53 protein-coding genes and 1 riboswitch (2 of these 54 running past the window's edge) are annotated in these 57671 nt (G+C 32.5%); of the genes, 21 read left to right on the forward strand and 32 right to left on the reverse strand.

The window, feature by feature from the left end:
* The 5 genes from QWY99_RS03605 to QWY99_RS03625 form a co-directional block, all read right to left on the reverse strand.
* On the reverse strand, window positions 1-235 hold the 5' portion of the coding sequence (locus QWY99_RS03605) for an HU family DNA-binding protein (RefSeq protein ID WP_129539609.1). 38 nt of this gene lie to the left of the window's left edge; 235 of the gene's 273 nt are visible here — the first part of the coding sequence; it begins with the start codon at window positions 233-235; its stop codon lies off the left edge, out of view.
* Window positions 236-414: 179 nt separating this feature from the next.
* Entirely contained in the window at window positions 415-1362 is a 948-nt protein-coding gene (gene fmt, locus QWY99_RS03610) for a methionyl-tRNA formyltransferase (protein WP_290261465.1), read from the reverse strand.
* A complete protein-coding gene (locus QWY99_RS03615; protein ID WP_290261467.1) occupies window positions 1362-3263 on the reverse strand; it encodes a RecQ family ATP-dependent DNA helicase in 1902 nt (633 codons plus the stop codon). Before QWY99_RS03615 ends, fmt begins: the two co-directional genes overlap by 1 nt.
* Before the next feature lie 65 nt (window positions 3264-3328).
* Window positions 3329-3862 (reverse strand): AAA family ATPase, encoded by a 534-nt coding sequence (locus QWY99_RS03620; RefSeq protein ID WP_290261469.1) that lies wholly within the window; start codon window positions 3860-3862, stop codon window positions 3329-3331.
* A gap of 369 nt (window positions 3863-4231) precedes the next feature.
* A complete protein-coding gene (locus tag QWY99_RS03625) occupies window positions 4232-5122 on the reverse strand; it encodes an alpha/beta hydrolase (RefSeq protein WP_290261472.1) in 891 nt (296 codons plus the stop codon).
* 229 nt (window positions 5123-5351) lie between these two features.
* On the opposite strand from QWY99_RS03625, the gene QWY99_RS03630 reads away from it, so the two are divergent.
* The 4 genes from QWY99_RS03630 to QWY99_RS03645 all read left to right on the forward strand — a co-directional run bounded on the left by QWY99_RS03630 (window position 5352) and on the right by QWY99_RS03645 (window position 8782).
* Window positions 5352-5648 carry a DUF493 family protein gene (locus tag QWY99_RS03630; protein WP_290261475.1) on the forward strand — a complete coding sequence of 99 codons (297 nt, stop codon included), beginning with the start codon at window positions 5352-5354 and terminating at the stop codon, window positions 5646-5648.
* Window positions 5649-5650: 2 nt separating this feature from the next.
* The gene (locus tag QWY99_RS03635; protein ID WP_290261477.1) at window positions 5651-6373 is read left to right on the forward strand and encodes a DUF4290 domain-containing protein; all 723 of its coding nucleotides are present in this window, start codon (window positions 5651-5653) and stop codon (window positions 6371-6373) included.
* A 195-nt stretch (window positions 6374-6568) separates the two neighbouring features.
* The gene (gene murA, locus QWY99_RS03640) at window positions 6569-7879 is read left to right on the forward strand and encodes a UDP-N-acetylglucosamine 1-carboxyvinyltransferase (protein WP_290261480.1); all 1311 of its coding nucleotides are present in this window, start codon (window positions 6569-6571) and stop codon (window positions 7877-7879) included.
* Window positions 7880-7906: 27 nt separating this feature from the next.
* The gene (locus QWY99_RS03645; RefSeq protein WP_290261482.1) at window positions 7907-8782 is read left to right on the forward strand and encodes a cation diffusion facilitator family transporter; all 876 of its coding nucleotides are present in this window, start codon (window positions 7907-7909) and stop codon (window positions 8780-8782) included.
* Window positions 8783-8931: 149 nt separating this feature from the next.
* Here the strand turns inward: QWY99_RS03645 and QWY99_RS03650 are convergent, their stop codons facing one another.
* The 3 genes from QWY99_RS03650 to QWY99_RS03660 all read right to left on the reverse strand — a co-directional run bounded on the left by QWY99_RS03650 (window position 8932) and on the right by QWY99_RS03660 (window position 12597).
* Entirely contained in the window at window positions 8932-11424 is a 2493-nt protein-coding gene (locus QWY99_RS03650; RefSeq protein ID WP_290261484.1) for a DUF5686 and carboxypeptidase regulatory-like domain-containing protein, read from the reverse strand.
* 85 nt (window positions 11425-11509) lie between these two features.
* Window positions 11510-11923 carry a type II 3-dehydroquinate dehydratase gene (gene aroQ / locus QWY99_RS03655; protein ID WP_290261486.1) on the reverse strand — a complete coding sequence of 138 codons (414 nt, stop codon included), beginning with the start codon at window positions 11921-11923 and terminating at the stop codon, window positions 11510-11512.
* A 131-nt stretch (window positions 11924-12054) separates the two neighbouring features.
* Complete coding sequence (locus QWY99_RS03660; protein WP_290261488.1) at window positions 12055-12597, reverse strand: porin family protein; 543 nt, start codon at window positions 12595-12597, stop codon at window positions 12055-12057.
* A gap of 293 nt (window positions 12598-12890) precedes the next feature.
* Between QWY99_RS03660 and QWY99_RS03665 the strand changes: the two genes are divergently transcribed.
* The 4 genes from QWY99_RS03665 to QWY99_RS03680 all read left to right on the forward strand — a co-directional run bounded on the left by QWY99_RS03665 (window position 12891) and on the right by QWY99_RS03680 (window position 16938).
* Window positions 12891-13199: a hypothetical protein gene (locus QWY99_RS03665; protein ID WP_290261490.1), complete on the forward strand. Its 309-nt coding sequence runs from the start codon at window positions 12891-12893 to the stop codon at window positions 13197-13199.
* Between the two features lie 455 nt (window positions 13200-13654).
* A complete protein-coding gene (locus QWY99_RS03670) occupies window positions 13655-14233 on the forward strand; it encodes a porin family protein (RefSeq protein ID WP_290261492.1) in 579 nt (192 codons plus the stop codon).
* 84 nt (window positions 14234-14317) lie between these two features.
* The gene (xerD, locus tag QWY99_RS03675; protein WP_290261494.1) at window positions 14318-15214 is read left to right on the forward strand and encodes a site-specific tyrosine recombinase XerD; all 897 of its coding nucleotides are present in this window, start codon (window positions 14318-14320) and stop codon (window positions 15212-15214) included.
* 200 nt (window positions 15215-15414) lie between these two features.
* Window positions 15415-16938, forward strand: coding sequence for a PAS domain-containing sensor histidine kinase (locus QWY99_RS03680; protein ID WP_290261498.1), 1524 nt, complete (start codon window positions 15415-15417; stop codon window positions 16936-16938).
* 667 nt (window positions 16939-17605) lie between these two features.
* Here QWY99_RS03680 and rny read toward each other — a convergent pair.
* From rny to QWY99_RS03695, 3 genes are all read right to left on the reverse strand, one after another.
* Window positions 17606-19171, reverse strand: coding sequence for a ribonuclease Y (rny, locus tag QWY99_RS03685; protein ID WP_290261501.1), 1566 nt, complete (start codon window positions 19169-19171; stop codon window positions 17606-17608).
* A 208-nt stretch (window positions 19172-19379) separates the two neighbouring features.
* Window positions 19380-19673, reverse strand: coding sequence for a cell division protein ZapA (locus QWY99_RS03690; protein ID WP_229988142.1), 294 nt, complete (start codon window positions 19671-19673; stop codon window positions 19380-19382).
* 7 nt (window positions 19674-19680) lie between these two features.
* Complete coding sequence (locus QWY99_RS03695; protein ID WP_290261507.1) at window positions 19681-19971, reverse strand: coiled-coil domain-containing protein; 291 nt, start codon at window positions 19969-19971, stop codon at window positions 19681-19683.
* Window positions 19972-20146: 175 nt separating this feature from the next.
* On the opposite strand from QWY99_RS03695, the gene QWY99_RS03700 reads away from it, so the two are divergent.
* From QWY99_RS03700 to QWY99_RS03710, 3 genes are all read left to right on the forward strand, one after another.
* Entirely contained in the window at window positions 20147-21844 is a 1698-nt protein-coding gene (locus QWY99_RS03700; protein WP_290261509.1) for a M23 family metallopeptidase, read from the forward strand.
* A gap of 11 nt (window positions 21845-21855) precedes the next feature.
* On the forward strand, window positions 21856-24312 hold the full coding sequence (locus tag QWY99_RS03705; RefSeq protein ID WP_290261511.1) for a TonB-dependent receptor: 2457 nt from the start codon (window positions 21856-21858) through the stop codon (window positions 24310-24312).
* 101 nt (window positions 24313-24413) lie between these two features.
* Window positions 24414-25136 carry a hypothetical protein gene (locus QWY99_RS03710; protein WP_290261514.1) on the forward strand — a complete coding sequence of 241 codons (723 nt, stop codon included), beginning with the start codon at window positions 24414-24416 and terminating at the stop codon, window positions 25134-25136.
* 9 nt (window positions 25137-25145) lie between these two features.
* On the opposite strand, the gene QWY99_RS03715 is transcribed toward QWY99_RS03710, so the two are convergent.
* From QWY99_RS03715 to QWY99_RS03735, 5 genes are all read right to left on the reverse strand, one after another.
* Complete coding sequence (locus QWY99_RS03715) at window positions 25146-25847, reverse strand: DUF2971 domain-containing protein (protein WP_290261516.1); 702 nt, start codon at window positions 25845-25847, stop codon at window positions 25146-25148.
* 205 nt (window positions 25848-26052) lie between these two features.
* The gene (locus tag QWY99_RS03720) at window positions 26053-27879 is read right to left on the reverse strand and encodes an ABC transporter ATP-binding protein (protein ID WP_290261519.1); all 1827 of its coding nucleotides are present in this window, start codon (window positions 27877-27879) and stop codon (window positions 26053-26055) included.
* A gap of 55 nt (window positions 27880-27934) precedes the next feature.
* On the reverse strand, window positions 27935-29662 hold the full coding sequence (locus QWY99_RS03725; protein ID WP_290261522.1) for a phospho-sugar mutase: 1728 nt from the start codon (window positions 29660-29662) through the stop codon (window positions 27935-27937).
* 152 nt (window positions 29663-29814) lie between these two features.
* Window positions 29815-30771 (reverse strand): glycosyltransferase family 2 protein, encoded by a 957-nt coding sequence (locus QWY99_RS03730; RefSeq protein ID WP_290261524.1) that lies wholly within the window; start codon window positions 30769-30771, stop codon window positions 29815-29817.
* A 9-nt stretch (window positions 30772-30780) separates the two neighbouring features.
* Window positions 30781-31314, reverse strand: coding sequence for a DUF4199 domain-containing protein (locus QWY99_RS03735; RefSeq protein ID WP_290261527.1), 534 nt, complete (start codon window positions 31312-31314; stop codon window positions 30781-30783).
* A 245-nt stretch (window positions 31315-31559) separates the two neighbouring features.
* Between QWY99_RS03735 and QWY99_RS03740 the strand changes: the two genes are divergently transcribed.
* The gene (locus QWY99_RS03740) at window positions 31560-31811 is read left to right on the forward strand and encodes a type B 50S ribosomal protein L31 (RefSeq protein ID WP_290261531.1); all 252 of its coding nucleotides are present in this window, start codon (window positions 31560-31562) and stop codon (window positions 31809-31811) included.
* Between the two features lie 177 nt (window positions 31812-31988).
* Window positions 31989-33164 carry a GlmU family protein gene (locus QWY99_RS03745; protein WP_290261533.1) on the forward strand — a complete coding sequence of 392 codons (1176 nt, stop codon included), beginning with the start codon at window positions 31989-31991 and terminating at the stop codon, window positions 33162-33164.
* Between the two features lie 48 nt (window positions 33165-33212).
* Here QWY99_RS03745 and QWY99_RS03750 read toward each other — a convergent pair whose 3' ends face one another.
* A complete protein-coding gene (locus QWY99_RS03750; RefSeq protein WP_290261535.1) occupies window positions 33213-33659 on the reverse strand; it encodes a PepSY-like domain-containing protein in 447 nt (148 codons plus the stop codon).
* 196 nt (window positions 33660-33855) lie between these two features.
* Between QWY99_RS03750 and QWY99_RS03755 the strand changes: the two genes are divergently transcribed.
* A complete protein-coding gene (locus QWY99_RS03755) occupies window positions 33856-35490 on the forward strand; it encodes an ABC-F family ATP-binding cassette domain-containing protein (RefSeq protein ID WP_290261537.1) in 1635 nt (544 codons plus the stop codon).
* A gap of 73 nt (window positions 35491-35563) precedes the next feature.
* Here QWY99_RS03755 and QWY99_RS03760 read toward each other — a convergent pair whose 3' ends face one another.
* From QWY99_RS03760 to QWY99_RS03770, 3 genes are read right to left on the reverse strand one after another with little or no spacing between them, the layout of a single operon-like run.
* A complete protein-coding gene (locus QWY99_RS03760; protein ID WP_290261539.1) occupies window positions 35564-36721 on the reverse strand; it encodes an ABC transporter permease in 1158 nt (385 codons plus the stop codon).
* A 2-nt stretch (window positions 36722-36723) separates the two neighbouring features.
* Window positions 36724-37677 carry an HlyD family secretion protein gene (locus QWY99_RS03765; protein ID WP_290261541.1) on the reverse strand — a complete coding sequence of 318 codons (954 nt, stop codon included), beginning with the start codon at window positions 37675-37677 and terminating at the stop codon, window positions 36724-36726.
* A 12-nt stretch (window positions 37678-37689) separates the two neighbouring features.
* On the reverse strand, window positions 37690-39072 hold the full coding sequence (locus QWY99_RS03770; protein WP_290261543.1) for a TolC family protein: 1383 nt from the start codon (window positions 39070-39072) through the stop codon (window positions 37690-37692).
* A gap of 545 nt (window positions 39073-39617) precedes the next feature.
* On the opposite strand from QWY99_RS03770, the gene QWY99_RS03775 reads away from it, so the two are divergent.
* The 3 genes from QWY99_RS03775 to QWY99_RS03785 are packed head-to-tail and all read left to right on the forward strand — an operon-like array spanning window position 39618 to window position 43558.
* Window positions 39618-40898, forward strand: a complete 1281-nt coding sequence (locus QWY99_RS03775) for a hypothetical protein (RefSeq protein WP_290261545.1) — start codon at window positions 39618-39620, stop codon at window positions 40896-40898.
* A gap of 57 nt (window positions 40899-40955) precedes the next feature.
* Window positions 40956-42107: a porin gene (locus tag QWY99_RS03780; protein ID WP_290261547.1), complete on the forward strand. Its 1152-nt coding sequence runs from the start codon at window positions 40956-40958 to the stop codon at window positions 42105-42107.
* Window positions 42108-42127: 20 nt separating this feature from the next.
* Entirely contained in the window at window positions 42128-43558 is a 1431-nt protein-coding gene (locus tag QWY99_RS03785; protein ID WP_290261551.1) for an anion permease, read from the forward strand.
* Here QWY99_RS03785 and QWY99_RS03790 read toward each other — a convergent pair.
* A complete protein-coding gene (locus tag QWY99_RS03790) occupies window positions 43555-43839 on the reverse strand; it encodes a GNAT family N-acetyltransferase (protein ID WP_290265329.1) in 285 nt (94 codons plus the stop codon). The two genes, QWY99_RS03785 and QWY99_RS03790, sit on opposite strands and share 4 nt — an antisense overlap.
* Window positions 43840-44167: 328 nt before the next feature.
* Here QWY99_RS03790 and QWY99_RS03795 point away from each other — a divergent pair, with 328 nt between their 5' ends.
* On the forward strand, window positions 44168-44824 hold the full coding sequence (locus tag QWY99_RS03795; RefSeq protein WP_290261553.1) for an alpha/beta hydrolase: 657 nt from the start codon (window positions 44168-44170) through the stop codon (window positions 44822-44824).
* A 78-nt stretch (window positions 44825-44902) separates the two neighbouring features.
* Here the strand turns inward: QWY99_RS03795 and QWY99_RS03800 are convergent, their stop codons facing one another.
* Window positions 44903-45418, reverse strand: coding sequence for a tetratricopeptide repeat protein (locus QWY99_RS03800; protein ID WP_290261558.1), 516 nt, complete (start codon window positions 45416-45418; stop codon window positions 44903-44905).
* Window positions 45419-45584: 166 nt separating this feature from the next.
* Here QWY99_RS03800 and rpmH point away from each other — a divergent pair, with 166 nt between their 5' ends.
* Both rpmH and carB read left to right on the forward strand, forming a co-directional pair.
* Window positions 45585-45746 (forward strand): 50S ribosomal protein L34, encoded by a 162-nt coding sequence (gene rpmH / locus QWY99_RS03805; protein WP_008464848.1) that lies wholly within the window; start codon window positions 45585-45587, stop codon window positions 45744-45746.
* Between the two features lie 145 nt (window positions 45747-45891).
* Complete coding sequence (gene carB / locus QWY99_RS03810) at window positions 45892-48747, forward strand: carbamoyl-phosphate synthase large subunit (protein WP_290261715.1); 2856 nt, start codon at window positions 45892-45894, stop codon at window positions 48745-48747.
* Window positions 48748-48908: 161 nt separating this feature from the next.
* Here the strand turns inward: carB and QWY99_RS03815 are convergent, their stop codons facing one another.
* The 6 genes from QWY99_RS03815 to QWY99_RS03835 all read right to left on the reverse strand — a co-directional run bounded on the left by QWY99_RS03815 (window position 48909) and on the right by QWY99_RS03835 (window position 52093).
* Window positions 48909-49070 carry a YdeI/OmpD-associated family protein gene (locus QWY99_RS03815; protein WP_290261717.1) on the reverse strand — a complete coding sequence of 54 codons (162 nt, stop codon included), beginning with the start codon at window positions 49068-49070 and terminating at the stop codon, window positions 48909-48911.
* Between the two features lie 127 nt (window positions 49071-49197).
* Entirely contained in the window at window positions 49198-49833 is a 636-nt protein-coding gene (locus QWY99_RS22325) for a DUF8845 family protein (RefSeq protein ID WP_494337560.1), read from the reverse strand.
* Between the two features lie 175 nt (window positions 49834-50008).
* On the reverse strand, window positions 50009-50545 hold the full coding sequence (locus QWY99_RS03820) for a GFO_1091 family lipoprotein (RefSeq protein ID WP_290261719.1): 537 nt from the start codon (window positions 50543-50545) through the stop codon (window positions 50009-50011).
* Window position 50546: 1 nt separating this feature from the next.
* Window positions 50547-51122, reverse strand: coding sequence for a GFO_1090 family protein (locus QWY99_RS03825; RefSeq protein ID WP_290261721.1), 576 nt, complete (start codon window positions 51120-51122; stop codon window positions 50547-50549).
* Between the two features lies 1 nt (window position 51123).
* Window positions 51124-51597: a PG0215 family putative anti-sigma factor gene (locus QWY99_RS03830; RefSeq protein WP_290261723.1), complete on the reverse strand. Its 474-nt coding sequence runs from the start codon at window positions 51595-51597 to the stop codon at window positions 51124-51126.
* Entirely contained in the window at window positions 51584-52093 is a 510-nt protein-coding gene (locus QWY99_RS03835; RefSeq protein ID WP_290261726.1) for a GFO_1088 family ECF-type sigma factor, read from the reverse strand. Before QWY99_RS03835 ends, QWY99_RS03830 begins: the two co-directional genes overlap by 14 nt.
* A gap of 125 nt (window positions 52094-52218) precedes the next feature.
* On the opposite strand from QWY99_RS03835, the gene QWY99_RS03840 reads away from it, so the two are divergent.
* Window positions 52219-53670 carry a GFO_1087 family putative carboxy terminal peptidase gene (locus QWY99_RS03840; RefSeq protein WP_290261728.1) on the forward strand — a complete coding sequence of 484 codons (1452 nt, stop codon included), beginning with the start codon at window positions 52219-52221 and terminating at the stop codon, window positions 53668-53670.
* Between the two features lie 58 nt (window positions 53671-53728).
* Here the strand turns inward: QWY99_RS03840 and QWY99_RS03845 are convergent, their stop codons facing one another.
* From QWY99_RS03845 to QWY99_RS03860, 4 genes are all read right to left on the reverse strand, one after another.
* Window positions 53729-54811 carry a YncE family protein gene (locus QWY99_RS03845; protein ID WP_290261731.1) on the reverse strand — a complete coding sequence of 361 codons (1083 nt, stop codon included), beginning with the start codon at window positions 54809-54811 and terminating at the stop codon, window positions 53729-53731.
* A 4-nt stretch (window positions 54812-54815) separates the two neighbouring features.
* The gene (locus tag QWY99_RS03850; RefSeq protein ID WP_290261734.1) at window positions 54816-56678 is read right to left on the reverse strand and encodes a TonB-dependent receptor plug domain-containing protein; all 1863 of its coding nucleotides are present in this window, start codon (window positions 56676-56678) and stop codon (window positions 54816-54818) included.
* 28 nt (window positions 56679-56706) lie between these two features.
* Window positions 56707-56937, reverse strand: a riboswitch (cobalamin riboswitch).
* Between the two features lie 77 nt (window positions 56938-57014).
* Complete coding sequence (gene cobC, locus QWY99_RS03855; RefSeq protein ID WP_290261737.1) at window positions 57015-57551, reverse strand: alpha-ribazole phosphatase; 537 nt, start codon at window positions 57549-57551, stop codon at window positions 57015-57017.
* A protein-coding gene (locus QWY99_RS03860; protein ID WP_290261741.1) for an adenosylcobinamide-GDP ribazoletransferase crosses the window boundary here: on the reverse strand, window positions 57536-57671 show its final stretch. 662 nt of this gene lie beyond the right edge of the window; only the last 136 of its 798 coding nucleotides appear in the window; its start codon lies beyond the right edge, outside the window; it ends in the stop codon at window positions 57536-57538. The genes cobC and QWY99_RS03860 overlap by 16 nt, the downstream gene beginning before the upstream one ends.

A 57671-nucleotide genomic window follows, 5' to 3' on the forward strand; every position in this document is an offset into this window, starting at 1 on the left:
ATTTTACAACATTCTTAGCAGCGATTTGAATAGTTTTTCCAGTTTGAGGGTTTCTTCCGTCTCTAGCAGCTCTAGCAGATACAGACCAAGATCCGAAACCTACCAATGATACTCTACCACCTTTTTTCAAAGTTGCACCTACGTTTCCTAAAAATGATTCTAAAGCTAATTTTGCCGCAGCTTTTGTAATTCCTGCATCAGCAGCAATAGCATCGATTAATTCTGATTTGTTCATAATAATAGTTATTAATTGTTGGTTAAAAAAAATTGTCAATACACAAATTTAGTAGGAAATACGTTCCTTGCAAGTGTTTTGTTTAATTTTAGTTTGAATTGTTAATAACTTGCTTTTTTTGTTCATAAAGCGACCTAAAAACATCACTAAATATAGTGAGTTGCCTTATTTTGTTGATGTTAGTAGACTTTTGCCTTGTCAGAAAAAGTGATTCCGTTTAGTAATTCTGCTACAGTCATCCTTTTTTTCCCTGGTAATTGTAAACTCAATAATTGAATATAGCCATCAATAACGGCTATTTTGATTTCCTTTTTGGTGCTAATTAAGCTACCAATTGGTAGGTCATGTGTTTCGAAAATAGGCTTTGCCTCGTATATTTTTATACTTAATTCTTCACTTTGGTCTTTTAAGAAACACCAAGAAGCAGGATAAGGACTCAAACCTCTTATTAGATTATTAATTGTTGATGCTGGCTTTGTCCAATCAATCTTGCAGTTTTCTTTATTTAGCTTGTATGCAGTTTTAATTTCTTCAGATTCTTCCTGAATTATTGTAGTTACATTTCCAGCTTCAATAGCTTGTAATGTTTCAATAACAGTTTCGCTTCCCAAATGCATTAATCGGTCATGAAGTTGTCCTGCATTTTCGGTAGGTTCAATTTCTATTTCAGAACTAAGTATCATAGCTCCTGTGTCAATTTTATCATCTATAAAAAAAGTAGTAACTCCAGTTTTAGTTTCTCCATTTATTATAGCCCAGTTAATAGGAGCGGCACCACGGTAATTAGGAAGTAGAGAAGCATGGAGGTTAAAAGTTCCTAATGAAGGCATTTCCCATACCACTTTAGGTAGCATTCTAAAAGCCACTACAATTTGTAAATTGGCATTCAAGGCTTTTAATTCTGATAAAAAAGTTTCATCTTTTAAATTAGTTGGTTGCAATAAATTAAGATTATTAGCTAATGCGTATTCTTTTACAGCCGAATATTTGATTTTTTGACCGCGACCAGCTGGTTTGTCTGCTGCAGTAATAACACCTACAACATTATAATTGTTCTTTATTATAGTGTCCAGAATTCCAACTGCAAATTCGGGAGTACCCATAAATATGATTCTTAATTTTTCCATTATGATTTTAAAGTGTATTTATTATTCGGTTTTATTATAATCTGATTCTCTTCTAATAGCTCCTGTAATGTATGAACAACATCATCAGCGGTATTATTGGTTCGAGTCTGTATGTCTCTAGAGCTTAATTCTTCGTTTTTTAATAAGTCTAGAATATCTTGTGCGATAGAGTTGTTTTGTTTCTTGACTTTCTTAGTCTTCTTGGTAATACAATAGGAGCAAATGCCACAATCTGTAGTTGTTTTTTCTCCAAAATAAGCTAGAATCAGCTTGCTTTTGCATGTTTTATGTTCATTAACATAGTCCAGAACCGATTTTAGTTGGTCTTTTTTTAGATTGTTTTGTTTTTCAAGATATTTTGCAATTCTATTAATTGTGAGTGCATCCTCTCGAATTTCATTAAATAATATAGTAGCATCGTTGTTCTTGCTATTATACTCAATAATTTCTTTTTCTTTTAGTTTTTGTAAAACGTTATGCACTTCAGCTTCTGAACTGCTAGATTTTTTAGCAATAAGTTGAAGGTTAAAAGGAGTCTTCATTTCGTAAATACCAGGGTAAGTACGTAAAATAGCAAGTATGATTTCCTCATCATTTGGATTCAGACTTATATATCGAATAACTTCTTTAGATTCTATCAGAAATTGCAAAGTGATTTTTTCTGAAAAACCTTGTGATAGGCTGATGATGCCTTGCCTGTCTAAAAACTGCAATGCATTATATGTTTTTAAAGTAGGGAAGTCGTATTTATGACAAAAATGATTTAGATTAAAAGAAAACTCTTCATCAATTCCCTCGCCGTAGGCAATTCGGAAATAATTGCAAAGTTTAATGTACATTGTGGTCAAAAACTTTTTGTCGGCTAAATTTTGAATAAACTGGTTTTCTGCATTAGCAGTATCAGATGCGCTAGTAAGTAAAACGGAGAAAGATTTTTCTCCATTACGCCCTGCACGACCAGACTCCTGATAATAGTTTTCTATATTTTCGGGTAATTGAGTATGAATTACAGTTTTAACATTGGGTTTGTCAATTCCCATTCCAAATGCATTAGTGGCAACAATAACCTGTGCCTTTTCAGACATCCACAATTGCATGTTTTTATCTTTCTCCTTAGTAGTAAGACCACCGTGATAATAAGTAGCTTTAAACCCCAGAGATTCTAATTGAGCCGAAATAGTTAGGCAAGACTTTCGGTTGCGTACATATATAATAGAGGGTTGTGGGTTTTTTTTCAAAATCTGCTCCGTTCTGTATAGTTTGTCTTCGACTTCAAAAACCATGTAGGCGATGTTTTCTCTAGCGAATGATTGCTGGAAAAAGTTAGTATCTTTTAATCCCAATTCAGTTTTGATATCTTCAATAACTCTAGGAGTAGCAGTGGCAGTCAAAGCAAGAAAAGGAATCTTTGGAAAAAATTTCTTTAGTTCCGAAATTTTAAGATAAGCAGGTCTAAAGTCGTGTCCCCATTGCGAAACACAATGTGCTTCATCTATGGCAATAAAATTTATAGGTAAGTTTTTTACGCGGTCAAGAATCCAGTCCGACTGAAGTCGTTCAGGAGATAGGTAAAGGAATTTATAATTTCCGAACTGGCAATTGTCAAGAAGATTAATGATTTCTTCTGTGTTAATTCCGCCAGTAAGTGCAATTGCTTTAATATCGCGTTTTTGTAAGTTAGCAACCTGATCTTTCATTAAGGCAACTAAGGGCGAAACCACAAGGCAGATTCCTTCCTTCATCATAGAGGGAACCTGAAAACAAATCGATTTTCCGCCGCCAGTTGGTAATAAGGCAAAAGTATCTTTGCCTTCTAAAACAGAATCAATGATTTCGTTTTGCAGAGGACGGAAAGTATCATGTTTCCAGTATTTTTTAAGAATCGCTAATGCTTCTTGCATTTATCAGAATTAAAGTTAACAATTTAGAAAACAGCTTCTAGTTTTACCAACCTTAAAAACTCCGACTAAATTTTATCTAAGATATAAAGAATTCGGTTATTTACAGTGTCTTTTGGAACCTCAATTAGTTCGTATCCGTATTTTTTATACGTTTCTACTAGATGATTGTAAATAGTTTTTGCTTGTTCGAAGTTTTCGTAACGTTCACCATCACTCTTGTAGATTTCTTCCCAAGGCGGAAGAAGGAAAATTTTAGAATATTTGCAAACTTCGCATGCTTCTGTGAAATGCTCAGGGTAATTATCGCCTATATAGTCCATATAAGCTACAACATCAGGAATGCCTCTATCAATAAAAACTACTTCCGCAGGTTCTTCTTTAGCACTTTCGAATTGTTTTATCCTTCCCTCTAATAGCTTTTCGCTAAATAACAAGGGCTTTTCAAGAAACAGTTGATCGATTCCTTCTTTTTGAGCCTCAAGGGTTACTTGTCTAGAAATTTCGGGATAACAGCAATATCCATCGGCTACCAAACCATCAATAATTGTAGACTTTCCCGTACCTGGGCCACCAATAATAACAATAATTTCTTTCTGCACTTTCTAAAAATAAAGTGCAAATTTACCTAAACTTATTGGTATTATACAAGATTTTTTTTTTGAAGCGAGTGATTTTTATTTTTTTAGTAAGTAAACTTCCTGCTGTTTGTTTCAATCTTTTCCTTTTTAAAGAAAAAAGAAAAAGGTTTTTCACTTCCATCAGGGCTATGGAGGCTAGAATTTGGCTTTATTATTTTTTTGGGTTGTCAGATAAAAAATTTAGAGGTTGTTACATAATCTGTCAAGACAATCTGTAAAAATGGGATTCAAGATAATAGAAATTTTAAATTGTCAGTTTGTTTTCAATTGCCATTGGTTAAAATCAACGGATTATTTGTTTTGTGCAGTTATTGACTTTTGCCTAATATTTTAAATTTTCTTCTCAGAAGGAATAACAATATGTGATTCAAAATTTCTTTTAGCAATAACATTATCTATAAAGTCCAGGACATAGTCAGGTTCTTCCCTAAATAAATAACCACAAAACTCATGTCCAGCACCAGAAGAAGTAATCAGTTCAATGTCTTTTTTTAAAGTAATCATGCGATTGTAAACCGAATAAGAACCAGCAAGAGTCATAAACCCGATTGATTCTGTTGGGCAGGAGCGATGTGATCCTGTAGCATAAGGAACGGTTGTGTCTTCGCTTCCATGAGAAAGTAACATAGGAATAGCATTTTTAGATGTAATTAAATCAACATTCATAATGGCTCCAGAGCCACCAATTAGGCCTTTGTATTTAAAGTTTTTGGGCAAGTTATTGGCGTATAAATTCATTGATTTGTAATCCCAAAAAGAAGCATGAAACGCAATTTCACCACCAGCACTAATTCCTGCAATGAATATTTTGGAAGGATCAATATTGTACGTGTTTTTATTTTTAATTAAATAAGCAGTGGCTTGCCATGCATCACTAACGGCAATTTGTATAGTTTTAATTTTTTCAGATAAAGGCGAGGTGCATCCAAAATCTTTATCCTTCATGTATAATGTGTATGAGATACTTGCAACAGCAATTCCTTTTTTAGCAAGACTACTGGCAAAGTTTTTTTCGCCAAAACGATCACCACCTGAAAAACCACCACCATGAGCAAAAATAACAAGAGGTGTTTTTTTATTAGATTTTAAGGGTAAATATAAATCAAGTTCTAGTTTGATCGAGTCATTTTGGAAATAGGTTAACGTCTTGACTTCTTGTGCTGTAATTGAATTTGAAATAAAAGTGACAATAAATAATAAGTAGAAATAAGGCATTCTCATTGTGGTAGTTTTTTTTATTATTGGTATTTTGAATAAATCAAAGATAAAATAATAAAACAGGAAAGGCTAAAATCTATTATTTTAACAATTTTAGGTAATAGTAATTAGTCTGAGGAAAGGAGAAAACAAAGCTAATTTTGGTTAATGTATCTCTTGGAAAAAAAATCCGAAAAGCTAAATATAAAATCTCAAATCAAAACCGTATATTTGCGTCTATTTTAATGAGATAATGGACGAAGATAAAGAAAAAACCATCGCCGAATTTTATGCAAGATTAAAGGTTGAGTTAGATAATACTAACACTTGGCCTGCAGAGTATTTGTATAAATTCATTATGCCTTCAGTAGGTGATAATGTTGAGCGCGTAGAGAAAGCTTTTGATAGTATGGGTGCAGTAATTAAAACTACAAAATCTAAAACTGGTAAATTTACCAGTGTTTCGATAGATGTTACTATGAAAAGCTCAGATGATGTAATCAGTAAATACCAAGAAGTTTCTATAATCGAAGGTATAGTTTCACTATAATTATGAGCGAAAAATATAAAAAAGAAAATGCCAATGATGTTGTTTTTAATTTAGAATATAATTCTGAAAGACAGCATTTAATCATTCCAGAATACGGTCGTCATTTGCAAAAATTGATAGATCAGGCTACTGCTATTGAAGATCCTGAACAGCGTAACAAAGCAGCAAAATATATTATTCAAGTAATGGGGAGCTTAAATCCACATTTGCGTGATGTGCCTGATTTTCAACACAAGCTTTGGGATCAACTTTTTATTATGTCTGATTTTAAATTAGATGTAGAATCTCCATATCCAATACCATCTCGCGAAGTATTACAACTAAAACCCGATGTATTAAAATACCCGCAAAACTATCCAAAATACAGATATTACGGTAACAACATCAAGTACATGATAGATGTTGCGAACAAATGGGAAGATGGTGAGATGAAAAATGCATTAGTATTGGTAATTGCCAATCATATGAAAAAATCATACCTAAGTTGGAATAAAGATACCGTAAAGGATGATGTTATTTTTGAACATTTGTACGAACTGTCAGATGGGAAAATAAATCTGCTGCAAAGTTCGGAAGAGCTTTTAAATACAACTGATTTGTTGCGTACAAACAAACGTATATCCAATAAAATTACACCTGCTGGGCAACCTAAAATCCAGAGCAATAAAAATGTTAAAGGACCGGGAAAGCCAAAGCCGTTTCAAAAAAATAATAATCAGAAATAAGAAAGTTACTAAGTTTCTAAGATACTAAGTTGCTGAGGTTTTTTATAATAAAATAGAAAGCGAGTGTCTTAGTAGTTCAGAGTCTTAAAAAATAATAAACAATCAGAAATAAAAAGTTGCGAGATGCTAAGGTTTCAATCTCAAAAAAAGCGGAGAACCTTAGGCCCTCAGTAGCTCAGAACCTAAAAAATAAATATGGGAATTTTTAAAATCGAAGGTGGAATTCCTTTAAAAGGAGAAATCACTCCACAAGGAGCAAAAAACGAAGCGTTACAAATATTGTGCGCAGTACTTTTAACCTCAGAAAAAGTAAAGATTAATAATATTCCTGATATTATAGATATCAATAAATTGATTACGCTTCTAGGAAATTTAGGAGTGAAAATTCAAAAAAACGAACCAAGTTCAATTACATTTCAAGCTGATGAGGTAAATGTAAGTTATTTAGAAACAGAAGCTTTCAAGAAAGAAGGTGGTGCGCTTCGTGGTTCAATCATGATTGTAGGACCGCTTTTAGCACGTTTTGGAAAAGGATATATTCCTAAGCCAGGAGGAGATAAAATAGGACGTCGTAGATTAGATACTCACTTTGAAGGATTCATTAATCTAGGAGCTAAATTTAGATACAACAGAGAAGATCATTTTTATGGTGTAGAAGCTCCAGAAGGATTAACAGGTACGGATATGTTACTTGATGAAGCATCAGTAACAGGAACTGCTAATATCGTTATGGCAGCAGTTTTAGCAAAAGGTAAAACAACAGTTTATAACGCAGCTTGCGAACCTTACCTGCAACAATTATGTAAGATGTTGAACTCAATGGGAGCTAAGATTTCAGGAGTAGGTTCAAACTTATTGACTATTGAAGGTGTTGAAAGTTTAGGTGGTTGTGAGCACACAATTCTTCCAGATATGATTGAAATCGGATCTTGGATTGGATTAGCGGCAATGACAAAAAGTGAAATTACAATCAAAAATGTAAGCTGGGATAATTTAGGATTGATTCCAAATACTTTTAGAAAATTAGGAATTACATTAGAAAAACGTGGTGATGATATTTATATCCCTGCTCACGTTAACGGATATGAAGTTAAAACAGATATCGACGGATCAATCTTAACTATTGCCGATGCGCCATGGCCAGGATTTACACCAGATTTATTAAGTATCGTTTTGGTTGTAGCAACACAAGCAAAAGGAGATGTTTTAATTCACCAAAAAATGTTTGAAAGTCGTTTGTTTTTCGTAGATAAACTAATCGACATGGGAGCAAAAATAATGCTGTGTGATCCGCATAGAGCAGTTGTTATGGGACATAACTTCGAATCGCAATTAAAAGCGACTACAATGTCTTCGCCAGATATTCGTGCTGGAATCTCATTGTTAATCGCAGCTCTATCAGCAAAAGGAACAAGTACAATTCAAAATATAGAGCAAATCGACCGTGGATACGAGCGTATCGATGAGCGATTAAGAGCTATTGGAGCAAAAATCGTGAGAGCGTAGATAAAACTTTCTAATGAAGAATGACGAATGACGAATGAGGAAAAAGCTATAAAAGCTACATACTTTAGTATAGTCGGAAACACCTGCTTGGCCATTATAAAAGGCTTGGCAGGTTTTTTTGGCAATTCTTATGCCTTAATTGCAGATGCAATAGAATCAACAACAGATATATTTTCATCTTTTTTGGTGCTATTCGGAATCAAATATTCGAGTAGACCTGCTGATGAAAATCATCCCTACGGACATGGACGTGCAGAGCCATTAGTTACTTTTTTGGTAGTTGGATTTTTAATAACATCAGCGACAATTATTGGTTACGAAAGTATTGCTAACATCCAAAATCCGCATGATTTACCAAAATCATGGACATTATACGTGTTGGGGGCTATTATTGTATGGAAAGAATATTCTTTTCGATTGGTAATGAAACGAAGCAAACAAACTAATAGTTCATCATTAGCGGCAGATGCTTGGCATCACCGTAGTGATGCTATTACATCAGTAGCAGCATTTATTGGAATTTCTATAGCTTTGTGTATGGGAAAAGGATATGAGGCTGCAGATGATTGGGCTGCGCTTTTTGCCGCTTTTTTTATTTTATATAATAGTTATAAAATTTTTAGACCTGCACTTGGTGAAATTATGGACGAAAGTCTTAATGATGATTTAGTTGAGATAATTAGAAAGGAATCATTGACTGTTGTTGGAATTTTAGGAACAGAGAAATGTTTTATCCGTAAAGCAGGAATGAAGTTCCATGTAGATCTTCATGCTATAGTATCAGCTAAAATTTCGGTAAAAGAAGGGCATGAATTATCACATAAATTGCAAGATACGCTAAAAGAAAGAATACCTCAATTAGGAAATGTTTTAATTCATATAGAACCAGATGACTATAATTGATTACTTAAGGGGCTAATTTGCAATTAGTATGAGGTACTATAACTTTACAAATAAAAAATCCGTTTATTCTTTTTATAGAATAAACGGATTTTTTTTATGGAGTAGTACCTGATATATCTAGAGATTTTATATTGCTATTAAAAAGAATATTACTCAAGGATATTCAAGAATTTTAATCCAAAAACAACCCCATTTTGCTCAATTCCGTTTTGATAAGAGTGAACATAATCTACACGTAACATTCTAAATTTTCCAAAACCAAGATTGTCTAAGCCAATTGTAAATTCAGAATATGGTTTTGTATTTGGAATTTCAAGCGAATGGAAACCTATGTTTAAAGTTGATTTTAGTTTATTTAATAATGGAATTTTGTTCATAATATATCCATTGTCATTATGTTCCATATGAACTTCAAAATAGCTATCGTTTGTACTATTACTGTAATAAGGAAGCAAATTAAAAACATTTAAATAACGGCTGGCTTGACTAATATGGGTTTGATTACCATTAAAGTGTTTGTAATCCATAAAAGCGATGTTTTCGGCATTAAAAAACTTACCCGCTTTGATATTGATTCCTAAAAGGCCTTTGTTGCCAAGTGTCAAATCATATCTTACGGAAGCATTTAAATGGTCAAATTCATATTTTTTCTCATTAGCGGCTAATCCTTTTTCGTATCCTAGATATATAGTTGGGTATTTTTCATTTCTAACATTGAATTTCCCGTCAGGTCTTGAAATGTATTTGTTGCCAAAATTAATTCTAGTAGTTAGATTGGTTTTAATTAAATGATGTTTTTCAAATGGAGCGCTTTCAAAATCATTTGGCGCAAGCGGATTATTAGAAGAATATAAGTCTCCTTTATTAAAAAAAGAATAATCAGTTGTGTTAAAAAGTGGTTTGCGTTGTTCGTAGGCAATCTTTGCATTTAAAGTAATCCCATTAGCAATGTTTTGATAATAGTTTAATTGGGCAAATTCAAGATTGTAAATTTTCATATAATTATCCTTGAAAAACAACGAACTAACCGAATTGATAAAGCTACTAATTGGTTCATTACTGTTAAACTGTTTTACCTTGGTTCCTCCTGAAACCAAAATGGTAGCGTAATTTTGATGGTTAAAAGTGTGTTTGAATTCTCCTGTAATACGCAATCTTTCATCTGAAAAGCCATAATTAATTGCTGTACTTATTGAGGTTTCCTTTCCTTTTTCTTCGTTCCATTTTTTATATGAAAAGCCAGTCCCAACATTAAAACCTTGTACAGTATTGAAACTAAGCGCACTTAAATCGAATAAACCATTGTATGTAAATGAATATTTCGCAAAAGTATTCTTGTGTTGATGACCTAGAAGTATATTTGATATATTGAACTTGTTGTTTTTGGCATCGATAGAATCTGTATATTTTCTAGAAGTTCGAATAGTCAGTAAACTATCTTTTTTGATGTAATCTGTACTTTCTTCTATGGTTAAAGGAATTGGGCGAATTGTATTCCAATACGAATCATCTTTTTTATTTGAGTTCGCTTCAAAACTTACGATTTCATTAGTGAAAGTCTTCTTTTCAAAAGATTCGGGAAACTCGTAATTTGTATACACATAATTAAATTTACCTGTAAACGTAATGCCTAGAGCTCCAGCAGTAAAGGACAGGCTCTGGGCATTTTTTGCCCATAATTTGTTTTTTGAGTTATAACTAAAACTTTGTTTTAGCTTCATTATTTGAGTAACCTCATTTTTAATTCTATATCCTTTTATATCCAGATCTATAGCATAAATAGCAAAACTATCATCTATAATGTAAATATAGCCTTCAAAAACAGGTTCTTTGTCTCTTCTTGGAATAACTTTTATCTTATTGATTTCTTTATTATTCTCATCAAAGAAAGTTCCTTCGAGTTTGTATTTGTAATAATTAAAGGCATTATCTGCAATGGGAGAAATCATATTTACACCAAATTTGAGCGTATTATTATAGAAATCATAGGTAGATAAACTGGCCGTATTATAGCTGAAACCTTTGTTGTTTCCAGATATTTTAGAAGCAATAATTTTTTCCTTCAAATTATTGGGTTTCTCAAAAGTAATTTTAGAAATAGTTTCAGAGAGGTATAAAATACCAGTTCCTGTAGAGTCCAGATTAGAAGCCATTTCTTCTCCAATGTCTACTTTTATCCCCATTATTTTTTTGGGTAAATCCTTTATTTTGAACAAACCCTTTGAGTAGAAATCGGCAGTATAGCGCTGCGTTTTTTCAGAGTTTTCTCTTTTGTTAGCAATAGCACTTTTTATGATGGCATTTGCAGGATTGTTTTTTGGGTTGATAATTACTTCATTAAGAGTAAAGTTTTCTTCCTGTAGTTTTACATCTAAAGTGTAAGAAGTTAAAGAGGTATTTGGGATAGTTAGCTTTTGAGCTTTGTATCCTAGGTATTGAAATATGATTTTATTCTTACCAATTTCCTTTACATTCAGTTGGTATTTCCCCTGTTCGTTTGAAGTGGTGCTATTATAAGTGTTCTCTTCGAAGACCGAAACAAAAGGGAGTGGATTTCCATTCTCATCTGAAATGGTACCTTTTATCTGTGCGAAATTTGAAATAGAAAATAAAAAAAAAGTAAATAAAATAAAGTTTTTCATAAATAGGTTCATTTCTTACTTCAAAAATAGAAGAAGTTAATAATGAACCTATTAAAAATTTGTTAAACTATTTATAGTATTTTGACTATAAAAAAGAGTGTATAGCAAGCTCGTAACTTTTTAAACCAAAACCAAGAATGACTCCTTTAGCGTTTCCTGATATATACGATTGGTGGCGAAAGCTTTCGCGTGCATAAGTATTAGAAATATGAACTTCTATAACAGGAGTTGTAACCGCTTTTATTGCATCACCAATACCAATTGAAGTATGGGTGTATGCACCGGCATTTAAAATAATACCGTCATAAGTAAACCCAAACTCTTGTATTTTTCCAATTAGCTCCCCTTCAATATTACTTTGATAATAATTTAGTTCAATATTTGGAAAAGAATTTTGTAACGTCACAAAGTAGTCTTCAAATGTTTGAGAGCCATAAACTTCGGGTTCTCTTTTTCCTAAAAGATTCAGATTTGGTCCGTTTATAATGATGATTTTCATTTAATATAATTTAGGTATTATGGAATTGTTTTCTTTTATAGCTTATTGGCAACAATTTACTAAGATTGTAAAAATAAAAAAACCGCTCCAATAAATAGAACGGTTTTGATAAAAGTATGTGATATTATTTTTTAGAACATGAATCCAGCTGAAAGTTGGAAAACTGAGTTTTTCGCTTTAGCATCTTTCGATACTTCTGTTAAACCTAAACCATAACGACCTTGGATAAAAATATTTTTTGTGACTTTAAATCCTAATCCAGCCGCAAGAGCGAAATCAAATGTTTTAGCATCTTTAATATCAAAATCATTTTTTTGACTTAAAAGGAAAGAAGCTTGTGGACCTGCCTCAAGGCTAAATGAATCACTTAAATAAATTTTTGCCAATACAGGAATAGATAAATATCCTAATTTGTCTTTAAATTCTCCTAAAGCATTTTTATAAGTTGCTCCTTGTGTAGAGTACAAAAGCTCAGGTTGAATTGAGAATCTATCTAATAACTTAATTTCTGCTACCAAACCAGCATGATAACTAGTTATCGCATCGGTCTGAACGTCTGTTCCATTTAAATTTGCAAAATTCACCCCAGCTTTTGCTCCGATTTGTAAAAATTGAGCTTGCATTGTTGTTGCTGTTGCTAAGAATAGTACAGCTCCTAAAATTAATTTTTTCATAAGTTCTTTTTTACGATTTGATTGATTTTTTATAAATTATTGTTTGTAAAATGCAAATATTGCTTAAATAATTCGAATGATTTGAATCATTTATATTAAATTATTACTAGCTAATTTGTTTGTTCAACAGCAAAATTACATGCTATTAAGCATTCTTGTTTATACTTACAGCCAATTGTTTTATAGAATTTGCATGTGTTTTTAATTTTGTAGTACAATAAGTAATTTAATATTGTGTGTTTGTAGTATTAATCTTGTAAATAATTAAACATTAAAAAAATATTTTGACTGTCATGACAGTTTTGGGATTCGCATTTGCAAATGCACAAGAGCAAACTGCAAAAGGGAAGTGGCTTATTGAAGCCAAGACTGGTTTTGGTGAAACAGATACAAGGAATACTTCTTTTAGGCTTTCGTCTCATGATGGAAGTACTGCTTGGAATGTTGGAACAGAAGGTGGTTATTTTGTAATGAATGATCTAGCTGTAAAGGCAGGATTAGGTTATGGAGATAATAGAAATGATTTTCAAATACTATTTTCTCATACAAGTAAGAACAAAATAGTACTTATTAAACAAGTTCCCGTTAGAGGTATCTTATAACGGAAACAGTATTAAAGGTGCCAATGAAAACCCTTCATACATCGGTTTTCAAGGTGGATACGCTTGGTTTGTTGGTAATACTATCTCTGTTGAACCAGGAATTCGTTACAATGCTACTCTAAATGAATATTTTAGCAAAAGCGTATTTCAATTTAAAATTGGTTTCGCATTGCATTTCTAAACGTTTCTAATCAGTTTAAGAAAAACCTTTCATAATTAATTACAAAAGGTTTTTTAATTTATAGGTTTTGTCGGGTTAATTTTTTTTGTTTTAAAAATTAAATTCGCATCACTAAATTTAGTGACAACATAGGGCTTAATGTGTTATGAAACAGTGCTTTGTGAGTGTTTTGCTGATGAATTTATTTTTTTGTTTTTATTTTTTTTAACATGTATTTTTGGATTTTAGATTTCACTTATTTACGTTTGCTGCATAAATTTTAACACAAACAAAAATGAAAAAAATTACTTTATCTATTATTGCGGTTTTAGCATTTGGTTTTGCAAATGCTCAAGAAACTAAGTTTGGAGTAAAAGGAGGTTTGAATGTTACAAACTTCGCAGGTGGAAATTATTATGATGCTAAATCTTTAGTAGGTTTTCACGTTGGAGGTTTTGCTGAGATTAAGATTATTAAAAGATTAGCTATTCAGCCTGAGCTTTTATTCTCAACTCAAGGTGCTAAAATGAAGTTTCCTGGTGAAAGTGATTTCAATTCTAAATTGAATTATTTAAATGTTCCTGTATTGGCTAAATTTTTTGTAACAAAAGAATTTACTGTTGAAGCCGGTCCACAAATTGGATTTTTATTATCAGCTAAACAAGATGGTGAAAATGCTAAAGATCTTTATAAAACTACAGATTTAGGATTTAACTTTGGAGCAGGGTACAGTTTTACAGAAAATGTTTTTGTAAATATTCGTTATACGGTTGGTGTATCTAATGTTGGAGATTATAATGTTGAGGATTTAGAAGATTATTATGATAGCCCAAAAAACAGTGTGTTAGCATTGTCTTTAGGTTATAAATTCTAATTCTTGAATTTTAATAATACAATTTAAGAACCTTCTGCCGTGGCAGAAGGTTTTTTTATGCGGAAAATGTTTTACTTTGTAGTTATGAATTGGAATAGCTATGTAAAAGATTACCAATCTTATCTTAAGATAGAACGTGGTTTATCTAAAAATACCATCGAAAATTATGTTTTTGATATTGAGCGGTTGTGTCTTTTTTTAGCTGAGAATAAAATTGAAATTTCTCCTGTAAAAATTAGTGAAGAAACCATACAGCAATTTATATATTCCGTTTCCAAAGAAGTAAATGCGCGCTCTCAGGCTCGTATTATTTCTGGTTTGAAAAGTTTTTTTAATTATTTAATTTTCGAAGACTACCGTAATACGACCCCGTTAGAACTTATAGAGTCACCTAAAACGGGCAGAAAATTACCAGATACGCTGTCGGTTGATGATATTGATGCGCTAATTGCTGCTATCGATTTGAGCTCTAATGAAGGCGAACGAAATCGAGCTATGTTGGAAACCTTATATAGTTGCGGGCTTCGTGTTTCGGAATTAGTTGCCTTAAGAATATCGGATTTGTTTTTTGAGGAAGGTTTTGTGAAAATTACAGGGAAAGGAAATAAAGAACGTTTTGTTCCTATTGGAGAATCTACTCAAAAATTTATTTTACTGTACGTGAATTCAGTTCGGCTACATCTAAATATTAAAAAAGGGCATGAAGATACTTTGTTCCTCAACAGAAGAGGGAGTCAGTTAACTAGAGCCATGATTTTTACAATCATTAAAGATTTAGCTTTTAAAATTGGTTTAAATAAAAGCATAAGTCCGCATACTTTAAGGCATTCTTTTGCAACACATTTACTTGAAAATGGTGCCGATTTAAGATCAATACAATTAATGTTAGGGCATGAATCAATCACTACAACCGAAATTTATGTTCATCTGGATAGAACATTCTTAACGCAAGTAATTAATACTTTTCATCCCAGAAGATAGCTGTTTGGTTAAAATATATTGCAAGTTTGTGTTTTTGTTTTAAAAAAAATAATATCTTGGAGCTGTATTGTTCAGGATAATGAGTATTTGCTTTTATACTTGTAATATAAAGTGAAAAAAAAATGAATTTTTTGGTCTTTTATTGTAAGATCAGTTTTATTTATTTTTAAATGAATTAGTCAACTTACACAAACACAATTATGGGTTTTGATTTATATGAAGATGAAAATTGTCAGAAGTTGAATAACTTTTACAAGAAATTATTTGCCGAAATTCCTGACTTAATTTTTCAATTTGTTGTCGATGTCGATAACACCTATTCTTTTCCTTTGGTGAGTAAGTCCATGGAAGAGGTGTTTGAGTTGTCTATAACTGAATTTTCTAATCGTAGTAAGTTTTTTATCTACGAGAGAGTGCATCCTGAGGATCAGCATCTGTTTATTTGTTCGCTTTCTAAAGCAAAAAAATCTTTAACTCCATGGGAAATTGAATTTCGAGTAGTGTTGCCAAAAAAAGGGATTCGTTGGTTAAAAGTGTGCTCAAAAACAGAGGGTTCACTTGATGGAAGGGTAAGTTTTTATGGACGAATGTCTGATGTTACTGACATTAAAGATCAAGAGCTAAAACTTAAATTATCCGAAGAACGTTTTCAGTTTGCCTTAGATGCTTCGACTGTAGGTGTTTGGGATTGGGATATGGTAACCAATAGCGTTTTTTATTCTTCTTTGTCTTTAAAGATTTTAGAATTACAATCCAATGATATTTTTGATGATCCAGAACGTTGGGATAAAATTGTGCATCCGGATGATTTGCCTAAGTATTATTCTGATATTCAGGAGCATTTTGATAATAAAGTGCCCTATTATGAAAATTATCATCGCGTATTGACCTCTAGTGGTAAATACAAATGGATATTGGATCGTGGCAAGGTTATCGAAAGAGATCTTAATGGTAAACCATTGCGCGTATTAGGTACGCATACTGATGTTTCTTATCAGAAGGAGAAAGAGCTAGAGCTTATTAAGACAATGAAATTGTTTAGTGATCAAAATAATCGATTACTTAATTTTTCACATATTGTCTCGCATAATCTAAATACGCAGGCTGGGAATATTAAAAGTATTCTTGATTTTGTAGATGAAGATCATAGTAAGGAGACAATTGAAGAAATGTTGGCTCATTTGCGTACTGTTTCTAATGATTTAAATGAAACTATTTCTAATTTAACGCAGGTTGTTCAGATTCAAAGCAACCTTAATATTGTGATAAAGCCTCTTAAATTAAGGTATAGTATCGATAAAACAGTTTCGGCAATAAGGGCTTTTAGTGGTAAAGTTAAAATCACAATACTTAATAATGTCCCTGATTATGTAACGATTAGTTTTAATCCTGCTTATTTAGAAAGTGTTTTGTTGAATTTTACGACTAATGCAATTAAATACGCGCATCCTGATAGAGCTCCTGTAATTGAGTTTGTTTTTGCAATTGAGCCTGATGGTCGTAAAGCTTTAAATATTAGAGATAATGGCATCGGAATTGATTTAGAGCTATATGGGGACTTGATATTTGGAATGTACAAAACGTTTCATAAGCATAAAGAAGCTCGCGGAATAGGATTATATATTACTAAGAATCAAATAGAATCAATGAAAGGGGAGGTTTCTGTAGCAAGTGTTGTTGGAGAAGGGACTACTTTTAAAATTATTTTTAATGATGATTTATAGGTTCAGAGATACAAAGGTTCAGAGATACAAAGGTTCAGAGATACAAAGGTTCAGAGATACAAAGGTTCAGAGATACAAAGGTTCAGAGATACAAAGGTTCAGAGTCGCAAAGGTTCAGAGTTACAAAGGTTCAGAGTTACAAAGGTTCAGAGTTACAAAGTTTTTGATTTTAGGTGCTGCGTTTTTAAGGGTTTGAGTGACTATGGTTTAAGAGTAACAGATTCGAAGTATATAACTGAATCAATTCGAAAATCTTTTGGAAGACAAAAAACTCATCAAGTAGCTAACATAAAGTTTTTTTTTTCATAGAATCCTCCATTACCCCAATCTTGTCTTTCTGAGGCACGAAGAATCACATCAAGTAGCTCGGCAATCTACGAATACTTTGCATTTGTTTCTTGTGGTGGTTACTTTGTCTGTTCGCTATCGGTCGTGTCTTCCTTCGTCAGAATAAGATTGAGGATAAAAAAAATCAAACAAAAGAAATTCTTGCTACCCCACAGGTTTTTGTATTGATCCATATAAAACGTAGTGCCTTTGTGGTTAGTTAATTCAAATAAAAGGTTTAATTTTTTTAAATTCCTTTATGGTAAAAAAGCATGATATCTGTATAAATAAAAAGCGCATCAATTGATGCGCTTTTTTATGATATGAAGTATATAGAGGCTTATTTAGCAATATTTACAGCTCTAGTTTCTCGTATAACAGTTACCTTAACCTGACCTGGATAAGTCATTTCGGTTTGTATTTTTTGTGAAATATCAAAAGATAAGCTTGCAGCATTTTCATCAGATACTTTTTCGCTTTCTACGATTACACGAAGTTCTCTACCTGCTTGAATAGCATAAGCGTTTTTAACTCCATTAAATCCGTAAGCAACTTCTTCAAGATCTTTTAAACGTTGGATGTAAGAATCTAATACTTGTCTTCTTGCACCAGGTCTTGCGCCAGAAATAGCATCACAAACCTGAACGATTGGTGATAATAGTGATTTCATTTCGATTTCGTCGTGATGCGCACCAATTGCATTACAAACTTCTTCTTTCTCACCATATTTCTCAGCCCATTGCATTCCTAATAATGCGTGAGGTAAATCACTTTCAGTATCTGGAACTTTACCAATATCGTGTAGTAAACCTGCTCTTTTAGCTAGTTTAACATTTAAACCTAATTCAGCGGCCATAATACCACACAATTTGGATACTTCTCTAGAGTGTTGTAGTAAGTTCTGACCATAAGAAGAACGGTATTTCATACGTCCAACCACTTTAATTAATTCAGGGTGTAAACCGTGAATTCCTAAGTCTATAACGGTACGTTTACCAACTTCGATGATTTCGTCATCAATTTGTTTGGCTGTCTTAGCAACAACTTCTTCGATACGTGCTGGGTGAATACGCCCATCGGTAACTAGTTTATGTAATGCTAAACGAGCAATTTCTCTACGAACAGGGTCGAAACAAGAAAGGATAATTGCTTCAGGAGTATCGTCTACAATGATTTCAACACCAGTTGCTGCTTCAAGCGCACGGATATTTCTACCTTCACGCCCGATAATTCTACCTTTTACATCATCAGATTCAATGTTAAACACCGATACACAGTTTTCTACTGCTTCTTCAGTTCCAACTCTTTGAATTGTATTAATGATGATTTTCTTAGCTTCTTGTTGAGCGGTAAGTTTAGCCTCTTCAATAGTATCTTGAATATGAGACATTGCATTACTTTTTGCTTCAGCTTTTAAACCTTCCATTAGTTGGTTTTTAGCTTCATCAGCAGAAAGTCCTGAAATAACTTCTAATTGCTGTAATTGACTTTTGTGTAATTTGTCAACTTCAGCTTGTTTTTTATCTAAAACTTCAATTTTAGTATTGTATTCTTGCGTTTTAGCTTCGTAATCATCATTAGTTTTTTTAGCTTTTGATAACTCATTCGAAACTTGAGATTCTTTATCTCTTACTCTTTTTTCTACTTCGGCTACTTTCTTGTCTCTAGCAAGGATTACTTGTTCGTGTTCTGATTTTAATTCAATAAAACGCTCTTTAGCTTGAAGTATTTTGTCTTTCTTAATGTTTTCGGCTTCTAGATTAGCATCTTTTAATATAGATGCTGCTTCTTTTTTTGAGTTCTTGATTAAATTGGAAATATTGCTCTTTTCTATGATTTTGGCTATCCCAAAACCCGCTGCAATACCTATGATTCCTGAAATAATGATCGTTATTATACTGTCCATGGTTGTTAAAATTTATATATAAAAAAGCCTACATTAGGTTGCTTGTATAAACTCGAAAAGACAAGTTTTGAGCTAACTCACTGTTCAAGTTTCCTCGCCGAAGCGTGGCATGCTTTAGTAGTGATGATTTGCTCATTCTAAATTGTTAGTGTTGAGTTTACCAAATATGAACTAATGTAGGCAGTATCTTAGTTTCTGTAAAGAACGTTTAATTTTCGAGATATTGATCTAAAAGGGTATTTAATCTTTTAATTCGTTCGATAGTTTCATCACTATCAGTTGCTTTATCGATTTGTTTTTGCTCTACTTGCGACGCAAATTGTAATGCACACATGGCTAAAACATCCTGTTTGTCACGAACAGCATAATTTTCTTCAAACTGCTTTATCATCACATCAATTTTTTTTGAAGCGCTTCTAAGCCCTTCTTCCTGAGAAAGATCTACCGTTAAAGGGTAGACTCTGTCTGCGATTGATATTTTAATTTTAAGCTTTTCGTCCATGTTCTTACTAGTCTGATAGTTGTGCTATACAGTGATCAATTTCGCGAATTAATGAATTTATTTTAAGCTTTGTATCTCTTTTATTATCGTTACTGCCAAGTAAAGAATTGGCGATTTTGAGTGTTTCATACTGCTTTTTCAAGCTCTCAATCTCCTCGGATTGTCTCTGTATAGTGTGCTTAGCCTCTATTAATTCTGACTTTACTTCTTGATTGTTCTTCTCTAAACCTTTTAGCTTCGCAAAAAGTTTTTCAACTTTATATTCAAGAGTATCAATTATTTCGGCAATTACACTCATTATAAATCCTATTCATTACTTAATCATACAAAGTTAGTATTCCTTTTTATTTCTGCAATATTTTATCGATTTTTTTGCATTAAAAATAGCAAATTAATGAAATTCAAGGTATTGTATTTAGTAGTTTTACTGGATATTTTGCGAAGTTTTTTTTATCTTAGCAAAAATGTAAATCATGAAATATCCTATACTTTTTTTGCTGTTTTTTAATTTTATCGTTGCTCAGACTGAATATCCAAAAGATTATTTTAGATCTCCACTTGATATTCCGATGCAACTTTCTGGGAACTTTGGCGAGTTAAGACCCAATCATTTTCATGCCGGTTTCGATTTAAAAACGAATCAAAGAGAAGGGTTAAAAGTGTATGCTGTTGCTGATGGATATATTTCAAGAATTAAAATTTCGACTTTTGGAAATGGAAAAACATTATATGTAACCCATCCCAATGGTTATACATCTGTGTATGGGCATTTGCAAAGTATGGTTGGTTCTATTCAAGAATTTATTAAACAGACGCACTACAAAGAAAAATCTTTTGAAATTGAAATGTTTTTGAAGCCTGGTGAAATGGTTGTTACCAAAGGGCAGTTAATAGGTTTGTCTGGAAACACAGGGTCTTCAGAAGGGCCACATTTGCATTTTGAATTCCGTGATTCAAAAACGGAGTTTGTTATTAATCCGATGCTTTTTGGTTTTGATAAAAACATTAAAGACACAAAAAAACCTGTTGTTTCAAATTTATATGTTTATCCAGTTGGTGATAATACAATTGTAAATCAGTCTAAAGTTCCGTTAATGCTTAATTTATCATTGCAAAAAGATGGTACTTATTTGTCTGATCGTGTAGCAACAAATGGAAAGATTGGTTTTGGAATTACTGCTGTGGATTACGATGATGTTTCTTTTAATAAAAATGGAGTTTACAAAGTAGAATCTTTTTATAACGGAAAATCTAATTATGGGTATCAGTTTAATACGTATTCATTTGATGAAATGCGTTATATAAATGCTTTAATTGATTATTCTAGATATAAAAAAACAGGCCAAAGAGTTCAGAAATTGTTTATGAAAACCCCTTTTGCTTTGAGTATCATCAAAACAGATTCTCTTAACGGAGTACTCCCAGTTGTTCCAAATCTAGCATCGGCATATCGAGTTGAAGTCTCTGATTTTTTTGGAAATACCAATACAATTAATATTCCTGTTCAGTATAATTCTTTGCCCGTAGTTGTAAATCCAGCACCTGTTGTTTCAGATTATTTGGTGAAGTATAATAAAGACGCTCTTTTTTCTAAAAACAATATGTCGGTATTTTTCCCTGCAGGTGCATTTTACGATGATTTCAATTTAAATTTTGATGTAAAAAATGATCGTATTTATGTTCACGATGACACGGTTCCAGTACATTCTAGTTTCACGATTACTATAGAGGATGATAAATATCCCGAGAATCTTAAAGACAAAGTGTACATAGGTAGGTTTACTGGGAAGAATAGTAGCTATAATTCTACATTGCGTAAAGGAGCCGTTTATACTGCGAAATCAAGAATTTTAGGACAGTTCGGATTGGTTGTAGATACTATTAAACCGACAATTAGTATCGCTAAACCTATTGAAGGAAAGTGGATAAGTGATGTGAAAAAAATTCAGTTTACAATAAATGATGGTATGTCAGGGATTAAATCCTACAATGGGTATTTGAATGGTAAATGGATTTTGTTTGAGTATGATAACAAAACAAAAAAAATTACTCATGATTTTAATGATGGAGTTGTGGCAGAAGGGGCGAATGATTTAAAGATAGAAGTTGTTGATAATGTGGGGAATTCTGCTATCTTTGAGACACGTTTTTTTAGAAGTCAAATAAAATAATAATATAACGTTTGAACAAGAACCTACTATTTGTTGTCCTTTTATTGTGTTTTAGTTTTGTTTCGATTGCTCAAAATGCTCGAGTAAAAGGAATAATTCTTAATGAAAGTAATTTTCCAGTTACAGATGTAAATGTTTCTCACTCGGGAAATGTTACGCAGTCTAATTCGGATGGTTTCTTTGATATTTCTATTCCATCTAATAAAAAGGTGATTATTGTTTTTACTCACGTTTCACAGAAAATGATTACCGTAACAGTGACTTTAAAGCCAAATGAAATATTTGTTTTAAATCCTGTTATGAATAGTTATGCTGAACAAATGGGTGAGATTGTTGTCATGGCAAATAAAAAACGAATACAAGGAATTACAACTATAGATCAAACTACTATAAAGAAAATCCCAGGTGCTAATGCAGGTATCGAAAATATATTAAAGACATTGCCTGGAGTAAATTCTAACAATGAATTGAGTACGCAATACGCAGTTCGAGGAGGGAATTACGATGAGAATCTTGTTTATGTGAATGAGATTGAAGTGTATCGTCCGTTTTTAATTCGTTCAGGACAACAAGAAGGATTGAGTTTTACTAATACTGATTTGGTTCAGAATGTTGATTTCTCAGCTGGAGGGTTTCAAGCGAAATTTGGTGATAAATTATCGTCTGTTTTAGATATCACTTATCGTAAACCAACACGATTTGGAGCGTCTTTTGAAGCTAGTTTGCTTGGGGGGAGTGTTGCTGTAGACGCTGTTTCTAAAAACAAGAAATGGTCTGCAATCACAGGAGTTCGTTATCGAAACAATAGTATGCTTGTAAATAGTCAAGATACACAAACAAATTATACGCCTTCGTATACAGATATTCAAACGAACATTAATTATTTCGCTTCGGCAAAATGGCACTGGAGTTTTCTTGGGGCGATTTCTCAAAATAAATATTTATATCAGCCATTAACTCGAGAAACTAAATTTGGAACAATCGATAAGCCAATGGCACTTGCAGTTTATTATGAAGGGCAAGAAAGGGATAAATATGACACTTATTTTGGAGCTATAAAATCAACGTATAATGTCTCTCCTGATTTTACATTAAAGTTCATCGGCTCTATATTTCATACACAAGAGCAAGAGCATTACGATATTTTGGCTCAATACCGCTTAGGAGAAGTTGATAGTGATGGTTCGGTAGTTTTGCAAGAAGTAAATTATACTAAAGGAATTGGCTCGCAATTAAATCATGCGCGAAATGATCTTGATGCTTTAATTGTAAATGCGGAATTAAAAGGAATTTATAATTGGAAAGAAAATCTTCTGGAATGGGGAGTAAAATATACTCGCGAATCTATTCGTGATCGTGTTTCTGAATGGGAGGTAATTGATTCGGCAGGTTTTTCGGTAAATCCACCCATTGTAAATTTGCCTAGAAATAACCAGCCGTATGAATCGTATTCAGGGCCACTTTTTCCTTATCAAAATGTGAGGGCGATAAATTTTAATACTATAAACCGTTTCTCTGGTTATGCACAATGGAGCCGAAAAGGGAATTTAGGATCTAGTGAGGTTTGGTACAATGCAGGTGTTCGTTTTCAGGACTGGAAAGTCTCTGGAGGAATTGTTGAGGGAAAGAACCAGTTTGTGGTTAGTCCGCGTGCGCAATTTGCTATAAAGCCAGATTGGGATATGGATATGGTTTTTAGACTTTCAGGAGGTCTATATCATCAGCCACCTTTTTACAGAGAATTACGTGATGCAAGTGGAGTAGTTTTGCCAAATACTAAAGCACAACAATCGGTGCATGTTGTTTTGAGTAATGATTATAGTTTTAAAATGTGGAATCGACCATTTAAGCTTATTTCAGAGTTGTATTATAAGTCATTATCAGATGTGAATGTTTATACCATAGATAATGTTAGAATTCGATATGCTGCTGATAATAACGCGAAGGCTTATGCTCAAGGTTTGGATTTTAGATTAAATGGTGAGTTTGTGCCTGGAACTGAATCTTGGTTTAGTTTTGGATATTTAAAAACGGAAGAGAATTACGAGAATAGAGGATACATAGCAAGGCCAACCGATCAACGACTGAAATTTGCGCTTTTGTTTCAAGATTATATGCCTAATATACCGAGTGTGAAATTGTATTTGAATATGGTTTATAATACGGGATTGCCTGGGGGATCTCCTTCGTATTCGGATCCGTACTTATACCAAAATCGATTGAAAGATTACCGTCGAGCAGATGTTGGATTCTCTAAAGTTTTTATTGATGATAATAGAGTTGCCAAAAGTAAGCTGTTTAAAGAGTTTAAAGAATTGACATTAGGATTTGAGATTTTTAATCTTTTTGATAACAAAAATGCAATTACAAACACATGGGTTCGTGATGTGTATTCTAAAAATCAATATGCAATTCCTAATTATATGACTTCTAGAGTTTTTAATATAAAATTAACTGCTAGGTTATAATAACCAATGGAAAAGCTAGTTTAGAATGTATAAATTGGGACTAAAGAGGTAAACCATTTTTAAAATTCATTACATTTGAATTTATTTTTTAATAATACAATATGAGAAAATCACATATATCTATCATAGGGCTTTCTGTTTTACTTTTAGTGAGTTGCAAAAAAGAAGTCGAAAAACCAAAGGTTACTTACGATGCTTCGACAGCTTCAAAAGTAATTGCTAAAGTTGATTCTACACAAGTTGCAATTGCTGACTTACCAATTCAGATGGAAGGAACAGATTATTTGATTCATCCGGTTGGCGATGTACGTGTGTATGAAAGAGGTGTTAAGGCGCGTTATGGTTCATCGAGTGTGAATGATATCAGTTTTACAATTTCGAATATTGGTGAATATGAAATTACGGGATATTTACAAAATTTAAAATTCCAGAAGATAGATTCAGATTCTATCAGACCATTGACAGATAAGGCAGTTTTGATTCAGACGGCAACTTTTTTAAAAACTATTGCTGATAAAACTCATAATCATGTTATGGTTTATACAATGGTGGATATGGACACGAATAAAGATGGGAAATTAGATACTAGTGATATAAAAGCTTTGTACTTAAGTGATATTAGTGGAGAACGTTTTGTTAAGGTTTCTGAAGATTTTCAAGAGCTAATCGATTGGAATGTTATAGATTCTAAAAATCGTTTGTACTTTAGAACTATTGAGGATACTAATAAAAACGGACAATTTGATAAAAATGATGTTTTACATTATAACTATATCAACCTTGGAGTTAAAGATTGGAAAGTTGTAAGTTATAAGCCAATTTAGTATTTTTAATTATATCAAGATATCACTTTCAAGATCTGATTTTTCAATGTCAAAATCATAACCTAGTTTGTGAACCAAATCGATTACGAGTTTTTTATACCAGTTCTCTGATTTGGGGTGGATATAAATTTTTTCAATAAGATATTTAAGATTTACATTAACTCTTAATCCATCATTAATCTTAATGTTGCTTTTGGAGGTGTCTGTAATGATGCGTACTTCACGCTCATATTGAAAGCTTTTTCTTTTGAATAAAAACGGAAAGAATAGATCGTCAAAAGGGATGTATTCTTTCTTGTAGTCTATATAGTTCACTTCGCCTATATATTGGTCAAAATTATTCTCCGGTTTCAATGCTTTTTGTAATCTTCCAATGGTAGATTGAATAGCTAATCCTTCACTATTTTGAGTGAATATCTGCCACATAGCAAAAGATTCATATTCATTGATATGCCAACTACTTATCGCTACTTTTTCTCGGTGTGTTTTGTAATAGTCTATGAAATCAGGATTGTCTTTAGCAAGTTTTTTAATCTCTTCGTAAGTAGGTTCGCTAAAGGTGCCTTCGTACTGATCTTCAAATTTGTCAGATCGAGACATGAAAAGTTTTTTAGACATTAATAAGTCTAGAAATTTGGATAGATCTAAGTATTTCCAAACTATTGTATTTGGGTCTTTAGGCAGATTTATGTTTGAATGATGGCGATACATAGGTGTTTGTATATTAATCCGTGGATGGTATGTGTTCTTGATTTATTTAGATGGATATCTTATGAAAACCAAAAAAGGTGCTTCATTTTTGATTAGCCACTTACGACTATTCGAAAAATGAAACACCTTAAGATTTAATTCTATGTGTTAGTTATCTTTATTTTCAATGGGTTTACATCTTACGTATACCTAAAATTATGAAAAATTATTCAAACGACTGCATTGTAACTAGTTTATTATATGTTCCGTTTAGTGTTATTAGGCTCTCATGAGTTCCTTGTTCTACAATTTTACCTTTTTGCATAACAACAATCAAATCTGCTTTTTGGATAGTAGATAAACGGTGAGCAATAACAACAGAAGTACGGTTTTGCATCATGTTATCAAGAGCAACTTGTACAAATTTTTCACTCTCTGTATCCAATGCTGATGTTGCTTCGTCAAGAATCATAATGGGAGGATTCTTTAAAACGGCACGAGCAATTGATAAACGTTGTTTTTGTCCGCCAGAAAGTTTGTTTCCGCTATCACCAATATTAGTATAAATACCAAGAGGTAATTCGTTTACAAATTCAAAAGCATTAGCAATTTTAAGCGCTTCGATGATTTCTTCGTCGGTAGCGTCAAGTTTTCCTAATGAGATATTTGCTTTTATAGTGTCGTTAAACAAGATGCTATCTTGAGTTACTAATCCCGTTAAGTCACGAAGTGAGTGTAAAGAAATATCCTTTATGTTGATGTTATCAATAGAAATAGAACCTTCGTTTACATCGTAAAAACGGGTAAGTAGGTTAGCGATAGTACTTTTTCCGCTACCAGATTGTCCAACAAGGGCAACAGTTTGTCCTTTTTTTATTTGAAGAGAAAAGTCTTTAAGTACATTTTCTGTTTCGTATTTAAAGTTGATATTTTTGATTGTGATATCAGAGTCAAAAGAGGTTTTTTCTATAGCATCAACTTTGCTTGTAATAGGGTTTTCTTGGTCTAGAATTTCTAATACACGTTCTGCTGCTGCATTACCTCTTTTTACGCCATAAGAAGCTTTAGAGATAGCTTTCGCAGGAGTTAGGATGTTGTAAGCTAATCCCATATAAGCGATGAATGAAGCGCCATTTAATGTTTTTTCAATTAAAACCATTTGACCACCGTACCAAAGTAAAATTGCAATTACCATGATTCCCATAAATTCACTTGCAGGAGAAGCTAGGTTTTGGCGGTTACCGATACTGTTTGATAGTTTAAAGAAACGTTGTGTTGAGCTTTGAAAAACACTGTTGAAGTAATTTTCAGAATTGTATCCTTTAACTACTTTTAATCCACCTAAAGTTTCTTCAATGGTAGATAAAAATGTTCCTTGTTCTTGTTGCGCCTTAGTTGATTGTTTTTTTAATTGTTTTCCTATCAATGATATTATGTATCCAGAAACAGGAATGAAAATAAAAACGAAAAGAGTTAATTGCGGACTTATGGCAAGCATAGCAATAATTGTAAACACAATAGTAAGAGGTTCTTTTACGATAAGTTCTAAAATTGCAAGAAACGAAGTTTGTACCTCATTTACATCACCAGCAATACGAGAAATAACATCTCCTTTTCTTTTTTCTGAGAAAAATGACAAAGGCAATTCAAGTGTTTTCTTGTACATCGCATTTCGCATGTCTCTTAAAACTCCATTTCTTAAAAAAGTAATGAAAAACATTGCGAGATAATCACATAGGTTTTTCAATAAAAATATTGAAATGATCACGGCTACCATTACTGAGAGTGTGTATCCTACACCATAATTATCGGTTGCTTGCGTGATATAATAGCTTAAGTAATTTTCAGCATAATCTTTTATTTCCCAAATTCCTTTGTAAACAGGCATTGTGGTGTTTCTTTTCGTTTGGTCAAATAAAACCTGAATCATAGGAATTAATGCCATAAACGAAAGCGTGCTAAATAATGCATAAAGAATATTAAATAAAATATTCATGTATGCGTATCTTTTATAAGGAAATATAAAAGGAAATATTCTTTTGAAATTGTTCATTCAAGATGTTTTTATTTTTTTTAAATCAACTCTGTAAGTCAGAAGTAAAAAAAAATTAATTCAATTGCATTGCTGCGATAATGTTTTTTATCTTTTTATCTAAAATAGCATTAGTTGCATCAAAATCTTCAACAGAGTACAATTCGGTATTTACGCTAATGTAAAATTTAATTTTTGGTTCTGTTCCACTTGGTCTAGCGCAAATTTTAGAACCATCTTCGGTATAATAAATTAGCACATTTGATTTTGGGATGGACATTTCAGATACTTCGCCGCTCAATAAGTTTAGAGCTGTCGATGATTGATAGTCTTCTACCATTATTACTCTTTGTCCATTTATTTCTTTTACAGGATTTTCACGTAAATTAATCATCATCTGATTGATTTCCTGTAATCCTTCGATTCCTTTTTTCGTTAAAGCAACCAAATGTTCTTTGTAGAATCCATGTTCAACATAAAGATTTAAAAGTTCTTTATAAACAGAACTTCCGTTTGCTTTTGCTTGAGCTGCCATTTCGCAAATTAATAAAGTAGCTGCAACTGCATCTTTATCACGAACAGCATCTCCAACCATAAATCCAAAGCTTTCTTCTCCACCACCAATAAATTCAAGTTCAGGAAAGTCTTTGATCATTTTAGCGATCCATTTAAATCCTGTTAAGCCTATTTTGCATTCAACATCGTAACTTGTTGCAAGTTCCATCATCATAGGAGTTGAAACAATAGTTGATCCTATAAATTGTTTTCCGCTAATTTTGCCTGCTTTCTTCCATTCTTGTAATAAGAAAGAAGTCATTAAAATCATGGTTTGATTTCCGTTTAACAAAATCATTTTACCTTCGTTATTGCGAACGGCAACACCTAAGCGATCACAGTCTGGATCTGTTCCAACAACAATATCTGAGTTTGTTTTATCAGCTAATGCAAGTGCCATTGTTAATGCTTCAGGCTCTTCAGGGTTAGGTGATTTTACGGTAGGGAAGTCACCATTAGGAACAGCTTGCTCAGGTACAATATGTACATTAGCATAACCTGCTTGAGATAAAGTAGGAGGGATTGATTTTATTGAAGTTCCATGTAAAGATGTAAAAACAATTTGCAAATCCTCTTTAGCTTTAGCTGGAGTATTGAAACTTGCGTTTTCAATAGATGATTTGATAAAAGCGTTGTCTATCTCAGTATCGATGTATTCAATTAATTTTTCGTTTGCGTGAAATTTAATTTTAGCATAATCAAGGCTTTCGATCATAGCGATAATTTCAGCATCTTGTGGAGGAACGATTTGTCCGCCATCTTCCCAATACACTTTGTATCCGTTGTATTCAGGTGGATTGTGTGATGCGGTAAGTACAATACCACATTGACAACCTAAATGTTTAAGAGCAAAAGATAATTCTGGAGTCGGACGCATATCCGAAAACAAGTAAACATGAATTCCATTTGCTGAAAAAACGTCAGCAACCACCTTAGCAAGAGTATTGCTATTGTGGCGGCAATCGTAAGCAATTGCTACTTTCAGGGTTTGGTTTGGGAAAACTTTATGCATGTAGTCAGAAAGCCCTTGTGTGTTTCTTCCAAGCGTATATTTATTGATTCGGTTACGACCAACACCCATAATACCGCGCATTCCGCCAGTTCCAAATTCTAAATTTTTATAAAAACTTTCCTCAAGATCTTTAGGCGATGTCGTCATCATCTCTTTAATCGCCTCTTGTGTTTCATTGTCAAATGCTGGCGTTAGCCATTCGTTTACAGCAGTTAAAATGTTAGGTGCTATATTCATTTGTATATTAATTTTAAATTGTAAGTCAAAAAATGAGCTGTTTTAGGAGTTGCTATAATTTCTTGAAGCAATCTCCTGCTATCCGCTATATCTTTATGTTTTTGGTGTCAAAAACACAAAGGATGCCACTGCTATCAGGGCTAAATTTTGTGTTATAAATTAACTTGATTAGCTATTTTATAACGCTCTTCGTTATTTTTGGTGCGCAAAATAATTTCGCCCAAGAAACCAGCAAGAAATAATTGAGTTCCTAATATCATCGTTGTTAATGCAATAAAGAACCAAGGATTGCTTGTCACTAAGTTATAACGCATTCCTGTATACATATGGTATAATTTAGATACTCCAATATAACCTGCTAATAAAAATCCAATGATAAACATAAATGATCCAATGGCGCCAAATAAGTGCATAGGTCTTTTTCCGAATCTAGAAAGAAACCAAATCGTGATTAGGTCAAGGAAACCGTTAACAAAACGTTCCATTCCAAATTTAGTTTCACCATACTTACGAGCCTGGTGTTGTACTACTTTTTCTCCAATTTTATTAAAACCAGCATTTTTTGCTAATACAGGAATGTAACGGTGCATTTCGCCCGAAACTTCAATATTTTTAACAACTGTGTTTTTATAAGCTTTTAAGCCACAGTTAAAATCATTCAGTTCGACCCCCGAAGTTTTTCTGGCGGCCCAATTGAATAATTTTGATGGTAAATTTTTGGCTACAACAGAGTCGTAGCGTTTCTTTTTCCAACCCGAAACCAAATCAAATTTCTGGGTAGTAATCATTTCGTATAATCCCGGAATTTCTTCTGGGCTATCCTGTAAATCGGCATCCATAGTGATGATGACATCACCGTTAGCTTTAGCAAAACCAGCATGCAAAGCTTGCGATTTACCAAAGTTTTTCATGAAGCGAATGCCTTTTACATTCGGATTTTCTTTAGAAAACCCTTCAATAATATTCCAAGAATTATCTGTACTACCATCATCTACAAAAATGATTTCATATGAGTAATTGTTAGATTTCATCACTTTAATGATCCATGTATATAGTTCCGTAAGTGATTCCTCTTCATTAAGAAGCGGTATGAGTATAGATAAATTCATTTATTTATTTTATTCTTGATGTGTAGTTTTGCTTTTAAAAATGGCAGCCATTATTAATCCTAATATAGAATAGCCAACAATACTAAAAATTAAAGCCTTTAATAACTCTGCTGTAGCGTATGGGTTGCTTTCTTTCATTTTTGCTAGTGTATCGTTTATTACCGATGCTGGAGTTCCAAATTTCTGTAATGTTTCAGCCATATATTTTCGGATTAATTCACCTAGAGTTTCTTTTGCACTAGGGTCGATTACGTTAAATAAGATGATGTTGAAAAAAGTTGAAATTAAAATACCTACAAGGATGGCAACGAAATAAGTTGTAAATGCATCTTTAAAAGAGAAAATTCCCTTTAAATCTTTTTTAGTTTTTGATAATAAAGTAATAGTAATAATTAGAAAAATAACAAAAGTCATGCCTCCAATCCAGCCTGAAACAAATAATTTAAGATCTATTGCGTACATGATTGCGGTAATAAGAGCCAAGACTGTACCTATAATTATACCATAAGTAATTCCATTCTTTTTTATAACTTCATTAATCATAATTTATATGTTTTAAAATTAATCCACAAATATAGCAATTCCCAATATAATCATGAATAAAAAATGCTTTTCGATTTGGGATAAAAAAAATAAGGCAAAAGTTTGTTTATTGAAAAAAATATGTAAATTTGCAGACTGAAATAATTAAAATATTTTAAACAAAAAGAGTAGTTGCATTTACACCTTTTTCTAACCACGAAGAAGCTTCAAAATTAAAACGCTCCAAACAATAAATAAAAATAAAGATGAAAAAAGGAATTCACCCAGAAAATTACAGATTAGTTGCTTTCAAAGACATGTCAAATGAAGAAGTTTTTGTTACTAAATCTACTGCAGATACAAAAGAAACATTAACAGTTGATGGTGTTGAATACCCACTTGTAAAAATGGAGATCTCTAGAACATCTCACCCTTTTTACACAGGTAAATCTAAACTTATCGATACTGCAGGACGTATTGATAAATTCAAAACTAAATACGCTAAACACGCTAAATAATTTTAGCTTGTTTTTAAATAAATCAAAGCCTTCCTTTCGGGAGGCTTTTTTGTTTATTATACAGTCTTAATGCTTGATTTAGAGTGCTTATGGTTTATTGAAACAAATAAAATATTTGTAACTTTGAAGTCGATAACCAAATCAAGATTTTAAAATATTGCCAAATTAAATTAATATATGAATTACATTCTATTCGATGGGCCTGTCCGGAATGCCTTGTTACCTTTTACATTTACTCGTCCAGTTGCCGATATCTTAATTGGGATAATGACCATACGTCAAAAATGGGAAATGCATTTGGGATCAACTACAACTACAATAACCGAGGAGTATCTATCAGAGAAATATCCGATGGTGGAGCTTGAGGAAAACGTAATGATAAATGCTTCGTTTTTGCCAAATTTTGAATTAGCAGAGCTAGTTTCAGATTTAAAAACAAATCAAGCTATTTTTAAAGGAGAAGAGGTTATTGCTTTTTATACAAGCGAAAATCAAGAAGAAGTTGATTTTGATACTTATGAAATTATTCAATACAATGGAAATTGTTTAACTGTAGAAAATACTTGGGATATTTTCTCGAAAAATGATGCTGCAATTCGTGAAGATTTTAATTTTTTAACTGAAGATAGAAAATCGCAACCAATTCCTAAAAGCGTAAGTACTATTGCTCCTGAAAATATTTTTATAGAAGAAGGTGCGAAATTAGAGTTTGTTACTTTAAATGCATCTACAGGGCCAATATATATAGGTAAGAATGCTGAAATCATGGAAGGTTCTGTTATTCGTGGGCCTTTTGCTTTATGTGAAAATGCACAAGTTAAAATGAATGCTAAAGTTTATGGCGCTACAACTGTAGGAGTAGGTTCTAGAATAGGGGGAGAGGTTAAGAATTCTGTTCTTTTTGCAAATTCGAATAAAGGGCATGATGGGTTTTTAGGAGATTCAGTTTTAGGAGAATGGTGTAATATAGGAGCAGATACTAATAACTCGAATCTAAAAAACAACTATGAGGAAGTAAAACTTTGGAGTTATGAAACAGAAGGATTCGCTAAAACGGGACTTCAGTTTTGTGGTTTAATGATGGGCGATCATAGTAAGTGCGGAATCAATACTATGTTTAATACAGGTACAGTAATTGGGGTTAGTGCAAATATTTTTGGAACAGGATTTCCTCGCAACTTTGTACCAAGTTTTTCTTGGGGTGGCGCTGCAGGTTTTACGACCTATGTTACTAAAAAAGCTTTTGAGACTGCTCGATTGGTTATGGGACGTAGAAATATTGATTTTGATGAAAAAGAAGCTGCAATTTTAGAGCACATTTTCGAAGAAACGAAAAAATGGCGTAAAGATTAAAAAAACAAAAAACCTCGATTTCTAGAAATCGAGGTTTTTTGTATAATTTTACTTGTCTATCTTGGTAAATTCTCCTTTTGAATTAAACTTTAGTTCTAGACCATTGTTTAGTTTTGCTTCGTAACCACCTAAAGTTTCTTTTTCTATTTTTGTTACTTTAGTTTTAGGGAAGTTTGCTTTGATATAAGCATTGATTTTAACTGGTATTACGGTTGTTGGAATTGCAGTGCTTTTTCCGTCTATTTCTTTCCAGTTCCCTTTTTTGTCAAATTCTATTTCAGTATTATTTGCGTATTGAACTTTGTACTCCTTAGAAATGATTTCCTTGTCTTCAAGAATGTACGTAGGTTCTTGTCCTGCGAAGTGTTTTTTCAAAAACGTCTGTGCATTTACAGGTAATTGAGATTTTTTAATAACAGTTTTTTGTGCATTTGCAGAAAGTCCAAATATTAGTCCTGCAATAAGGCAAGCTACCAAGTTTAATTTCGTTCTCATGTCTTTATAATTTATAAATTATTATACAAGGTAAGACAAAAAAATAAATTATGTAAGAAAAATGAAGAAAAAGAAAAATAGAAGGAGTCGGGAGTTTAATTGTATTGTTGAATACTCTAATTAATATATCTTTGCACCACGAAAAAAAAGGTTATTAGCTAAGCGATTGACCGATTAAATAAATTCACACGAAGTAATGATTACAGTTAACGATATTTCAGTTCAATTTGGTGGAACTACATTATTTAGCGATGTTTCTTTTGCTATAAATGAAAATGATAAAATTGCCCTTATGGGTAAAAATGGTGCGGGAAAATCGACACTTTTAAAAATTATAGCAGGACAAAGTAAGCCTTCTACAGGAAGTATTTCGGCTCCGAAAGAAGCTGTTATAGCTTATTTGCCTCAGCATTTATTGACTAAAGATGGTTCGACTGTAATGGAAGAAGCATCGAAAGCTTTTGGTGAAATTTTTAAAATGAAAGCTGAGATTGATGAAATCAATGAGCAATTAACTGTTCGTACTGATTATGAAAGTGATGCTTATATGAAGTTAATCGAAAGAGTTTCGGATTTAAGCGAGAAATATTATGCAATAGAAGAGGTTAATTATGAGTCGGAAGTTGAGAAAATCTTAGTTGGTTTAGGTTTTGATCGGGAAGATTTTGGACGTCAAACATCTGAATTCTCAGGAGGATGGAGAATGCGAATTGAATTGGCTAAAATCCTTTTACAAAAACCAGATTTAATTTTACTAGATGAGCCAACCAACCATATGGATATCGAAAGTATTCAGTGGTTAGAAGACTTTTTAATAAATGCAGCAAAAGCAGTTGTTGTAATTTCGCACGATAGAGCGTTTGTAGATAATATTACCAATCGTACAATTGAAGTTACAATGGGAAGAATCTACGATTACAAAGCGAAGTATTCTCATTATTTAGAGCTGAGAAAAGACCGTCGTATTCACCAACAAAAAGCATACGATGAGCAACAAAAAATGATTGCTGATAATAGAACTTTTATTGATCGTTTTAAAGGAACTTTTTCAAAAACAGATGCAGTTCAGTCTCGTGTTAAAATGCTTGAGAAATTAGTTATCGTACAAGTTGATGAAGTTGATAATTCGGCATTGAAATTAAAATTTCCACCAGCAGCTCGTTCAGGACAATATCCAGTGGTGGTTAAGGAATTGTCTAAATCATATGGAGAGCATGTTGTTTTTAAAGATGCTAACATAGTTATTGAAAGAGGAGAGAAAGTTGCTTTCGTAGGTAAAAATGGAGAGGGTAAATCTACAATGATTAAAGCAATCATGAAAGAGATTGGTATCGATGAAGGAAGTGTAGAAATTGGTCATAATTCTCAAATTGGATATTTTGCTCAAAATCAGGCTTCTTTATTAGATGAAAATGCTACCATTTTTGAAACTATCGATGCTATTGCTGTAGGAGATGTTAGAACTCAAATTAAGAACATTCTTGGTGCTTTTATGTTTCAAGGTGATGATATTACAAAGAAAGTAAAAGTCCTTTCAGGAGGAGAGAAAACACGTTTGGCAATGATAAAATTATTGCTAGAGCCTGTTAACTTATTGATTCTTGATGAGCCTTCAAATCACTTGGATATGAAAACCAAAGATATTATTAAAGATGCTTTGCGTGATTTTGATGGTACTTTAATCTTAGTTTCTCACGATCGTGATTTCTTAGACGGATTAGCGACTAAGGTTTTTGAATTTGGTAATAAACGTGTTAAAGAGCATTTTGAAGATGTTGCTGGTTTCTTGGCGCATAAAAAAATGGATTCAATGCGAGAAATAGAAAAATAGTTTTTTCGATATATTGAAAAACGGCATAAGTTTAGTTCTTATGCCGTTTTTTTATGTCTGATAATTAAAGCGTTTATGCTTCTTTTAAAGCGCTTTTTTTCTTGTAATACAAAGCAATGTAAGCTGCAATTGAACAAACTAATCCAATAATAACCATATTCCAAATTGGTTTTGTTGTCTGTGAAAAAGTTCCATTTTCGATAATTAATATTCTGAAAGCTTTTAAGAAATGCGTTAATGGAATCACATTCGCGATTGCTTGAACCGCCTGAGGCATTTGACTTAAAGGCCATGTGAATCCGCTTAGGATAAAACTTGGAGTTGCAATTACCATTAAAACTTCTGTAGCTTTTAATTGATTAGGAATTAAAATGCTTACTAGGATACCAATAAAAGAAACCGATAATACAAATATTCCGGCTATGAATGTGAGCGGGAGGAGGTTTTCGTAAAATGGAAGTCTAAACCATAAAGTAAATAGCCAGTATATAAGCCAGATACCAAAACTCATTAGCATGTAAGGAATAATTTTTACAGCCAGTAAATTTAAAATGGATGGACATTTTTTTACTAAGTCTTTAAAAGTGCCATTTTCAAATTCAGAGGCAAAAGAAAGTGCTAAGCCTAATAAAAGAACTTGTTGCAAAACAGTTGCTAAAACACCAGGCCAAAGAAAATACATATAGTTGGTGCTGCGGTTATATTTCTTTATAAAAGTTGTTTTAAAAGGCTCGTACTGTGTCATAAGTAAGTTTTCGGGAACGCCTTGTTTTCTTAAGGCTTCAATTTGTACTCCCGCCTTTAATGTTCCAAGACAAACTTGTATTGCAGTTGATGCATAATTTGCGGTTAAAACATTGGAGGTGTTTACAATGGTCGTAATTTCTGGATACTTTTTTGTGAGTGTCATTTTTTCAAAACCTTTTGGAATGATGACAACGCAAGTAGCTTCTTTTTGGATGGCAATCTCAGAAAGATTGTTTTGATCGTATAGAATTGAAGCTATGTGTAGAACTTCATTGTCTTCAAACATCTGAATTGCTTTTGAACTTAATTCGGTACGATCTTGATCTACTACAATTATAGGTAAATCGGTTACTTTACCTTTGCCGTAAACGTAGCCTAATAAAACACCATAGAGTATTGGTGCGCCAATAAAAAGTAATCGAAGCACTTTGTTTTTCCAGAATAATTTGAATTCCCGTTTAAGCAATGAAAAGAAATTTTGCATAGTTAAAGAGATAAGGTAACAGTTGTTTTTGTAATTAAATCTTTTGTCTCGTTGCTATTGGAAGGGGTAATTTTTATTTCGAATAGACTTTCCTGCATTTCGTAATCTGGATAAGCGGTCGCGATATTTCCATAAGCTCCAAGTTGTTTGATTGTACTAATGCTTCCTTTGATATCAGTTTTCTTGTAAGGAACATGTACGGTTACTTCTTGCCCTTTTTTGAATTTTTCTAATTGGCTTTCAGGTATAGTGAATCGGAAGTAGGTGCTATTAGCAATATAGCCATTAAATAAAGTATAACCTGGTAATGCTAGTTCGCCAACTGTTAATGTTATAGTTTCGATGCTCATATCTTGTGGAGCTACTATATAACGTTCTTTATCGGCAGTTTCTACTTCTTGCAAGGCTCCAAGTGCTCTGTCTTGTTGACCAAGTGCCATTGTTTGTTGCTCAATGCGGGCTCCTTTTTTTGCGTCATCTAATTCAGCAATAACAGCATTGTATTGAGCTTGTGCTCCTTGGTATTTAGCAAAAGTTTCGTCATAGGTTTGTTGTGAGATTAAAGAATCTTTAAGCATATTTGTTAACCGTTTTATCGATTTTTGTGCAAATTCATATTGTTCTTTTAATCCCATTTTTTTTGCTTCCAATTGCTTAATTTGGTTTTCAGTTGCTCCTTTTACTGCCATTTTGTATTGTGCTTTTGCTGATATAACAGCTCCTTCAGCCTGATTCTTTTTAGCATCTACTTCTGGAATGTCAAGAATTGCAAGTGTGTCTCCTTTTTGGACAATATCTCCTTCTTTGACAAATATTTTTAAAATTTTGCCAGGAATTTTGCTAACAACAGCAATCTGTTCTTTTTCTATTTTTCCTTGAATCAAATTTTCTTTTTTTTCTTTTCCACAACTAGTAAGGATGAAAATTAAATTGATTATGATAATTGCTTTTTTCATAAAATAGAACTTTTATTTAGATAGTTTTTTTGATAAATCGCCAGTAGTAATTATTGTTTCAATAGCTGCTAATCGTTGATCGATTAAAGTAGTGGTTTTGCTTACAGATGCCTTGTATGAATCATTTTCGGCTTCAAGACGTTCTGATATATTGATAAGGCCTTCTTTGTATTGTTTTATTGCCAAATTTAAATTATTGTCTGCTACTTTTTCTTGTTGTTGAGTAATGTCAATTTTTTGTGTTAGGACACTGTAGTCAACTAAGTTTTTTTCAAGCAGTAATTCTAGTTTTTCTTTAGTGTCATCAATTTGGTTTTGCATCTGCTCAATGTTGATTTTTGCTTCGTGTACTTTATGTTTTCTTTCAAAACCAGAGAACACTTCCCATTTCATAGCAGCACCTACGACCCAGTTATTGCTTATGGTTGCTTCATTTAGTCCTAAATATAAGGCTTGATTTATACCAGTAACTATTGGAGTTGTAGCGTTAGCGTTAAATAGACTTGAATACGAAACGCCTCCAAATGCTCCTAAAGTGGGTAAATAAGTGCCTTTTTCTTTCTTTAGCAAATATTCATATGCAGTTTTAAAAGATTCTAAAGCTTTTATTTCTTGTTTATTTTGAGCATTTAGTTTTTGATCTGTAATTAAATAGGGAACTAAATCATATTTCACATTCTCTATTTCAGGAATAGAATATCCTGTTAAGTATTGAATTTTTTTATAAACTAATTTTCGTTTACCATCCAATTCAATTTTTTTAGATGCTAATTCAAGTGAAGCTAGTTTGATTTTATCTCTATCGTATGGTATTGCTAGACCTTGTTCTATTGCTTTTGTAACACGTTTTGTTTCGGTGTCTAAACGCTTTTCGCTTTCTTTTATAAGTCTATCTATTTCTTTTAGTAGTTCTAATTGGTCAAAGGTATTAATGACATCTTTTATGATTGCATCTTTTTCAGATTCTTTTAAAAACACTGTTCCTTTTGATTTTTCTTGAATTGCTTTGGCTCCGTTTGGAATTTGCATACCACTAAATAAAACGGTTTTTGCCATTACACTTCCGTTAAAAATGTTTCCATAATTTTTAAAAGCAGTTTTCCCATCAAATAAAGGATAGTTCACAATAGGGATAGTCGCAGTAGGAAGATCTACAGTTAGCTTGTTGTCAAAATAGGTGTATAATGCACTTGCTTCGACAGTAGGAATGTATTTGTTCCAGACTCCTTTTTCTTGAAGGTTTAATTTTTCAATATCTAAATCCTTATTTTTTAAAGAAGTACTTTTTTCTATAGCTTTATAAATAGCTCCTTCTAAAGTTGGTGAAACTTCAATTTGAGCATATCCGTAAGTTAAGGAAAGAAAGAAAAAGAAAATAGGCGAAAGTTTTTTCATTGTATTTTTATTTCTATGATATTATAAAAAACGTAACAGATTTTGTAAGGTACTACAGGTGGAATTTGAGTATTTAAAATACGGTTATAAGCAAAGTTAAGAATATTAGTCTTACAATCCTTATTTTACAAGAGGTAAATGCAGGTAAGAGTTAAATTTTTTTTGATAAATTTATTAAGAAAATGGGAATTTTTCTGATGGTGTCTTAGCGTTTTAGTGCTTATTCAGTCTGATGATATAGTCGCAGTATTCAGTCGCAGTATTCAGTCGCAGTATTCAGTCGCAGTTTACAGTCGCAGTTTACAGTCGCGGTATTCAGTTTTAGTATTCAGTTTTAGTATTCAGTCGCAGTTTGCGGTCATAATTTACAGTTGCGGTTTATAGTTTCAGTATTCAGTCTCAGTTTTAACTTTCTCAGAACCTAAGAGCCTCAGTATCTTTGTGTCTTTGCAACTTTATACCTCAGAACCTTTATATTATTCATTGAACTTTACTTGTTTTTTTATACCTTAGTATACATATTTATAAATTAACTGCTTATTAACATGAAAAGAGATCTATTATTTTTAGCTATTGTGTTGACTAGTTTGTTTAGTCTTCCTGTTTTTTCTCAGTCTAATGATGAGCCTGTTGCTTTAGGTTTGCCAGGTGATAATCTTAGTTTATTTGCTGTACTTGATGTTTTTCAAAAATCTAAAACATTAGAAGATTTTGAAAGAGCATTAAACGATCCAGATAGTAAGGTTAATAATTTAGATTTAAATAATGATGGACAAATCGATTATATTGAAGTTGAAGGACATAAAGAAGGTAATACTCATGTGATTGTACTACAGGTTGCTGTAAACAGTAAAGAAACGCAGGATGTTGCTGTAATTGAAGTTGTTAAAGATAAGAATAACAAGATACATGTTCAGGCTATTGGAGATAAAGATTTATATGGTAAGAATTATATTGTAGAGCCTGCTGATACTACATCGGTAACACCTAATCCAGGTTATAAAGGAGATGCTCCTGTAATTATAAATAACAATACTGTCAATAACTATAATACGACAACTAATCCAAGCTATGTGAGTACTAGTGTGAGTGCGTGGCCAGTAGTGTTGTTTTTGTTTTCGCCTGTATATGTTGTGTATAGATCGCCTTGGCATTGGGGGTATTATCCTCCGTATTGGCATCCTTGGCATCCTGTTTATTATCATGATTATTGGGGGTATCATGGACATTATTATAGAAGTCCTTATTATCGTAGAACGACAGTTATAAGACATCCTAGGTATTATAACAATTATGCTACTAGAAGAAATTCTTCTGTTGTTGTTAGAGATAATCGGGCAAACGGGCGTTATAATTCAACTTATAATGGTCGGGATTATAAAAGACCAGCGCCAGTTACAACCACTAGGCCATCTAGACCAGGTAATACAACTAGACCAGTGACTCGTCCTACTAACCCATCGACTAGGCCAGGTAGTACAACAAGACCAGTAACTCGACCTACAAATCCATCAACTAGACCAGGTACAGGTACAACAAGACCAACGACCCGTCCAGTTACACCAGTAAATCCATCGACAAGGCCAGGTACGACAAGACCAACAACCCGTCCAGTTACGCCGGTATATCCTTCTGCAGGGCCAGGGACTCGCCCAACAACACCAGCAACAAGACCTGGTACAGGAACGACAAGGCCAGTTACTCGTCCAGTTACTCCAGTTGCTCCAATTACACGTCCTGCTGTTAGGCCGGCACAGCCAATGGCGCGACCTGCAACCAGACCGGCTGGTACTAGGCCTGCAAATGCAGGTTCTGATAGAAGATAAGGGAACGATTTTTTATTTCAAGACTATTTGCTAGTTTAAATTTTTATTTTATTACATATGAAGAAATCTGAGCTAATTAAAATTATTTTTGCTGTCTTAATGTTTCCCAATTTTATTAACGCTCAAATTGATGTAAATCAGGCTACAACAAATTCAGAAGAGGTTGTTAATTATCCGCAGTTTAAGTTTAAAGGGCTTTTTCAGGCTCGGTTTTTAGGAGCGCTTTCGGATAATGTAGATGTTCTAGGAGTTCATAATTCAGCAGGTGAGGCTACTCAAACTTCATTTGATGTCAAAAGAATGCGTGTTGGGCTTAACACAAAATTGAGTGAGCAAACAGAAGTTGTAATTCTGGTAAATTTGGCTGATTTTAAATCTGATCCTAAAAATAAAGTCCTTGAGAATGCTTATGCAAAATATACTTTTAGTAAGTACTTTGCGGTAACTGGAGGTCAATTTCGTCCTGCTTTTGGTATAGAAGAGCTTGTTCCTGTTGATGTTATTAAATCCTTTGACTTTTCGAATCAGTATTACGAATTTGGAAAAAATGGATGGACGAGTTTTCAAATCGGGGCTTCTGCAACAGGCTCTTTTGATGTTGGTATTCTTCCGGTTAGCTATGCTATTTCTGTTTTAAATGGAACAGGAAGAAATCAAGAAAAGGATAAAGATAACGGAAAGCAATATTCTACAAGATGGGTTTTTGGATTGTCTAAATCGCATAAAATTAATCTAGGATTAAATGGGGGGATGGGAAAAGTATTTAATCAAGATGTATTTGCTTTAGGTGTAGATATTACGAGTGATTTTAAACTTACTGATGAGCTTACTTTTGATTTGCAAGTTGAGTATAAGCAAGGAACGAACCATAATTTGTATTTTTCATTGCCAGTGGATGCTAGAACATTAAATGCTAATGACTATCAGATGCGAGGTTATTATCTAATGCCTAACTTAAGGTATCGTATAGATTATAAAAAATTGAGTTCTTTGGAATTCTCATGCCGTTATGAATCTTTTGATACTAATTTTAAATTAAATTCAAATGTTCGAAAATCATATGTACCAATGATGAGTCTTGAATTTGGAAAGGCATATACGGGAAGGATTGGGTTGGGACTTCAAATTGATAGGTACGATAAGAATATACCTGATACCTCTATGTATAATGAGAATTTATTTATTATTCAATTTCAAACGAGGCTTTAATGTGACTTAATTTTTATATTATGAAAGAAGTGAAGATTCTACAAACATTAATAACATTTGCAATTGGTATTGTTCTTTGGATTATTCCAGCGCCAGAAGGTGTTAAAGAAGAAGCTTGGCATTTATTTGCCATTTTTGTGGCTACTATTCTTGGAATTATTTTAAAAGCAGCTCCAATGGGGACGATGTGTATGATTGCTATAGCGATAACCGCGTTCTCGCAGGTATTGGCGCCAGGCGATGCTGGAAAATCAATTACCCTTGCTTTAAGAGGTTTTGGTGATAAAGTAATTTGGTTAATTGGGATTTCTTTTTTTATAGCACGTGGATTTATTAAGACGGGCTTAGGGAATAGAATTGCTTTTGTATTTATACGGATATTTGGAAAAAGTTCACTTGGATTGGCTTACGGATTAGGACTTGCCGATTTGTGTCTTGCACCTGCTGTTCCTAGTAATACGGCTAGGGGAGGAGGTATTATTTATCCTATTATGAAATCGATGGCAATAAGTTTTGGCTCTGAGCCAGATAAGCCAGAAACACACCGAAAATTAGGTTCATTTCTGACGTTGAATAGTTATAATATGAATCTTATTGCGTCTTCGATGTTTTTAACAGGTACAGCAAGTAATCCGATGTGTCAAAAGTTTGCATTGAATTTGGGTATTAAAATAACTTGGATGTCTTGGGCACTTGCTGCAATTGTACCAGGATTAGTTGCCTTTTTTGTGATTCCTTTAGTCTTGTATAAAATTTATCCGCCAGAATTAAAATCGACAGCAGATGCTCCAGGAATAGCGAAGCAAAAGTTAAAAGACATGGGGCCAATTTCTAGAAACGAATGGTTGATGTTATTAACGTTTTTTATCTTGTTGTTTCTTTGGATGACAGGCGATTTGTTTTCTATCGATGCTACAACAACGGCTTTTATCGGATTGGTAATTTTGCTGTTAACTTCAGTTTTAACTTGGGATGATGTAAAATCGGAGAAAGGAGCTTGGGATACCATTGTTTGGTTTTCGGTTTTGGTAATGATGGCGAGTTCGCTCAATGAGTTAGGTTTTATTGGATGGTTTAGTGATTTGGTAAAAGTGCAAATAGGGGGATTAAGCTGGCAAATGGCTTTTCCTATAATAATTTTGGTGTACTTTTTTAGTCATTATCTTTTTGCAAGCGCAACAGCCCATGTGGCGGCTATGTATGCAGCATTACTCGGAGTTGGAGTCTCTTTAGGTGTTCCTGGATTGCTTTTGGCTTTTATGCTTGGTTTTGTGGGGTCGCTTTATGGTACATTAACTCATTATGGTCATGGGCCAGCTCCCGTTTTTTTTGGTAGTGGTTATGTCGATTTAAAGAGTTGGTGGGTAAAAGGTCTTGTAACAGGTCTTGTCCTATTACTCATTTATATGGTGATAGGAGGACTATGGATGAATATAATCGGATACTATTAGATTCGGATACCAGGTGGAAGTAGTTCTTTGTAAATTGGGTTTTTCTTGAAGAAAGCTGCAATTTTTGGATGAATAGGTACTACTCTTAATTTTCGTTCTATTGAAATTTCCATTATGCTTTTAAGCATGTTATAGAAAAGCTCTTGATCATCGAATGATTCGGGAGTGTTAATTTTTGTTAGAAACATCTTTTTTTCTTGAAAAGAGTATTCGATTGTTACTAATCCTGTAGGTGTTGAGATTTCAAATTGTCTTGCAAAGGCATTGTCTTTGATTTCCATTACTGAAATGGGTTCCATATTACTTGTTTTTTATGTGGTATTTAAAAAAAATAGAAGAAATGAACCTTGCTAAAAGGTTAGGTAGACTTCTTATAATATATTGTCAGAAACAAATTATTTCTACTACAAATATAATCATTTGATATTCAATAACAAAAGATTTGATGAATCGGAAATGTTTTACAATTTTAAAATTCATGTCAGCATGCGGGTTTGCTATGATTTTAAGTGATAATATTATTATAAAAAAAGGTGTGAACTCATTAAAAAGCGATAAATTTATATCAATAATGTTTTTTTTTTGGTTGTCAATATTTGAAAAGTAATTATGAGTAAAGTTCCTGTTTATTTTATGCCTGGTCTTGCAGCAAGCGCTACTATTTTTGAAAGAATTGCATTGCCTGAAGATCTTTTTGAAATGCATTTATTAGAGTGGGAGATACCACTTGATTCTGAATCTTTAACAGATTATGCGAAAAGGATAACTCAGAATATAAAATGTCAAAATCCAGTTTTAGTTGGAGTTTCTTTTGGAGGTATTCTAGTTCAGGAAATGGCAAAGCATATAGCTACTAGAAAAGTAATCATTATTTCGAGTGTGAAAAGCAATGTAGAGTTTCCGAGAAGAATGAGAATTGCAAAAACGACCAAGGCATATAAGTTAATCCCGATGCGATTGATATTAAATGTAGAAAGTTTAGCTAGGTTTTCTTTTGGAGAAAAGATAAATAAACGGTTGAAACTGTATGAGAAGTTTTTGTCTGTACGTGATATTCGTTATCTAGACTGGGCGGTTGAACAAGTTGTTCTTTGGGATAGAACTAGAATAGATGAGAATGTTATCCATATCCATGGAGATCAAGATGAGGTTTTCCCTATAAAATATATAACTAATTGTGTGGTGGTAAAAGGAGGAACTCATATTATGATTTTGAATAAGCATAAATGGTTAAATGAAAATTTACCTAAAATAATTTTAGAGTAAGTGTTTTAGGTAGTTTAGATCATAAAAAAAAACCATCCGTTTTGTGGATGGTTTTTTTTGTAAAAGTAAATATGAAAATTACATTTTTTTCATTTGATCTTTCATCATTGTGATTTGTTCTTTTAGCATTCCTTGTTTGTCAAGCTTCTTAGCTTCGTTCAATAATTTTGTTGCTTCAAGTTTTCTTCGGCGTGACATAGCAACACCTGCAAGGTTTAATTTGGCTACAGCTAAATCCATATCCATAGATAAACCAAGTTCGATTGCTTTTTTGAAATATTTTTCAGCTTGATTGATATTGGTTTGAGAAACCATGATACCATTAAGGTAATTAAAATAACCTTGTTGTTTTCTTACCAAAGCAGTTTCGGGGTTTTTGATGTAGGCTAGCCACTTTTTTGCACCTTCGAAATCTTGTTTTCTTAGTTTTAAGAAGGCTAACAAGATGAATTCATTTTTAAAATAAAGGAAAATAGGTATTCCAGCTAATAATATAAGAAAGATTCCGTTTCCAATGTTACTTTCTGTAAATTGCCAAATGCCTGCAACTACTAATAGTCCGGCTAAAATAAGTTTAATATTTCTGTGAAACATAATAGGTGTATTTTTGTGATTGCAAAGATAGTAAAAGGAATTAAAAATATTTTTATAAAACTGCTTGCAAGGAAAAAAAGTCTTTGTATATTTGCACTCGGTTTTAGGGGAAGACAATCCTAAAGCAAAACAAGATATTAGACACCATATTTAAAGATACAAAGCAATGAGTAAAAGAACGTTTCAACCATCGAAAAGAAAAAGAAGAAATAAGCACGGATTTATGGACAGAATGGCTTCTGCGAATGGAAGAAAAGTTCTGGCACGTAGAAGAGCTAAAGGAAGACATAAATTGACTGTTTCTAGCGAACCTAGACACAAAAAATAATGTTTCTATAAACATAAATAAGGCGTTACTTTTTTTAGTATCGCCTTTTTTTATACCTTGTCATTAAAAAAATAAGTAATGTTTTAATTTCTAAACAAATAGAGTTAAACATTAAGCAGAAATATAACTACACAATACAATTAAAATGCCTAAAGACACATCAATAAAATCCGTTTTAATAATAGGTTCAGGACCTATTGTTATTGGTCAAGCTTGCGAATTTGATTATGCAGGATCGCAATCAGCACGTTCTATCCGTGAAGAAGGAATTGAAGTTATCTTGATAAATTCAAATCCAGCGACTATTATGACCGACCCAAGTATGGCTGATCATATATATTTGAAGCCATTAACTACAAAATCGATTATTGAAATTCTAAAAGCACATCCACAAATCGATGCTGTTTTGCCTACAATGGGAGGACAAACTGCATTGAATTTATGTCTAGAGGCTGATGAAAAAGGAATTTGGGCAGATTTTGGAGTGAGATTAATAGGTGTTGATGTAAATGCTATTAATATTACCGAAGATAGAGAGCAGTTCAAACAACTTCTAGAAAAAATAAACGTACCAACTGCACCTGCAAAAACGGCTACTTCTTATTTAGAAGGAAAAGAAATTGCACAGGAATTTGGTTTTCCATTAGTTATTCGTCCTTCATTTACTCTTGGAGGAACTGGAGCAGCAGTGGTTTACAAAAAAGAAGATTTTGATGAACTCTTAACTAGAGGATTAGAAGCTTCTCCAATTCATGAAGTTTTAATTGATAAAGCTTTAATGGGATGGAAAGAATATGAACTAGAACTTTTAAGAGATAAAAATGATAATGTAGTAATTATTTGTTCTATCGAAAATATGGATCCTATGGGAATTCATACTGGAGATTCAATTACAGTTGCACCAGCAATGACATTATCAGACACAACATTCCAAAGGTTACGTGACTATGCTATCTTAATGATGCGCAGTATCGGAAATTTTGCAGGAGGTTGTAATGTGCAATTTGCAGTTTCGCCAGACGAAAAAGAAGATATTGTTGCGATTGAAATTAATCCACGTGTATCTCGTTCATCAGCATTAGCTTCAAAAGCAACTGGTTATCCAATTGCTAAAATCGCTTCTAAGTTGGCATTAGGATATAATCTTGATGAATTACAAAATCAAATTACAAAATCGACTTCGGCTCTTTTTGAACCAACTCTTGATTATGTAATTGTGAAAATCCCACGTTGGAACTTTGATAAATTTGAAGGAGCTGACAGAACTCTTGGTCTTCAGATGAAATCTGTAGGTGAGGTTATGGGTATTGGACGCTCATTTCAAGAAGCTTTACATAAAGCAACTCAGTCATTAGAAATTAAACGTAATGGTTTAGGTGCTGATGGAAAAGGATATAAAAATTACGAACAAATTATCGAGAAGCTAACTTTTGCGAGTTGGGATCGTGTTTTTGTAATTTATGATGCAATTGCAATGGGAATTCCATTGAGCCGTATCCATGAAATTACAAAAATAGATATGTGGTTCTTGAAGCAATATGAAGAACTTTATACTTTAGAAAAAGAAATATCTAATTATAAAGTAGCTACTTTACCTAAAGATCTTTTGCTTGAAGCGAAACAAAAAGGTTTTGCTGATAGACAAATTGCGCATATGGTAAATTGTTTAGAGAGTGAAGTTCACGCTTTAAGAATGTCAATGGATATTAACCGTGTGTTTAAATTGGTTGATACTTGTGCTGCCGAATTTAAAGCAAAGACTCCTTATTACTATTCGACTTTTGAAGCTCAAATAGAAAAAGCAAACGGTGAGCGTTATGTAGATAACGAAAGTGTTGTTACTGATAAAAAGAAAATAATAGTTTTAGGTTCAGGACCAAACCGTATTGGGCAAGGAATTGAATTTGATTATTCTTGTGTTCACGGTGTATTGGCAGCTAAAGAATGTGGTTATGAAACGATCATGATTAACTGTAATCCTGAAACAGTTTCAACAGATTTTGATACTGCTGATAAATTGTATTTTGAGCCAGTTTTCTGGGAGCATATTTATGATATCATTCAGCATGAAAAACCAGAAGGTGTAATTGTGCAACTTGGTGGTCAAACTGCATTGAAATTGTCTGAGAAATTATCTAAATACGGAGTAAAAATCATCGGAACTAGTTTTGATGCCTTAGATTTAGCGGAAGATAGAGGACGTTTTTCTGAATTATTGACAGAATTACATATTCCTTTCCCTCAATTTGGAATTGCAGAAACTGCAGACGAAGCTTCGGCTTTAGCTGATACCCTTGATTTTCCATTATTGATCCGTCCTTCTTATGTATTAGGAGGTCAGGGAATGAAAATTGTAATTAACAAAAAAGAGTTAGAAGAGCACGTTATCAATTTATTGAAAACAATTCCAGGAAACAAATTGCTTTTAGATCATTATTTGGCAGGAGCAATCGAAGCTGAAGCAGATGCAATTTGTGATGCTGATGGTAATGTTTATATCATTGGAATTATGGAGCATATCGAACCATGTGGAGTTCACTCGGGAGATAGTAATGCTACATTGCCTCCTTTTAACTTAGGTGAATTTGTAATGCAACAAATAAAAGATCATACTGTAAAAATTGCTAGAGCTTTAAAAACAGTTGGTTTAATAAATATTCAGTTTGCGATAAAAGACGATACAGTTTATATTATCGAAGCGAATCCTAGAGCATCTAGAACAGTACCGTTTATAGCAAAAGCTTACGGAGAGCCTTATGTGAACTATGCTACAAAAGTAATGTTAGGACATAATAAAGTAACTGACTTTGATTTCAATCCACAATTAAAAGGATTCGCAATTAAACAACCAGTATTCTCATTCAGTAAATTCCATAATGTAAACAAAGCATTAGGGCCAGAAATGAAATCGACTGGAGAAAGTATCTTGTTTATTGATGACTTAAAAGATGATCAATTCTACGAATTATATTCAAGAAGAAAAATGTATTTGAGTAAATAAAAGACTCAAAAACTTGATATAAAAATGGCCATCTATTCTTTGAAGAGATGGCCATTTTTGATTTTTATACGTTAAAAGTTTCACTAATGTGTGTAACTAGTATTACGTTTTTAAAGTTTTTTGTTCGTTTTGTAGCATTTTAAGTGCTTTTTCTGCTCTTGTTATCCTAGTAGTTTCTTGTTAGGAGATCCTACCCAGTCGCAATATCCTTGTTTGTATGATTTAGCCAATGAGTCGAAGAAAGCTTTTGCTTTTGGGTCTTTGTCTATTAAATTTTGAAGTTCTGCTGGAGTTCCTTCAATATGTTCTCCTTTTTTTAGCATAATAGGATATTTTTTTTTGATGTTAGTTTATATTGTTTAGCCAGCGTTATTGCAGTTTTTAACAAAAGTATCGCATTTGGGACCGTTTTGGTAGTCAAATTTTAATTCATTTTTATGCGACTGGTATTTAGTTGTTTAATTCTTTAAAAATTAGCTTCTGTTTTTTGAGTAATTTTAAATTAATGAGTTTGTAAATGTGCCAAATTAAAAATGATATAATCACTAAAAATAGCATTAGTATACAACAATAAACTATGTTATAGAGAAGTAAATTGCTGTTAGATTCATTTGTCTTTAATGGCAATTGATTATTGGTATTAAGATAAATGCCAAAAAAGATAATTGTATTAAGATTTAATGATATTAAGCTTGAAAGTATAAAATAATATATTGATTTTCTTGTTGTTATTATTGTTTTTAATAAGTGCTGTAGGTTTGATCTTGAGTCAATTTTTTTGAAATTAATTATAAACTGAATGAAAAAATATATGAAAATTAAATAGTATAAAATGTCTAAAAATACTAAGACACTGTGTTTTTCTATTGCTAATAATTCTGCTGTATATTTTAGTTTGCTTGATAGGTACGTAATTAATAACGAAATTGAAAATTCTAGAATGCTTATAATGAGTATTTTTTTTACAATAGAATTTGAGTGTAAATGTATTATGTTGAATAATTGAGGTTGCTTGATATTTATGTTTGAAAAGTTTAAATTTTTCCACATCTTTTTTAAAAGAATTGATTGTTTTGGATTTTTCATAATCAGTTTTGTATAATTAGTATGTTTTTTCTCGTTAAGTTACATTTTTAATGATTAAAATTTAAGAAAATACCTTGTTTGTATTAAAGCTGGTTTGAAATTAAAAAAGAACATTCAAATGATGATAAAAAAAAAGCCTCAATTAAGAGGCTTTTTTTGTTGTAAAAAGTAAGGATTATTTAATCAGTTGTTGTAGCGGTTTAAGCTGTTCCATATCTATATTAGATTCTTTAAGAACAGTTATTAATGTCATAATGTTGTTTGGATTCATATTTTTCCCCAAAACTCTAACTACAGCAAAACCATTTTCGTTTCTGTTGGCATAAATAACAAATTCTTCAATGTTTTCGTCGGTTCCTACATAGCTTACAGCAGCTCCATCTTTACCTGAACCAAATTTCATTAATTGCTGGTATTTTGGATTTTTTAAAATAGTATTCACTTTGATTCTTTCTGCTTCGTATTCAGCTTGATTTTTATCATTACGTTTAAAAGCTAGAATATTCATTTTGTCAAAAGACTTTAGTGCTTCACTTTGTTCTGCAGATAATTTAGTTTTATCGACATTAAGGATATTCGGCGAAACATCTAGGGCAATGAAATTTTTATTTTCAGTGTTTTCAACAAAATATTTCTGCAATGAAGGCTCCGAATTACAACTTGTTAAAAGTAGTAATCCTAGTAAGGCGAAAATAGAGGCTATCTGTTTCATGTTATTTTTTTCCTTTAGATGCCTTTTTCAAATCAGATCCTCCTGGGAGTTTCATTTTATCAGTAAGCACCGAGATTTCATTTAAATCAAAATTTCCTGTTAGTGATAATAAAACGGTATCTTCATTTTTACCTGAATCAATAAACATAAATAACTCTCTTATTTGAGTGTCACTTGCTCCAGATTTCACATAAATTTTCACGTTTCTTCCGCTATCATTTACTCGCATTAATTCCTCTAATCCCGCAGTTCTTATGTATTTGTCTGTGGTAAGTTTCATGTCGGCTTCAACTTTTGCACTTTGAGTTGTAAAAACTTTTAAGTTGTCTAATTTTTTTATAAGACTTAGGTACTGCTGTGTTTCTTTATCAGAAGGATCAACTTTTACCTTACTCATTAAATCAAACATTTTTTTATTTACAATTACTGATGTAACGTCGTCTTGTCCATCATATTTATCAAAAGCTCCTTGAGCATAAAAGATTTGGCTAGCTAATACGAATACTAGTGTTATAATGAAATTTTTACTCAAGCTTCTTTTATTGTTTTGTCTGTTTTTGTGAATTGTTGATTTCATTTTATCTAATTTTATTTTGTTTGAAAATTAAGTTTTTTGATTGTTCGTATTCTTTAATGTACTGGATACTTTCTATACCAGCATTTACATTGTGCGACACCATAGCCAAAGCTTTTTGTGTTGCGGCTAGAGCTTCTTCTGGGGTGTCATAAGTTCCTAAATTTGAATTTGTAACAACTGCAGGCGAAGTGCTAGAGCTGTTGAAGTATAAATAAGAGCCTATTCCTAGTAAAACAACAACCGAAGCTGCAATCGATAACCACGTAACATTACGTTTCTTGGTTTGTAGCGGTATTTCTTGCGTTAAACGTTGTTCCTTTACTTGAGAGAAATAACCAAAAAGTGGTTTGTATTGTTCTAAATGCTGCGCAACATCCGAAGAAGAAAAGTAAGTTTTTAATTCATTCTCTTCTGCAATACTACTTTCTCCCTGAAAGTATTTTTCTAATATTATTTCTATTTTATCTAATTCCATATTCGTGTGTATTAAGCATAGATTCTCTGATTTTTTTTCTAGCTCTTGAAAGTGCTACGCGTATAGCCGTTTCGTTCATGTTAACTATTTTTGCAATTTCGTCAAATTCATATTGTTCGACATCTCGTAACTGAATTAAAATTTGTTGTTGTTCTGGCAACTGATTCATTATTTTCTCTACCCATTCTAAACTATTAGTATCTTCAATTTTTTGATCTAATTGCGGTTCCTTGTCTCTGTAATTAGTATGTACAAGTGTTGTATTACTGGCTCGTTTTGATTTTAATTGATCCAAACAATAATTTTTGGTCATGGTCATCGCAAGCGCTTCAACATTGTTATAAGTGTTTAAACTTTCTTTCTTGTTCCATAGCTTTACTAATATTTCCTGCGAAGCATCTTCAGCTTCTTCAGTGCTTGTGAGCAATCGTTTTGCCAGACGAAATACTTTGTCTTTAAAAGGATTTACTAACTGGATGAAGACGATTTGATTCATAAAAATGACAAATTATAGGTTCGCTTATACTATCAAGACGATACAGAATTATTTTTGTTACAAATGTGTGTTAAATAAAACTAAAGATAGTATTTTTACGTTAGTATTATATTGATACCTATTATATGAAGACACTATTTAGAACTACGATATTATTATTTTTGGCGGTATTCTGCTTTCAAGCTTGCCAGGATCAAGATGATGTGGCTACTCCAAGGAATTTACAAGTACAAGATTTTGTATGGAAAGGGTTGAATCAGTATTATTTATGGCAAGGAGACGTTCCTAATTTAGCTGATAATCGTTTTGCTAATCAAGCGCAATTAAATTCTTTTTTAAAAGATTATTCAGATGCTGAAACATTGTTCAATTCTTTGCGTGTCGATGTCTCAATAGATAGATTTAGTTGGATTGTAGATGATTATACTGTATTAGAACAAGAGCTTCAGGGAACTTCTAAAAATAATGGTATTGATTTTAAATTAAGCCCAAAATCTAAAGGTTCGAATGATTTAATTGGTTTTGTACGTTATGTGTTGCCTAACTCTGATGCTGCTGCTAAAGGAGTGAAGCGCGGGGATTTATTTTATGGAATTAACGGGTCGCAAATTAATTATAATAATTATAGAAATTTGCTTGAACCAGATAGCTATACTATAAATCTTGCTGATTATAATGGAACTTCATTTGTATCAAACGGAAAATCTTTTACACTGACTAAAACAGTTTTGGATGAAAATCCTATCTATATCAATAAAGTAATAAACGATCGAGGTCATAATATTGGTTACTTGATGTACAATGGTTTTTATGGGAACTATGATGAGCAGTTAAATGCAGTATTTGGAAGTTTTAAAACGCAGGGGGTTACAGATTTGGTTCTTGATTTGCGTTATAATGGAGGTGGTTCTGTGCAAACAGCAACTAGATTGGCAAGTATGATTACGGGACTGTCTACCGATAAAATTTTCTCTAAAGAAAAATGGAATGATAAAATCAATAAATATTTTGAAAGTGAAGATCCTGAATCACTAAACAATAAATTTGTAGATAAACTTAATGGTGTTGCAGTAAATAGTTTAGGACTGAATAGAATATATATATTAACGACCAAGAGCACTGCTTCTGCCAGCGAATTAATTATTAATGGTTTAAAACCTTATATTGATGTGGTGCAAATAGGTGATGTTACTGTAGGTAAAAATGTAGGATCTGTCACGTTATATGATTCCCCTACTTTTGGTAAAACCAATCGTAATCCAAATCACAAATATGCCATGCAACCAATCGTTCTTAAAATTGTGAATTCAGTTGGTTTTGGAGAATTTACTAATGGGTTAGTACCTACTTACAATGTGCCGGAATTTATAAATGAACTTGGGGTTTTAGGAGATAAAGAGGAGCCGTTATTGAGTTTTGCGATTTCTAAAATTACGGGAGGAGATACAAAAAGAATTCAACGTAAAGAAGGTAAAGAGTTAGACTATTTTACTGATTCAAAAGCAATAGATGGGATTCGAAATCAGATGTATTTAGATAAGGCTCCAGAAGGACTTTTAAGAGCGATACAAGAATAATAGAAATTAAAAAAGGCTTTCATAGAAAGCCTTTTTTAGTAAAGTAAAATGATTTTAATTAATCATTAAAGTAAAAACCGTTTGGTATGATTCCAACGCTAAATTCATTAGATAGTGTTCCTGTTAAAGAATAGATATAGATATCTCCAGGGTCTTGGTAGTTTACTGCATCAGCAACGTATATTTTGTTGTTTTTTACTGCAAAACCATAAAGAGTAGTGACTTTTGCTTTAAATATTTCAGTAGTTGGTAATGTTGTAGCACTTGTAGGTGTAGTATAAATATTGGTTCCAATAGTATAATATAGTTTACTATTTTCAATAGCAAGAAAACCAGGATGTGTAAAACCAGGGAAATCAATCGTTGATGTGATTTTATCAGTATTCATATCTATTTTTACTAATTTTCCAGTTGTTTCAGTACCAGTATAAGATAGTTTTCCATTACATAATACGTACAAAGTACCATTTTCTTTTACTAAAGAAGAAGGAATATCTCCTACTGTAAAATTAATAACTTCGCCAGTAGCAGAATTAGATTTAATAACAGATAGTGAATTTCCTTGACTCCAGCCTCCTTTGTGCGCAACATATAGTTTACCATTGTTTTCAATTATTTGCTCAGGACCTTCAACAACAGGTATCGTTGATGAAACTTTATTTGTTGTTAAATCTATTACAGCTACATAATCATCCGAAGGATCTGCTGAGTTTCCCCAGTTTGTAATGTATCCTTTTCCATTTGCAAATGCAATATATCTTGGATTATTTATTTGTGTGTTAATTGTAGCAATACTTTTAAATGTGTTTCGGTTAACTACTTCAATTTTATTTCCTCTATTTACAATGATGTAAGCAAAATCACCATTAAAACCAATGCTTTGAGGAGCATCTTTAATCTCTTTACCTTCATTAACTAAAGAAAAAACATTTTTCCCGAGTTTTAAATCGTCTGATAAATAGGAAATAGATCCATTAGCTTTCTCAAAAACACCTTCTTCGATAATAAATAATCCCCCTTCATATTTACCGCGTGGTGCAGGTTCAGGTTCTGGAGTAACGGTATCGTCGTCATTACTACAAGATACAAAAAATGTAGAGCTTACAATGATAGCTAAGAATAGCTTATTAAGTTTTTTCATGGTATTAAAAATTAAGGTTTATATATATAGTGTAATTTCTTCCAGGCATTTGTCTGCTGATTACAGGCTGATAATTTTCGTTCCAAATATTCAGTATTTGAAATCCAATTTTGTAACTGTTCCTTTTTCCTAGTTCGTAATCGATTCCAAGATTACCAATGTTGTACGGTTTTACAATTCCAGAAATACTGTTAAAGGGTGTACTGTAAACTTCGCCATTGTATAGGTATTGAAAATAGGATGAAACTTTTTTCCAATTATAAGAAACAGATCCAGTTAATTTATGATAGGGAACATATATAAGTTGTTTGTATATCAATTGACCTTTAATCAATTGCTGGCTCTCAGAAATGGTATAAGCATATGTTCCATTAAGAGTAAAGTTGTGGTTCTTTATTTTCGTTCTCCATTCTAATAATACTTCACCACCGTAGGCTCTAACTTTGTCTGTGTTTTCGGGAGACCAATTATCGCCTCCACCTTCAGATGGTATCCAACGCAATAAATCTGTTATTGAATTGTAATAAGTAGTTAGAGATAAGGAAAAGTTTTTTGTGAAAAATTCATTACCAATTTCTGCTTGATATGAATTTTCTGGTTTTAAATCAGGATTTCCACTTCCTTGCCAATACAAATCGTTGTAAGTAGGCATTCTGAAATTCTTTGAAGCATTTAGTTTGATGCGATAAAAATCTGTAAATTGATATCTTGTACCTAAAGAAAAAAGGAAAGGGTTTCCGTATTGATCTGTTATTTCCTGACGAATGCTGGCTGTGTAGTCCCATTTATCAGTTACATAATGTTGTAATAATAAGCTAGCAGATCCTATTTCTCTACTAACGTTATCAATGCTAGAGCCGTATCCTTTGTTACGGTTGTAATCAATGATTGTATTTAGTTTAATTTTGTCATTTACATCAAAAGCTAAATCGTATTTTATAATAGATGTTTCAACTTTTCCATGAGTGAAAAAATCGGAAGTAATATTTGGGAAATATTTATAAGATTCTCCGATGTGAGCAACTCTTAATTTGGAAGTAAAACGATTAAATACATTCTCCCATTCTAAGAGATTACGAGTATTGAAATCATTATATTTTGTTTTTGTAGCGTTTGGAGAAGTCAAAGAAAAATGACGTTCTGAATCATAAAATTGACTGTATAATTTCAAAGTGTTTCTAGAATCAATTTTATAACCAAATGTTGTGTTTAAACTCGTGTTATAGTATTCCCCATTGAGATTTTTTTGATTGCTGTTACCTGGATATTTAAAATCATTTTCAGAGCTATTTCTTGAAAAGCTAACCTGAAGGCTATATTTTTTTGATGAAATAGCAGTGCGATAATTTAAGCTATAGGTGTCATAACTTCCTGCGCTAAAAAATAAATGATTTGAGAAATTATTTTTAAAAGTTAAGTCATTATTAAGATGAATACTTCCTCCAATAGCTCCACTGCCATATAGAATACTTCCTCCTCCAGCTTTTACAGCTATAGAATTAAAATCTCTTGTTCCGATTGTGTTAAAATCAGCTTGACCTAAAAATTGCGAATTGATATTAATTCCATTCCATATAACTGCCGTTTGTGCACCAGTAGTTCCTCTAAAAGAGGGTGCAGAAGTCATTCCGAGGCCATTTTCTTTAAAGTAAATAACAGTATTGTAATTTAAAAGAGAAGTTAAAGAGGCTTGGTTTCGATTAATTATGGAATCGTTAAGTACTTGAATAGACTGTGAATCAGAATATTTTTTGAGATTAGTATCTGAAACTATAACTTCTTTTAGTTTTGTTATAGAGTCATTTTGTGCCGAAATGAATTGGCAAATTAAGATAGAAAAGCAGATAAAGAATTTTTGTAATGTCATAATTTCTAAACTCTTCTTCCCGAGAGTTCGATATTTGTTAACAAAGGCAGGTCTCCTGGCTTACGTCTTATTGTTTACCTTCCCGTTTTAAAACAGTGGTTTTGTAGCTAACAATAAGCATTCCTTACGGAACTAAGTTTACAGTTGCGGGTACAGCTCAAGCTTTTTGAATGTAGATTTAGATGTTTTTAAATCTTCAATTACTTAATTCCCTTTTAATGTGTGAAAAAATAACACAACCTTAATATGGCTGCAAATATAAAGGTAAAAATGCTTAAAATTAGAATTTGTTCTGACTTTAACCCAAAATGCAAATCAAATGAATCGTTTTAGGATTTAAATTACGATTTTTATAACCTGACCAAAATCGACTTTATTTTGGAAAGCATCTTTTAAAGGAAGAGAATTTAAAAGACATAAAATGCTTCGGACAACTCCAGCATGAGCAACAATAATTACTTTTTGGGAAGTTTTACTTAGTATTTCATTTTCCATAAAATCAGAAACTCTTTCATGTAAATCGACAAAAGATTCTCCATTTGGGACGCGAATATTTACAAAATCTTCCATCCAAGGGTTTAGTTCTTCTGGGGAGATTTCGTTCCAGTTTTTCATTTCCCAATCACCAAAATTCATTTCCATTAAACGTATGTCTTCTTTGTAATTTGTAATTTGAGTTTGTTTTTGGATGTACTTGCTTAGTATTGTACAACGTTGCAAAGGACTTGTATATAGTAAGGCGTCTTTAGGCAATTGCTGTACAATGGTTTCAAAAATTACATCGTAAGGTTGGGCTATGTTTACATCTGTTTGGCCATAACAAACTCCTTTTTCGCAAACAGTTTCGGTGTGACGTACTAAATAAATTTCCATATTGCTATAACACTTAAGTAAAAGATAACTTCGCAAACTTGTTGAGTTGCGCCTAAACAATCCCCAGTATAACCATCAATCCATTTTTGAAAATAACGTGCTAAAAAATAACGTGTCAAA

This window comes from Flavobacterium branchiarum (genome assembly GCF_030409845.1).
GTDB classification, from domain to species: domain Bacteria; phylum Bacteroidota; class Bacteroidia; order Flavobacteriales; family Flavobacteriaceae; genus Flavobacterium; species Flavobacterium branchiarum.

Bases quoted from the DNA above. Each gene is read 5' to 3' on its own strand.
- QWY99_RS03635 (WP_290261477.1), top strand. From the start codon at position 5,651: ATGAGCGAAAAATATAAAAAAGAAAATGCCAATGATGTTGTTTTTAAT.
- QWY99_RS03630 (WP_290261475.1), top strand. From the start codon at position 5,352: ATGGACGAAGATAAAGAAAAAACCATCGCCGAATTTTATGCAAGATTA.
- QWY99_RS03770 (WP_290261543.1), bottom strand. From the start codon at position 39,072: ATGAAAAAACTTTCGCCTATTTTCTTTTTCTTTCTTTCCTTAACTTAC.
- rpmH (WP_008464848.1), top strand. From the start codon at position 45,585: ATGAGTAAAAGAACGTTTCAACCATCGAAAAGAAAAAGAAGAAATAAG.
- QWY99_RS03795 (WP_290261553.1), top strand. From the start codon at position 44,168: ATGAGTAAAGTTCCTGTTTATTTTATGCCTGGTCTTGCAGCAAGCGCT.
- QWY99_RS03730 (WP_290261524.1), bottom strand. From the start codon at position 30,771: ATGAATTTATCTATACTCATACCGCTTCTTAATGAAGAGGAATCACTT.
- QWY99_RS03670 (WP_290261492.1), top strand. From the start codon at position 13,655: ATGAAAAAAATTACTTTATCTATTATTGCGGTTTTAGCATTTGGTTTT.
- xerD (WP_290261494.1), top strand. From the start codon at position 14,318: ATGAATTGGAATAGCTATGTAAAAGATTACCAATCTTATCTTAAGATA.
- QWY99_RS03740 (WP_290261531.1), top strand. From the start codon at position 31,560: ATGAAAAAAGGAATTCACCCAGAAAATTACAGATTAGTTGCTTTCAAA.
- QWY99_RS03840 (WP_290261728.1), top strand. From the start codon at position 52,219: ATGAAGACACTATTTAGAACTACGATATTATTATTTTTGGCGGTATTC.
- QWY99_RS03750 (WP_290261535.1), bottom strand. From the start codon at position 33,659: ATGAGAACGAAATTAAACTTGGTAGCTTGCCTTATTGCAGGACTAATA.
- QWY99_RS03755 (WP_290261537.1), top strand. From the start codon at position 33,856: ATGATTACAGTTAACGATATTTCAGTTCAATTTGGTGGAACTACATTA.
- QWY99_RS03680 (WP_290261498.1), top strand. From the start codon at position 15,415: ATGGGTTTTGATTTATATGAAGATGAAAATTGTCAGAAGTTGAATAAC.
- QWY99_RS03735 (WP_290261527.1), bottom strand. From the start codon at position 31,314: ATGATTAATGAAGTTATAAAAAAGAATGGAATTACTTATGGTATAATT.
- QWY99_RS03835 (WP_290261726.1), bottom strand. From the start codon at position 52,093: ATGAATCAAATCGTCTTCATCCAGTTAGTAAATCCTTTTAAAGACAAA.
- carB (WP_290261715.1), top strand. From the start codon at position 45,892: ATGCCTAAAGACACATCAATAAAATCCGTTTTAATAATAGGTTCAGGA.
- QWY99_RS03850 (WP_290261734.1), bottom strand. From the start codon at position 56,678: ATGACATTACAAAAATTCTTTATCTGCTTTTCTATCTTAATTTGCCAA.
- murA (WP_290261480.1), top strand. From the start codon at position 6,569: ATGGGAATTTTTAAAATCGAAGGTGGAATTCCTTTAAAAGGAGAAATC.
- QWY99_RS03690 (WP_229988142.1), bottom strand. From the start codon at position 19,673: ATGGACGAAAAGCTTAAAATTAAAATATCAATCGCAGACAGAGTCTAC.
- QWY99_RS03700 (WP_290261509.1), top strand. From the start codon at position 20,147: ATGAAATATCCTATACTTTTTTTGCTGTTTTTTAATTTTATCGTTGCT.
- QWY99_RS03715 (WP_290261516.1), bottom strand. From the start codon at position 25,847: ATGTATCGCCATCATTCAAACATAAATCTGCCTAAAGACCCAAATACA.
- QWY99_RS03775 (WP_290261545.1), top strand. From the start codon at position 39,618: ATGAAAAGAGATCTATTATTTTTAGCTATTGTGTTGACTAGTTTGTTT.
- QWY99_RS03720 (WP_290261519.1), bottom strand. From the start codon at position 27,879: ATGAACAATTTCAAAAGAATATTTCCTTTTATATTTCCTTATAAAAGA.
- aroQ (WP_290261486.1), bottom strand. From the start codon at position 11,923: ATGAAAATCATCATTATAAACGGACCAAATCTGAATCTTTTAGGAAAA.
- QWY99_RS03660 (WP_290261488.1), bottom strand. From the start codon at position 12,597: ATGAAAAAATTAATTTTAGGAGCTGTACTATTCTTAGCAACAGCAACA.
- QWY99_RS03745 (WP_290261533.1), top strand. From the start codon at position 31,989: ATGAATTACATTCTATTCGATGGGCCTGTCCGGAATGCCTTGTTACCT.
- QWY99_RS03790 (WP_290265329.1), bottom strand. From the start codon at position 43,839: ATGGAAATCAAAGACAATGCCTTTGCAAGACAATTTGAAATCTCAACA.
- QWY99_RS03800 (WP_290261558.1), bottom strand. From the start codon at position 45,418: ATGTTTCACAGAAATATTAAACTTATTTTAGCCGGACTATTAGTAGTT.
- QWY99_RS03815 (WP_290261717.1), bottom strand. From the start codon at position 49,070: ATGCTAAAAAAAGGAGAACATATTGAAGGAACTCCAGCAGAACTTCAA.
- QWY99_RS03695 (WP_290261507.1), bottom strand. From the start codon at position 19,971: ATGAGTGTAATTGCCGAAATAATTGATACTCTTGAATATAAAGTTGAA.
- QWY99_RS03615 (WP_290261467.1), bottom strand. From the start codon at position 3,263: ATGCAAGAAGCATTAGCGATTCTTAAAAAATACTGGAAACATGATACT.
- QWY99_RS22325 (WP_494337560.1), bottom strand. From the start codon at position 49,833: ATGAAAAATCCAAAACAATCAATTCTTTTAAAAAAGATGTGGAAAAAT.
- QWY99_RS03645 (WP_290261482.1), top strand. From the start codon at position 7,907: ATGACGAATGAGGAAAAAGCTATAAAAGCTACATACTTTAGTATAGTC.
- QWY99_RS03625 (WP_290261472.1), bottom strand. From the start codon at position 5,122: ATGAGAATGCCTTATTTCTACTTATTATTTATTGTCACTTTTATTTCA.
- cobC (WP_290261737.1), bottom strand. From the start codon at position 57,551: ATGGAAATTTATTTAGTACGTCACACCGAAACTGTTTGCGAAAAAGGA.
- QWY99_RS03710 (WP_290261514.1), top strand. From the start codon at position 24,414: ATGAGAAAATCACATATATCTATCATAGGGCTTTCTGTTTTACTTTTA.
- QWY99_RS03845 (WP_290261731.1), bottom strand. From the start codon at position 54,811: ATGAAAAAACTTAATAAGCTATTCTTAGCTATCATTGTAAGCTCTACA.
- fmt (WP_290261465.1), bottom strand. From the start codon at position 1,362: ATGGAAAAATTAAGAATCATATTTATGGGTACTCCCGAATTTGCAGTT.
- QWY99_RS03820 (WP_290261719.1), bottom strand. From the start codon at position 50,545: ATGAAACAGATAGCCTCTATTTTCGCCTTACTAGGATTACTACTTTTA.
- QWY99_RS03760 (WP_290261539.1), bottom strand. From the start codon at position 36,721: ATGCAAAATTTCTTTTCATTGCTTAAACGGGAATTCAAATTATTCTGG.
- QWY99_RS03665 (WP_290261490.1), top strand. From the start codon at position 12,891: ATGACAGTTTTGGGATTCGCATTTGCAAATGCACAAGAGCAAACTGCA.
- QWY99_RS03650 (WP_290261484.1), bottom strand. From the start codon at position 11,424: ATGAAAAACTTTATTTTATTTACTTTTTTTTTATTTTCTATTTCAAAT.
- QWY99_RS03830 (WP_290261723.1), bottom strand. From the start codon at position 51,597: ATGGAATTAGATAAAATAGAAATAATATTAGAAAAATACTTTCAGGGA.
- QWY99_RS03780 (WP_290261547.1), top strand. From the start codon at position 40,956: ATGAAGAAATCTGAGCTAATTAAAATTATTTTTGCTGTCTTAATGTTT.
- QWY99_RS03785 (WP_290261551.1), top strand. From the start codon at position 42,128: ATGAAAGAAGTGAAGATTCTACAAACATTAATAACATTTGCAATTGGT.
- QWY99_RS03725 (WP_290261522.1), bottom strand. From the start codon at position 29,662: ATGAATATAGCACCTAACATTTTAACTGCTGTAAACGAATGGCTAACG.
- QWY99_RS03765 (WP_290261541.1), bottom strand. From the start codon at position 37,677: ATGAAAAAAGCAATTATCATAATCAATTTAATTTTCATCCTTACTAGT.
- QWY99_RS03825 (WP_290261721.1), bottom strand. From the start codon at position 51,122: ATGAAATCAACAATTCACAAAAACAGACAAAACAATAAAAGAAGCTTG.
- rny (WP_290261501.1), bottom strand. From the start codon at position 19,171: ATGGACAGTATAATAACGATCATTATTTCAGGAATCATAGGTATTGCA.